Raw genomic sequence first — 57,671 nt, forward strand, 5'->3', positions numbered from 1 at the left:
AAAAAACTGCCTCACTATATCCTAAAAGTAGTGAGGCAGTTTATGAATTTTTAAATTGACCTAGTTTCCGTCAGGAAGATCAATCTCAACGTTATTTCTATAATCACCTAAAAGGTGTTCCGCAAAGAAATACCACATCATTTGTTCATAGTAGTTACGCTTGCTACCGTACCCATGTCTTGCACCTGGAATAGGCATGTAATCAAAACGTTTTCCTGCTTTCATTAACTCATTAGCAAGTCTTAAACTGTTAGCTGGGTTCACGTTATTGTCTCGTGTACCATGCGTGATCAGTAGGTGACCTTTAAGGTTTTTAGCTATCGATGGATTGGTTTTTACTTTTGCTTTCCAAGTAGTTTCAGTGTACTCATTTCCATCTTCATCTTTTTTCTTCTTGTCAACTCGTGTAACACCATTGTGCGTTTCGCCCCACCACTTATTGTATACATTATTGTCATGGTTACCAGCTGAAGATGCAGCAGCATCGTAGAAATCAGGATACATTAACATAGCAGCGGTAGACATAAATCCACCTCCAGAGTGACCAAAAATCCCCACGTTATCTATGTCAATAAAGTCATGTCTGTCGGCGAGTATTTCTATCGATCGCTTATCATCTGCTAAGGCATAATCTCTTAAATTTTCGTAGCCATACGTATGGTAGTATTTGTCTCTCATTGGGCTACCACCTCTATGGCCCATACTTACGACTATAAAGCCTAACTGAGCAAGTGCTGTATTGTAACCTGATGTTATACTAAAATCATTGCCAAAAGACTCTACTTGAGGTCCAGGGTATACATATGAGATAATAGGATACTTTCTAGTGGAGTCGAAATCGAATGGCTTGAACATAACACCATAAAGATCTGTGATACCATCGTCAGCCTTCATCGTAAAACGTTCTGGCATTTTCCAGCCAGCTTCGTATAGTAATGAAAGGTCGGCTGATTCAAGCTCCATAATTACGTTTCCATTGCTGTCTTTAAGCAAAGATTTTGGAGCAACATCAGTAGCCGAATAATTATCTACATAGTACTTTGCAGATTTAGACATGTTCATGGAGTGATTTGCAGCTTCAGTACTTACAGCTTTGAAACCTGAACCATTTAAGTTTGCCTTGTACATTAACGCGTAGTAAGGATCAACACCTTGCTCTCTGCCACGTCCTGCGAAATATACTTTTCTACCTACCGTATCAACTTGCTGAATTCGTCCTGTTACGAAGTAGCCGCTGTTAGTAATCTTATTTTTTAAAGCCCCAGAATTACCATCATATAAATACAATTGGCCCCAACCATTTCTCTCAGACCACCAAATAAGCTCTTCACCTTCGTTTAGAATCGACAATTGAACATTTGGAGAATAGAAATAAGGATAATTAGCATCTGTAAATAGCTCTTTCACATCGCCAGTTGCTGTATTGATTGAAACAACATCTAGTGAATCGCTAGTTCTATTCATTCTAGTAGCAAATAGTCTATCCGATGTCTTGCCAGGTAGGTACGTACTAACGGTCTGATCGATGTATTTGTCCATGTTTACATCGATTCTCTTTTTACTCGGTACTTCGAAAATAGACAGATGTGCTTGTGGTACATCTTTTTCGCCAGGCATGGCATATTTATAAATTTCAACTTCTGGTCTTGGGTTGCTCAAGTCATCTATAACAAACAACTCTTTAACTTTCCTAGAGTCAGATCGCGTTACGTAGAATTTTGATTCGTCTTTGAACCATCGAACACCTGCACGGAAACGCTTATCTTTTGTGGTATCGCCTCGGTCGAAACCATAGCTAAACCATCTTTCCCCATCGTCAGCCAAAAGAATTTCAGTCGAATCAGGGTCGTTGGCTTTCATCATATACAAATCATAATTTTTTGCATAGGTGATGTAAGTACTATCAGGGGAGTATCCTGCCCAATTATTACGCTTTTCAGCTTTTTCAGTAGAGTCACCTTTGGTGATCATTTTAGAATTCACATCGAAGTGAAAGTCAATACTATCCACCATAAAAGTAAACGTCTTATTATCATCTTCTAGCTTCCAACCTTTTAAATCTAGATTTCTATGATCCCAAGGTTTACTGGTCAATTCAGAAAGCTGAGCTGCAAAATCTAGGTTGTCGAAGAGTTTCGTTTTCGATTTTTTAGCCGGATCGACCATATAGAAGTTCTTTCCATTAGTAGTAGTATATGTATACCAGAACTTGTCGCTGTCTTTTAGCCAACGCGGGAATACTCGCGTGGATTTCAGCATTTTCCTGATATTGGATGATTTGAATTTCTCAGCTGCCTTGAAATTCGCCTTATGCTGCTGTGATAGTGCAGTTAAGGAAAAAGCCATTAATATGGCTAAGACTATAGTTTTTTTCATGGTCGAATTTATTTGTACTATAAGTTTAGAGCCAGTAAGCCATTAATGCAACCTGTTTCTGCCATATACACTAATACTGGGATGAACGGAAATAAAAAGGCCCTAATCCGATTTGTCAGATTAGGGCCTTCAGACTCTTGTGTTTTTTAATTACATCTTGATTGGCATCTCAGCAATTGTGTTTTGCCATCCAATCATAAGGTGCAAGCCACCTTCAACTTCTTTGAACATCATTGAAAGTGCTTCAATGCTGTCATCAGACTTGCTTACAGGTCCATCTACACGTGCTACTTCTTTACTATTTTTCAATGCAAAGTTACCCCAAGTGTTAAGCTTAGAATGTAGTACGAAAGTCCACTTGTCAGCACTCGGCATAGCAAATAAGCTATAAGTACCAGCACTTACTTTTGTATCTCCGATAGTTACATCTTGGTAAAAAGTGATTTCATTGGCTTCATTTGCACCCATTCTCCACATTTTTCCGTTGACTATTTTGCCCATCATATCTCTTCCTTTCAACTGCGGACGACTGTAGACTAGTTTTACTTTAGCGGCAACGTAGTCACCACCTCTTAAATCAGAAAGAGGAACGTTACCCGGGTAAAATACTTTGTCCATTGGACTTGGGTCAAGGCCAGGAAATTTTTGTGCTTGAGCGTTCACCGCAACGAAAGCTAAAGTAAGTGCTACTAAAAAAAATGATCGTTTCATGTTTAATATTTAGTTTGAGTTAATTCTCTGTTTATAACTGATATTTCAGAATAAAGTTCGAAGCTAATTAATAGAAGAATATGTAAGAGATGATAATGGCAGCGATTACGCCCACTAAGTCAGCTACAAGACCAGCGGTTGCCGCATATCGCGAGTTTTTAATTTTTACAGCACCGAAATAAACAGCCAAAACATAAAAAGTTGTTTCAGTTGATCCTTGTAAAACACTTGCTACTCTACCAGGAAAGGAATCGACACCAAAGTTGGTATAAGTTTCTAGCATTGCGGCTCTAGCACCAGAGCCACTCAAAGGTTTCATCCATGCTACGGGCAATGCATCTACGAAGTCTGTATTTATACCTAAGAGTTCAAAGAAAGCTCTAAAACCGTCATTTACGTAGTCTAAAGCTCCAGATGCTCTGAAAACACCAATAGCAACCAGAATGCCAACAAGGTAGGGGATGATCTTAATAGCGACATTAAACCCATCTCTACCACCATCGATCAGCGCCTCATAAACATTCACTTTCTTGCGTGCGGCCATTACGATAAACGTCAAAATGATTGACATTAAAATTATAGCAGCTAAAACATTAGAGATCGTAGTGACTTGTTCTTGAGGAATTGACTGAAAATAAAGGAGTGCGGCGACTATTATTACAGTCAAGCTACCTACATAGGCCAGGATAACTTTATTGAATAGGTTGATTTTTTGGAATATGGAAACGGTTATTAGACCAGCAATAGTTGAGAAGTAAGTGGCTAAAAGGATTGGGATAAAAATATCCGCTGGGTTTGCTGCTCCTTCCGTGGCGCGATACGCCATAATAGAAACTGGTATGAGGGTTAGGCCAGACGTATTCAAAACCAAGAACATGATTTGAGCATTCGAAGCACGTTCTTTTATAGGGTTTAGTTCTTGTAAGCCTTCCATTGTTTTTAGGCCAAGGGGAGTGGCAGCATTATCTAGGCCGAGGAAGTTCATCGAGAAATTCATAAGCATTGGGCCAAATACAGGATGGTCTTTGGGTACTTCTGGGAATATTTTGGTAAAAAGCGGACTGATAAATCGAGCCATTACCGCTACAACGCCTCCTTTCTCTCCAATTCTCATAATTCCCATCCAAAGGGTTAGTGCTCCAGTAAGGCCAATAGAAATTTCGAAACCAGTTTTGGCCATGTCGAAGGTGCTTTGAAGCATTTGAGGAAATACTTCGGTATCACCAAAGAAAATCAGGCGTATGAGCGCTACGACGAAGGCAATGATAAAGAAGCCAATCCAAATGTAATTCAGGGCCATAGGACAATCTTAAGGAAATAAATTTAAAATATGTGCCGTTGCTATCCCTGCGGTTTCCGTTCTTAAGCGACTTTTACCAAGAGAAACCTTCTTGAATCCATTATTAATGGCCATTTCTACTTCTTGAGCATTAAAATCACCTTCTGGGCCAATCATGACTAAATCATTACCTGTAACCAGATCCTTTAGCTCGCTGGGGTTCTCAAAGTCGACGAACGCTATGAACTTCGATCCTTGATGTTCTTTGGTAACAAATTCCTGAAAGGGCCTTAGCTCATCCAATATGGGCAGTGTAGCTTTTATGGATTGCTTCATCGCGCTGATCGCTTTTTTTACCAATCGATCAGTTTTAAGGAATTTTCTTTCGGAGTTTTTAGTAAGGATGAAAGAGATTCTATCGATGCCAATTTCAACAGCTTTTTCTACAAACCACTCCGTGCGATCGAGGTTTTTGGTTGGGGCGATGGCTATATGTCTGTAGCCATTCCTTGAACTTTCTTTTTCTTGGCTAGTGATTTCGAACTCGCATTTTCTGAAATTATCATTTGAGATAGTGGCCTTGTAAAAAGTGCCTTTACCATCAATAAGGTTAATTTCGTCACCTATTTTGAGTCGCAATACTTTAATAGCATGTCTAGATTCTTCAGCATCTAACTGCTTGACTCCATTAGTGATTTCGGGTTGAAAGAATATTTGCATGACTTCGAATCTCCAAGATAAGTCAATTATTAAAGTGCACCAGAATCTTATGAAGACTTATTTTGACTTGTATTTATAATATCGTTTTTGACCAATGCGATAAGAGTTAATCCGCTATATTCGTTTTAGTGTCGTTCAAAAAATACATAACTCCTAAAGCTTATCGAACAGCTCAATTAGCGCTGAATTTAGCCTTTATTTTAATCTGGTATTTCGCCAACGATGGTTTAGCCTTTTGGGATGATTACACCTACCTCAATTTTGCTAATCAAATCAATGATGGCACTTTTGAAATCACCACAAATCATTTTACGAGTCGCATAGGGCTTTTGTACCCTGTGGCTTGGTTAACGGATGTTTTCGGAGTAAATCAGTATACAGCTGCACTCTACCCGCTTTTGTGTGGATTAATAATAATGAATCTGTTCTTCTGGATAGGAGAAAGGTACGGGCACTGGCTCGGTTTGATCGCCGGATTCCTTTTGCTGGTAGATTATCATACAATCACTTTTACTACGCATTTATTCCCTGAAGTACCTGTTGCTTTAGGCATATTTGGCGCCTTGTTTTGTTATGATATCGTCAATAGGCGAGAGGGAGATTACCGATTGCTCGCTTTACTCTGTGCTACGCTGATATATGGGGCATTTATTATTAAAACAAGCATGTTCATAGTCGGTCCTTTGTTTGTCTTTTTAGTAGTAAATGACTTTTTAAGGCGAAGAAATAAAGGGTTTTGGTATATCACGGTAAGCCTACTTATTTTCTTCTTTCTTATACATGGTTTCTGGTACAAGGAAATGTTTGGCGACTTTTTCTATCGATTCAATAATATCTCTGATAATCACGAACCAACTGTTAAAACCTTTTTTGACAAAGATTCGACTCAGTTAATCAAGCGGTTAACCTATTTGCCATTTCTGGCGTTTATTCGCGGAGGATTTTTCATTCCGCTCGGCTTCGCACTTCCTGCCTTATTTAGCATTAAACGATCGGATTGGAATTTGGACAAACCAGAACGACTATGGTCAGTTGCTGCTATTTTAATTCTTATTTCTTGGTGGTTCATCAGCACAAACTGGAAATATTATAGCCCTATGCCTGTAGAAACAAGGCACATCATGTTCATTATCCCCACTTTACTGATGGCCGGTGCTCACTATTGGTCAGAAAATAATCTATTTCAAAAAGTGATTAATGGTAATTTGAAATGGGTAGTTGTTGCTGCTCTTTTGATTATACCAGCTTATAAAATTGTGAAATCAAATGATCGCAATTTCTCTGAGCTGAGTGAGCTTATTAAAACTGAATTCGTCGATAATAATGAGGCTCAGAACATAATTGCCGATGGTTTAGTATCGTACGGTCACCCATATTTTTATGATTTCGAGGTTAAAGATGACACTTATATGTGGTGGGTGGAATTAGACTTTGATCAAATCGCCCTCGGAGATTATCTGTTGGTCAATCCACCATTCTTGAACGATCGCTATGAAGAGCCTGGCTTCCTCAATTTATTGAGAAACAGTATTGCCACAAAAGGCTGGTTTCTTAAGCAGGTTGGAGATTATGATGCTGTAGAATTATACCAAATAGCTCCACAGGAAGAATAAAGACATAAAAAAAGCCTTTCCGATTTCTCGAAAAGGCTTTCCTAATATCTTAAATCAACTATCCGATTTTTCTTAATTGCTCTTCACCGGCTTTCATGACAGCATAGTCTTTCCATTCTGAAAATTCTTGTGCATCTAACACTTGGTCGGCAGGGCCAACTTCTGGTGGAGCGAAAGTAAAGTCGGAATTCCACCATTCTCTGGCGTATTCTCTTGCTTTGTCTTTATCGATTTCAAATTGAGTGACCTGACCATCACCTACTAGCCAAGGTTTATCCTTAGAGCTATATTTTTGAAAAATCATCGTTCTCATTTTGGTGCCCATTTCGTCATTTTTGTCAAAATGTGCTTTCGAGTAAGCCACTGTTTCTGGCTCAATCATTTTATTATCCCAAAATCTTTTTGATTTGATGATCTGTGAAGATGTAAGTAAGTACCCTTCGCCAAACTCTAGCAAAGAACCCTCGAGCTCACATTGTCGGACTGGTTTCTTCTTCTTTTTTCCGAAACTGAATAATCCCATAGTTGCTTTATATTTTGTTTTTTTAACCGACCGCAATATCAGAATAAAATCCCAATATTTAAATAGCATATCTCTTATACGAGTGTAAACGATTTCTTGATGTAAATTCTTTTATTAAGCGGATTTTAAAGCGGCTATAAGGTCGACATATTGGCCCATGGCATCTTCTTTTGAAAGACCTGTTAATTCTTTCCAGGCATTATGCTTGGCCATACCTTTAAAGTCGAAGCCAGTTGGGGCTTCATTGTTATTGTCCCCTTCAGTGGCTTGCTTATATAAAGAGTAGATTTTTAATAAATCTTGATTGGAGGGTCTTTCCGAAATAGTTTTAGACTCTTTTACTGCGTTTTCGAATGTGGTTTCTAATGACATATGAGTATTTACTCTTAAATTTTCGCCAAATTTATTGAAACTATAGTTCATTGTCTACTTACATGAAAAATAAGCGACGCCACGTTTATGCTTTTGTCATTTTAATTTTCCTTTTCCCAATATTGGTAAATGGACAATCCTATGGTTATTCCACTGAATATCAGGCGGGTGCAAAGCTGAAATTGGTGAGCGCCAGCATGAACATCAATAGTGATTTGGTTAGTACGCCTGATGCAGAATCTGAAGTAGGTTATCAGTTTGGAGGTTTTTTCAGAATCAATGTCAACAAAGTTTATATAGAAGCTGAACTACTTTATTCAAAAATTAAAACACAATTAGTCTTTAATGATTTTGATGGCGTTGTCGGGTTTGATCCTTTAGCTGAATTTGAATTCAACACCATTGAGATTCCCCTGAGTATAGGTTATCGCATTGGTAATTTGAGACTTTTTATGGGGCCATCTCTAAGTAATTTAGTATCTGGCCAAAGATCATTTCTAAATGAGATTGAAAAGGTTACTGATGACTATAACAGAACCAACTTAATGTGGCACTGGGGAATTGGGGGTGACTTTCAACGTGTATTTATAGATATAAATTACGAAACTGGCCTTAGTAAAACGGGGGAGAGCTTAACGAATCTTATTGGACGAGAATTTATCCCTAAACAACGTCAATGGGTTATAAGTGTGGCCTTGAATTTACTTAAGGAATAATACTTCGAACCCAATAAGAGAAACCATCCTGTCGTTGGATTGTATCTTGATTGATGACATTGAAAGTCAAATGGAGTGAGCTGATACCGTCTTTATCATACACTGTGATTATGTTATTTTCTTTCAAGTAATCCATTCTTTGGATAATATCACCACCACCGATTAGGATATTCGCCTCACCATTAGCTAAAAACTCAACCCATTCTTCACAGCTCATTTCTGGATTATTAGCATTATCACACCCATCGATCGTATGAACAAAAGTTGGTTCTTCTGTTTGAAAGAATTCGTCAATTGGACCTTGGTCTTCCTCACACGAGAAAAAAATGACCGCTAAGGATAGCATTAAAATGATTTTGCCCTGCTTCATAATACAACAGACGCTTTTCAATGTAGAATAGTTGCAATCAAAAAAGCCACTCCGAAACGTTCGAAGTGGCTCATTTATAGGTAAATCCTTAAATTTTATTTTTTGAACTGGTCTGAAACAATTAGTTCTTTCGTTCCATGTCCCCAAGAGTAGAACCCTTCACCAGATTTTACGCCTAAATAACCTGCTGTCACCATGTTAACTAATAACGGACAAGGCGCGTATTTTGGGTTGCCAAAGCCTTCATATAGAACGTTCATGATTGAAAGACATACGTCAAGACCGATGAAGTCTGCTAATTGTAGTGGTCCCATCGGGTGTGCCATACCGAGCTTCATAACCGTATCGATTTCTTCTACACCGGCAACGCTTTCATGAAGCGAAATGATGGCTTCATTGATCATCGGCATCAAAATTCTGTTGGCAATAAAACCAGGGTAGTCGTTTACCTCAGTAGGAACCTTGCCAAGCTTTTTAGAAGTCTCCATGATAAGAGAAGTTACTTCGTCAGAAGTAGCATAACCTCTAATCACTTCAACTAACTTCATAACTGGCACTGGATTCATAAAGTGCATTCCAATCACCTTATCTGGTCTTTTAGTAACCGCACCAATTTTAGTAATTGGAATGGAAGAAGTATTGGATGCTAGAATACAAGAAGGCTTTGTGAAGGCCTCAAGATCTTCAAATATCTTCAGTTTGATATTTACATTTTCAGTGGCCGCTTCTACCACAAGGTCGGCATCCGATACACCTGTTTTTAAATCAGTATGGGTCGTAATATTCTCTAAAGTGGCATTTTTGGTAGCTTCGTCTATTTTTTCCTTGGCCACCATTCTGTCCAAGTTCTTACCAATTGTTTTCAATGCTCTATCTAAAGCATCTTGTGAAATATCGATCAGATTGACTTTAAAACCGTTTTGTGCAAAAACATGGGCAATACCATTTCCCATTGTTCCTGAACCTATTACTGAAATTTGCTCCATTTTATTTGTTATAGTTTTCCTATTGCAAATATAAAAGCAACAACGGCAATTATTGTTTAGCTTCGGACTTATTGACTAAGACGAAATGAGAAAACTTGAAGTCTGTGCGAATTCTATTGAATCTGCCTTGAATGCACAAAATGGTGGAGCAGATAGGATTGAATTATGCGTAGAACTTTCTGTAGGTGGCCTAACACCTAGCAAAGGAATGATTCAACTGGCCAACGAGTTATTAGAAATACCAATTTTTGTGTTGATCAGGCCTCGATCTGGCGGCTTCCATTACTCCAAAATGGAACTGGAAGTGATGAAGGAAGATGTAAAGTTTTGCGCTGAAATAGGGTGTGCAGGTGTTGTTTTTGGTGCGCTTACTGCTGATCGCTTTGTTAATCAACCGGCTACTGAACTATTGATGGATGCTGCGGGCTTCATGGATGTAACTTTTCATAGGGCCTTTGATTCTGTACCGAACCTCTTTGAGGCAATGGATACACTTCGAGAAATGGGCGTTCAACGAATTCTTACCTCTGGTGGACCGGGAAATTGCGTGGATAATATCGATACCATCGGTGAATTGATAGAAGAAGCAGAAGATGAGTTAATCATCATGCCTGGTGGAGGTGTAAGGCCTGAAAACATAGCATTAGTGAAACAAACCGGAGCAATTGAATATCATAGTTCAGCGATTGCCGGCGGAGTTCATTCTGACCTGAAGGTGATTAAAGCCCTTAAAAAAGCTATTACCTAGTCATTTGATGACGACTTAATCCTAAGCACAATCTCTTTTCTATTTCAACAATAAATCGAGGAGAATTGGAAGGTGATCGCTATATCCACCAATGTATTTTGGGCCTTGATAGGTTCTAAAAGGCCGAGTTGCTCCGGTGGCGCCCTCCATGATCAAGAAAGGCATATCAAATACCTGAGCATTCAAGTTATTAATCGAAACATTCGATTCACGATTCAAAAGCTTGGTATTAACAATGAAATGATCGATCACTGACCAGCGGTTTTCAAAACTATGAGTGCCTGTTAAATACATGATAGGGTACATCAGGTTGAATAATTCGCCACGCTTCATCTCACTAATCTCCGTTTTAACTTCCAGACCTTCTATGATGCTTTCTGCATTTGGCTCGTCATTTAAATCACCTGTTACAATGATGTTTGCATCCGGTTCGATATTTAGAACTGAATCTATTTTCGACTTTAGAAATTGGGCAACAAACAAACGTTTGGGTTTAGTCTCGAATTCTCCCCCGAATTTCGATGGCCAGTGGTTTACAAAGAAGTGCAAAGTCTCTTTGTTGGGTAATTCACCGGTTACATGCAAAATATCGCGAGTTCTACCAGTCGTATCGAATGGAAATTTAATAGCGTAATAGTTGTAATCAATGAGTTTGAATTTATCAGGTCGGTATAAAGCAGCTACGTCTATGCCGCGTCGATCTTTTGAATCTTGATGAATAATTTCGTAACCGACATTTTTGAGTGCTGTGAAACCTGTAAGGCTATTTAAAACGTATCTGTTTTCTATTTCGCAGAGTCCAATAAGTTCAGGTGGTTCCCAGCCGCCAGTGGCAATTAGCGTTTTGGCTAAGCTAGCCTGCTTTTTTAAATAGCGTTCTTTTGTCCAGTATCTACCACCTCTGGGCAGAAATTCCTCATCAAGTGTAGTGCTGTCATTAAAATAATCGAAAAGGTTTTCAACATTATAGAACACAATTCTAAACCTGTCTTTACCGCGATTTTCTGCATTAAAATGATTTGAAGCTAAGAAAGTTTGTTCTTGTTGCGCTTTCATGCTGAAAGAATTGAGAGACAATAGCAGAATTGAACATGCGAGTGCCTTCCAAATCTCCCAATAACAAGTTTGGGGGATTATTTTAATCATACCTTTGTGTGCGTTTAGCATTAAGTTACAAATTGAGCACATAGATAAATGATTGAGATAGGAAAAATTCAAACATTAATGATTGGCAGAGCGGTAGAATTTGGCTGCTATCTTAATGACGGAGTTGATGAAGAAGACGAAATCCTTATCCCTGCCAAGTACCTTCCTGAGGAATATGAAATAGGTGATAAGATTGAGGTATTCGTTTATACCGATCACATGAGCAGACCTATTGCAGTCACCAAAATGCCTTTTGGTCAAGTAGGCGATATTGTAGGGCTGAAAGTGAAGCAAGTGGCCAATTTTGGAGCATTCCTGGACAATGACCTTGAAAAAGATCTTTTTGTACCGAATAAAGAGCAAGCCGTAGACATGGTTGAAGGCAGAACTTATCTAGTTAAGCTCTTGATTGATCATAAAACGGATCGAATGATTGGTTCTAGTAAAATTTCTGCATTTCTAAGCATTGCGTGTTCCGGTTTTGAAGAAGGTGAAGAAGTGGAAGCGCAGATTTGGCAAAGAACGGACTTAGGTTTTAAGGCTGTAATCAATGGTAAGTGTCAAGGCCTGATTTACAGTAACGAGATTTTTGAAGACATTCAAATAGGGGATAAGCGAAGGGCATTTGTTAAACAAATGCGTGAAGATGGAAAGATTGATCTGGCGTTGCAGAAACAAGGCTATGCTGCTGTAGAAGACATGAGTGTTATTGTGCTAAGAAGGATAGAAGAAGCTGGTGGCACTTTGGCCCTTGGCGATAAAAGTTCACCTGAGGAAATAAAAGAGGAATTCGGGATGAGTAAAAAGAACTTTAAAAGAATTCTTGGAGGCCTTTATAAGGCAGGGCAGATAGAGATATTCAATAATGAAATTCGCTTGAAAAAAGCAGAAGGTTAGCATGAGGAGTGACTAACCTTCGACTAAACTACCTATAAAACTAAAACTAACCTAAGCTAATTTTACCGTTACATGACTCTTAATTCGAATTATAAATCGATTGCACAGGAGTCAAAATAAGGCGGTCAGATTACTACTGACAGCCTATAAGTTAGATAAATTTTTCGGCCCAAAGAAAGAATATTTTAAGAAATATAGCTTAGTGAAAATTTTATTAGGCTGAATGCTCCATTTACCCTATTTCCTACTAAGTACTTAGTTGTAATTATTTGATGTTCACCTCATTGGCTATGCCTAAAGAAGTAAATCGTATCTCTAGAATTCGAGGGTTTTCAGTTCCTTTTTCGCAGGAAGCAGCGCCATCTATATAGTAAGAATAGTAGGTCTGGCTTCGGTTGGATAGCTCTTGTTCTTCTGGTTGACCTAGCAGCTTAATGATTGATTTTTGATAAAGCCCTAATAAGTTCTTTTTTACCAGTATTAAGTCGTCAATCATTTCAGACCGGTCTCCAGCGCAGCCGTTAATGTCTTCCTGCCATTTTTCGGTATCGAAATCGCCCAATGTATCTTTTTTTGCGCAGCTAATGACACAAAGTAAGACTCCTATTAAAAGAATATTTTTAAGCTTGCTCATTGGGCTTATTCCGTTTTTTGCCGAAGGTAAGTCCGAGATTTGACTAACCAAAATACTGAGCCAAAGATGTATACCAATGCGCCACTTATGAAAAGAGGATGTAAAGTGAAATCCAGTATAAAATAGGCGATCGTTAAAGGGATAATCGCCAGTCGCATTAACTCAAAAATAAATGCCCAAGACTTATTCTCAAATAATGCACCGAAGCTCACAGTCGAAATAACAATGAGACCTGCAATCGCTGATTTTTCGAGCAAATTTTCATCGAAACGTTCCATGCCAAAGAGAAACATGGCTGTGCCAGCTAAAAGTACTATGTAATGGCTGAAAACGTAGGTATTAATTGCTTGCAGTGATTGAACGTCATATTTCTTGTAAGTTGTAAGGTCTACTTCATAAGGTGCCCTATATCCTCCCATTTCTTCTGGTAACCAGCCTGGTTTTTGAAAGATGTACTTCAATTTATCCGACCATTTTGGGATCCTTTTAATGTCTACAAGCATATCAGAATAATGCGCGAAATTTGCCCAAACAGGATTCCAACTGTCCAAGTTTTTAGTAATGCCATATGTTGGTTTTTCCTCTTCCATTCTAAACGTACCAAACATTTTATCCCATATAATAAATGTTCCAGCATGATTCTTATCAATGTATTTAGGGTTCCGTGCATGGTGGACCCGATGATGAGATGGCGTATTGAATACAGCTTCGAACCACTTTGGTAACCGGTTTATCGATTCAGTATGAATCCAGAACTGATAAAGTAGATTGAAACCAGAAACTGAAATCAAAACCAGTGGGTTAATGCCGGCTAATGCCATCGGGATATAGAAAATCGATGTCCAGATGATCTGAGTTGAGCTTTGCCTCAAGGCCACAGAAAGGTTATACTCCTCACTCTGATGGTGAACACTATGGCCACCCCAAAACAGGTTGACTTGATGACTCATGCGATGCGCCCAGTAATAGAAGAAATCATAAAGCACAAAGGCAATAACCCAGGTATAAATGTTATCTGGAATTGTAGTTACTTTATAGTGTTCGTATATCAAAGTGTAAAGGCCAATACTAAAAACCCTAAGAAATGCGCCAGAGACTTGCGAGGTTACACCACAGTTGATATTGGTAATGGCATCGTTTAAACGATAAGACTTAGTTGCCTTAACACGATGCACTATTAACTCTATTCCGATCAGTAAAAAGTATACTGGAATAGCAATCACCGTAGGATTAAGATTCATGCTACTAACTTAATAAAAAAGTCGTTGCTTTTAGCGCTCTTATGTTTGTTATAAGTAAGACTAAATGCGTTCTATTACCTATCTTCGCGCAGCATAAAAAAAGCAGGATGGAGAAGTTTATAGGTTTTTTTAGAAATGTTACAATTGCACTGTTTACGGGTGCATTAATTTGGTCATATGCGTTTTTAGCCAGCCAAGTAAATTATCGTTTCGATCCTGCCGGCGATGCGCTTGGTACCGCCAGTAAAGACACTTACTTTTTTGGCGCCATTGTCATATTCCTAATCATTAATGTAGTTTGTTTTTGGTTTGTCAAAACATTGAAAAAAATATCAACTACTGATGATGGCACGGGCATTAAGAATAGATCGCTAAAACAAGACATCATAAATTGGGTGAAAGGCTTTGCAGGAGTCTTGAATTTGTTCTTGAGTTTAGTGCTTGTTTTTCTAGGTTTAATGAACATGTCGGCTGATTATAACATTAAAACCATGGGCTTTTATGTGTACTTAGGTCCAGTCCTTATTCTAGTTTGGTTCTTCTATCTGGCAGCCATCTTAGGTAAGCGTAGAAACTAATCAAGTTTCTCATTTTCAGAGCATAATAGATTTTCTTATTTCCACCAGCAGATCGAACGTGCATTTGTAGAATTTTAGTTATAAATTCCCCTTTCATTTGTGCAAATGAGCACAATCATCCGCTCACATCTGTAGTAGAATTTTTGAATGGCGAAACAAGTAGCGAATTACACCGAAGATAGCATTCGGTCCCTCGATTGGAAAGAGCATATTAGACTAAGACCCGGAATGTATATCGGGAAATTAGGAGATGGGTCAGCTCAAGATGATGGTATTTATGTATTAGTAAAAGAAGTTATCGATAACAGTATCGATGAACACATGATGGGGTTTGGTAAAACTATCGATGTGAAGGTTTCTGAGCTTAAAGTGGAAGTAAGAGATTACGGCCGAGGCATACCGTTAGGTAAAGTAGTTGACTGTGTTTCTAAAATAAACACTGGTGGTAAATACGATTCTGGAGCATTTCAGAAATCCGTAGGGCTTAATGGGGTAGGTACTAAAGCAGTAAATGCACTGTCCACTTACTTCAAAGTGCAGTCTTACCGTGAAGGAATGACGAAAGTCGCCGAATTTAAGCGTGGTGAGATTACTAGCGACGCTAAAGAGACTAAAAGCAGTGGTAGAAACGGTACGCAAATAGTCTTTCGACCAGATGAAACCATTTTTAAAAACTACCATTTCATCCCGCAGTATCTCGACGATCTTATTTGGAATTATTGCTTCCTGAATGCAGGGCTTACCATTAATTTCAATGGAGAGAAATATCATTCAGAAAAAGGACTTTATGACCTGCTGTCAAGAAAGACTGATGAGGACAACTTGCGTTACCCAATTATTCAATTGAAGGGTGAAGACATTGAGATTGCCCTATCACATACCAATCAATATGGCGAAGATTATTACTCTTTTGTAAACGGGCAGTATACCACACAAGGAGGAACACATCAGGCAGCCTTACGTGAGGCAGTAGTGAAAACGGTAAGAGAATTTTATGGAAAGAACTTCGATGCCACCGATGTAAGAGCATCTATAGTAGGAGCCATTGCCGTAAGAGTCCAAGAGCCCGTCTTCGAATCGCAAACGAAAACCAAATTAGGTTCTCAAAGTGTAGCCCCTGATGGGCCAACAATGAGAACATTTGTGAATGACTTTGTGAAAAAAGCACTCGATGATTATCTACATCGCCATTCAGATGTAGCCGATGCCTTGCTTAAAAGGATCATGCAATCGGAAAGAGAGCGAAAAGAGATAGCAGGCATTAAAAAATTGGCAAACGACAGGGCGAAAAAAGCCAATCTTCACAATAAGAAGCTACGAGACTGTAGAGTTCATTTAAATGATCTTAAAAAAGATGAAGAGCTAAGAAACGCTTCTACACTTTTTATAACCGAAGGAGACTCTGCCAGTGGATCGATTACCAAATCGCGTGATGTGCAGAGTCAGGCAGTGTTTAGTTTGAGAGGTAAGCCTTTGAACTGCTATGGTCAGACTAAAAAGGTAGTATATGAAAATGAGGAATTTAACCTGCTGCAGCACGCCTTGAATATTGAAGATGGTTTAGAAGGTTTGCGATACGATAAAATTGTGATTGCTACCGATGCTGACGTTGACGGCATGCATATCCGACTCCTTTTATTAACATACTTCCTTCAGTTTTTCCCCGATTTAGTAAGAAGGGGGCACGTTTACATTCTAGAGACGCCGCTCTTTAGAGTAAGGAACAAGAAAGAAACGATCTATTGCTATAGTGATGAGGAGCGACAGCGCGCCATCAGTAAACTAGGCGCTAAACCGGAAATCACAAGGTTTAAAGGTTTGGGAGAAATTTCTCCTGATGAATTCAAAGGATTTATAGGTCAAGACATGAGACTTGAGCCGATTATCCTGAGAAAAGATACTAGTATACAAGAATTACTGAAGTTCTATATGGGTAAGAATACGCCAGACCGACAAGTATTCATCATAGACAATTTAAAGATTGAGAAAGATTTGGCCGAAGAAGCCGCATAGAATAGCATGAGCGAAGAAAATAGTGAGGGCTTAGTGCCAGAAGAAGATGGTAAAATAAGAGACGTAATTCCGGTTTCCGGAATGTATGAGAGCTGGTTTCTCGATTATGCCTCTTACGTAATACTAGAAAGAGCAGTTCCTGCAATTGAAGATGGCTTTAAGCCAGTTCAGAGAAGGATCCTTCATTCCATGAAAGAAATGGATGATGGACGTTTCAATAAAGTAGCTAATGTAATTGGCCAAACCATGCAATACCACCCGCATGGCGATGCATCCATAGGCGATGCGATGGTAAATATTGGTCAGAAAGACTTATTGATCGAAACCCAAGGTAACTGGGGAGACATTAGAACTGGAGATAGAGCCGCAGCAGCTAGGTATATAGAAGCCAGACTTTCAAAATTTGCCCTAGAAGTAGTTTTCAATCCGCAAACAACAGAATGGCAACTTTCATACGACGGTAGAAAAAAAGAACCCGTAACACTTCCAGTAAAATTTCCGCTCTTACTTGCTCAAGGAGTCGAAGGAATTGCAGTAGGGCTGTCCACTAAAATATTGCCACACAATTTTATAGAACTAATTCAAGCCTCTATAAAAGTGCTTCAAGGCAAGAAACCAAAAATTTATCCAGACTTTCCAACGGGAGGAATGGCAGATTTTTCTGAATACAATGAAGGACGTCGTGGCGGAAAAGTTAAAGTACGCGCACTGATAGAAGAACACGACAAGAAAACACTAGTGATTAAAGATATTCCTTTTGGTACAACTACCACAGGGCTTATTGATTCCATAATTAAAGCCAACGATAAAGGGAAAATCAAGGTTAAGAAGGTAATTGATAATACCGCTGAGAACGTTGAAATTCTGGTGGAACTAGCCTCAGGTCAGTCTCCTAATATCACAATAGACGCGCTTTATGCCTTCACCGATTGTGAGAGCAGCGTATCGCCGAACGCCTGTGTAATTATCGACGATAAACCGCATTTCGTTTCAGTGAACGACATGCTCAAGTTGAGCACAGACAAAACAGTTGAACTCCTTCGACAGGAGCTCGAAATCCGCAAAGGAGAACTCCTAGAAAAGATACTTTTCTCCTCGTTAGAAAAGATTTTCATTGAGAATAGGATTTATAGAGATATTGAAGAGTGTGAGACTTGGGAAGCCGTAATCGAAACGATCGATAAAGGCCTCGATCCATTTAAAAAAGAGTTTTACAGGCAGATTACCCAAGAAGATATCGTTCGATTAACTGAAATTAAGATTAAGCGAATCTCTCGTTTCGATGCTTTCAAGGCCGATGACCTTATGAGGCGTCTTGAAGAAGAGTTAGCAGAGGTAGAACATAATCTGGCCAACCTGATCGAATATGCCATTGCGTATTTCCAAAAGCTTCAAGAAAAATACGGTAAAGGCAGAGAGCGAAAAACTGAAATTAAATCTTTCGAGAACATTGCGGCAACAGTTGTAGCAGCTAACAATGCCAAACTTTATATAAACCGTAAAGAAGGCTTTATTGGGTATGGACTTAAGAAAGACGAATTCGTTTCTGAATGTTCTGATATCGACGATATCATAGTTTTTAGAGCTGACGGAAAGTTTCAGGTAGTTCGAATCTCCGATAAGATCTTTGTTGGCAAAGATATTCTCTGGGCCGGTGTGTTCAAGAAGAACGACGAGCGCATGGTGTATAATATGATGTACCTCGATGGTAAATCTGGCCGAACCATGGTAAAGCGTTTTCAAGTCTTAGGCGTCACCAGAGATCGAGAATATGATCTGACTAAAGGAGCTAAAGGGTCGAAGACATTGTATTTTACAGCAAATCAGAATGGTGAGGCAGAACTTGTCACTGTTTATCTAACATCTGGTGCTAAAGCAAGGGTAAAAGTCTTTGACTTTAATTTTGCCGACATAGAGATTAAAGGAAGAGCAGCGGGAGGTAATATCGCTACAAAATACGCTGTAAGGAAAATTCAGCTTAAAATGGAAGGTAAATCCACGTTAGGCGGAATTGATATGTGGTATGATGAATCTGTAGGTCGCCTTAACCGAGATGAACGAGGGGAACACCTAGGGAATTTCCAAGCAGAAGATATGATACTGGTGATTTTTAATTCTGGCGAGTATGAACTGACTTCTTTTGATTTGACTAACCGTTATGAGCAGTCAAAAATACATTCAATAGAGAAATTCAATCCAGACGGAGTGATTGCTGCTGTTCATTATGACGCAGGAAGTTCTCAGTATTATGTGAAGCGTTTTCAAGTAGAAACGTCTACACGAGACAAGAAATTCTTGTTTATCAATGAAGAAAAAGGATCAAAGCTATTATTGGCTACCACGTTAAAAGATGCACAAATAGAAGTGCACTATACCGTGAAGGGTTCCAGAGAAAGACAGACAACTGTTTTTGACATGGACATGCTTATAGATGTGAAAGGATGGAGAGCGAATGGAAATAGACTTTCCCCGCACAATGTAAAGAAAGTAGTGTTGCTTGGAGGTAAAAAGGCCGATTTAAGCGTTGATGCAGAAGATAGCAATGAACCAATCGAACAAGCTGAAACAAAGCTTGGAACACCAGAAACAGTAAAACCTAATCCTGAAGTAAAACCGGTAGAAACACTCAAAGAAACTGTAGAAAAGAAAGTAGAACCTAAAAAAGAACAAGCACCGGAAAATTCAATACCCCAGGCTAAGCCAAAAGAAGAGCCGAAGGATAAAAAAGATGACAAAAAACAAGGGCCAGGTGGCTATAATGTAGGAGATACAATAGAGCTTTTTTAGACTAGTTTTCGAATAAATGTGAAATCTAAGAGTTAATAATTTTATACATATTAGAAAGCTGTTGACGATAAGTCAATAGCTTTTCTTTTTAAACAATAAATCATTGAATAGTGGCTTAAATGACATGTTGGCCGAGTACGTAACACCAAATAAGCAAGCCCTTATTGATCAGGTGCTTTCAGAAAGAACACGCCATTTAACAATTGTGCTTGAAGATATTTATCATGCGCAAAATGCCAGTGCAGTGATGCGTTCATGCGATTGTTTTGGTATTCAAGACTTATACATTACCCAAAGGCTTCATGATTACGAAGTGAACCCTAATGTGGTAAGAGGAGCTTCTAATTGGATAACGCTCAATAAGTACGAGAGGTCTGAACAAAGCACGCAAGAATGCTTCAAAGACCTTAGGGATAAAAATTATCGTATTGTCGGGACAACTCCTTCGGAAGAAGTTGCATCTATTCACGAGTTAGACTTAACTAAAAAGACAGCAATCGTTTTTGGGACGGAATTAGGCGGCTTAACAGACTATGCAAGGTCGGAAGTGGATGAACTGGTACATATTCCTATGTATGGATTTACAGAATCATTTAATATATCTGTAAGTGCTGCGTTAATACTTCAAGAGTTCGTTAAAAGAGTAAAAAACAGCGAAGTGGTCTGGCAGTTGACAGAAAAAGAGAAAGAAGAGTTGAAATTTGAGTGGTATTCTCGAATCGTAAAAAGATCAGATTTACACATAAAAAACTATTTAAAGGAACGTTCCTAAAAACTTGAGGGTTAAAACGCAAAGAAACTTCGAAAACATTGTCTTCTTTTGCGACGTCTGCGTTTAAAAAAGGTCAAATTCATAAAGCACAACACATTGAAACTGAAATCATTTTTCTCAATTTTTATTTTTTTTGCAAGCCTTACTGTTCTGAATGGACAAACGGTAATAACCGGTAAGGTTATCGATGCTGAATCGGGAGATCCAATTCCATTTGCCAATGTTGTTATCAAAGGAACAACTATTGGCTCAACGACTGATTTTGATGGGTTTTATAAAATTGAAGGTGATGCCAAATCAGACTCCGTATTTGTATCGTACATCGGTTACGAGAAGAAATATAAAATCTATAAAAAGGGGATTACGCAAACCATCAATTTTCAACTTCAACCCGAATCAACGGCACTTGATGATTTTGTAGTATATGCCAGAAAACAGGAAAATCCGGCATTTGCCATTATGAGGTCGGTGATAGATAATAAAAAGAAGAATGATAAGAGGGGCTTGGATGCGTATGAATATGAAAGCTATAATAAGATTGAAATAGACGTAGACAACATTACCGACAAGCTGAGAGAGAAGAAGTACATGCAGAAAATTGCCGCTGTCTTGGATTCCATTGAAACAATTGCCGGTGATGATGGCAAGCCGATTTTACCGCTATTTATATCAGAATCACTTTCTAAGTTTTATTATCGAGATAATCCTCGTTTACAAAAAGAGGAGGTTCAAAAGACCAGAATCAAAGGAGTCGGTATAGAAGATGGTTCGTTAATATCTCAAATAATAGGCTCGTCCTTTCAAGAGTATAATTTCTACCAAAACAGAATGAATATTGTAGAACGTGAGTTTGCTTCACCAATAGGAGATGCATGGCGCTTAATCTACAATTATGAGTTAGAGGATAGTGTCTATATCGGAGATGAGTTTTGCTATCTACTGGATTTTAAGCCAAAAAACGATCAGGAGTTGGCATTCATTGGCAAAGTATGGATCGCCAAAGAAGATTTTGGTGTAAAGCAGATAGATGCCACAATGCAGCCTACTGCTAACTTGAACTTTATTGAAAAGATTAAAATTCAGCAAGAGTTAGAAAGAACAGAAACTGGCGCATGGTTGCCTGTCAAATCCCGTATTCTGATAGATGTGTTAGAGTTAACAAATAAATCTGCCGGCTTTTTGGCAAAATTCTATAGCTCAAATAAGAATCTTAAAGTAACTGAACCAAAACCAACCAAGTTTTTTGAAAGAACAATTGAATTGGCAGAGGACGCCAGAGAGCAAGATGAAAAGTTCTGGTCCTCTCGTCGTCACGATAAACTCAGCGATACCGAAATCAATGTAATGGCTATGATTGATTCACTCAATCAAGTACCCTTTGTAAAAACTTGGACGGAGATCTTTAAAACGATTGCCAGAGGTTATGTAGAAGTTGGAAAGTTCGACTTGGGGCCTTGGCCTTTCTTGGTAGGTGCCAACGACGTTGAAGGGTTTCGGTTGAGACTAGGCGGTAGAACTAACGAGAATTTCAGTAGGAAATGGCAATTCAACGGATATGCCGCATATGGTTTTCAAGATGAACGGTTGAAATATGGATTAGGAGCGAACCTCATCGTAGATAGAGATAAGTGGACAACCTTAAGCCTCAGCTATAGGAATGATATAGATCAATTCGGAATTCAACCGGACCCACTTACAAGTCTAGGCGATGGAAGTGCCTTTTTAGCTTTAACCCAATTAGGAAACCTGGTAAGACCGTTTAGATATCAGCGATATCAGTTCGATGCATCTAGGCAATTCTCTAGGGCCTTTTCTGCCGTTCTGCAAGTCAAAAAACAGGATTATCGACCAGCATTCGATTTCAGATATCGTACCGACTTGACACGAACAGACTCTCCGCTAGCGACCGACTTTTCAACCACAGAAGCTACGATAAGACTGAAATATGCGCGTGATGAAACCTTTTTAATAAATGACAATAGCCGTTTTAGTCTAGGTACATTAAGATGGCCTATTTTTCTCTTCTCCTACACCAGAGGATTTAGTGGTTTAGGAGGCGATTTTGATTATAATAAAGTGAACTTTGGAATATCTCAAAGATTGAAAATGGGCTTCTGGGGAGTTTCTACTTATCAAGTAAGTGCTGGTAAAATATTCGATGATGTTCCTTATCCATTATTGACAGCTCATATTGGTAATGAACAATTCGTCTATACTGACATCGCTTATAATACAATGAACTTCTTCGAGTTTGTCAGTCAATCATATGCTTCACTGAGTTATCAGCACAAATTTGGTGGCTTTGTCTTTAATAGAATTCCACTAATGAAGAAGCTTAAATGGAGACTAGTTGGTACAGGTAATGTGCTTTTTGGTGGTGTGAGCGATAGCACTTTAGCTGCTCAGGTAAGATCAGATGAAGGCGGAAACGATTTACCTTTTTTCAATGTTTTAGAAAGCGGAAGACCTTTTGCCGAAGTTGGTCTAGGTGTAGAAAATATCTTTAAATTTTTCCGAGTAGACTTTGTAAGAAGACTAACCTATCTTGAGAATGACGGTATAGATAAAACGAGCATTAAATTCAGTTTTAACCTTTCATTATAATTCTCTCAATAAAGACCATTTAAGAGCGCTAACTGCAATTAATATTGCATATTTGCATCCGTAAAAAATTAACTGTTTTAATAAATCCTGTTGGTTTGTAGCAGCAGGTACCAATTAAAATGAGCCAAGAGCAAATTAAAATCACCCTCCCTGACGGAAGTGTCAGAGAATACGCAGCAGGATCATCAGCGATGGATGTTGCATTAAGTATTAGCGAAGGTCTCGCTAGAAATGTATTAGCCGCTGAAGTCGATGGCGAAGTTTGGGATGCCAATCGACCAATCAAAACCGATGCATCAGTAAAATTACTCACCTGGAACGATGAGGATGGTAAGTCCACCTTCTGGCATTCATCAGCCCACTTAATGGCAGAAGCACTTGAGGCCTTATATCCTGGTGTTAAATTAGGGATAGGACCAGCTATTGAGAACGGCTATTACTATGACGTTGATTTTGGTGATAGAGAATTTGATGCTGCACATCTTGAAAAAATAGAGCAGAAAATGCTCGAATTAGCCCGTCAGAAAAATACATTCACAAGAAAGGATGTATCTAAAGCCGATGCCGTTAGCTACTTTGAGTCTAAGGGCGATGAGTACAAACTAGAACTTATTGAAGGGCTAGATGACGGAAGTATTACTTTCTATGAGCAAGGAAACTTCACTGATCTTTGCCGAGGACCACACATTCCGCATACTGGTTTCATCAAAGCGATTAAGTGCTTAAGCGTGGCCGGTGCATACTGGAGAGGCGATGAGACAAGAAAACAATTAACCCGTATTTACGGAATTACCTTTCCGAAGCAAAAAGAATTAACGCAATACCTTCATATGCTGGAGGAGGCGAAAAAGCGCGATCACAGGAAACTTGGAAAAGAATTGGACCTGTTTACTTTTTCTGAAAAAGTGGGCATGGGGCTACCGTTATGGCTGCCAAAAGGGGCAAGACTTAGAGAGCGTTTGGAAAGTTTTATGAGAAAAGCTCAACTACGTTCTGGTTATGAACCTGTAGTAACGCCACATATTGGACATAAAGATTTGTACGTGACATCAGGTCACTATCAGAAATACGGTGCTGATTCTTTTCAGCCAATTAACACCCCGCACGAAGGAGAGGAGTTTTTGCTAAAGCCAATGAACTGTCCTCATCATTGCGAAATCTATAAATCTAGACCAAGGTCATATAAAGATTTACCGGTTCGTTATGCAGAATTCGGAACAGTATATAGATATGAGCAAAGTGGTGAATTGCACGGTTTAACACGTGTAAGAGGGTTTACCCAAGATGATGCGCATATCTTTTGTATGCAAGATCAGGTGAAAGATGAGTTTACAAAAGTGATCGATTTGGTACTTTATGTATTTGAATCACTTGGTTTTGAAGACTATACAGCACAGATCTCTTTGAGGGATCCTGAAAATAAAGAGAAGTATATCGGTTCTGACGAAGCATGGGAAAAGGCAGAAAGAGCAATTATTGAAGCAGCAGAAGAGAAAGGCCTCAATACGGTAACAGAATTAGGAGAAGCAGCATTTTATGGTCCAAAACTGGACTTTATGGTTAAAGATGCCCTAGGCCGAAAATGGCAATTAGGTACTATTCAAGTTGATTATACTTTACCAGAAAGATTCGAATTAGAATATACCGGTTCAGATAATCAAAAGCATAGACCAGTCATGTTGCACCGCGCGCCATTTGGGTCTTTAGAACGATTTGTTGCAGTTCTGATAGAACATTGTGGAGGTGAGTTCCCATTATGGTTAACACCTGATCAAGTAGCTATTCTACCGATATCTGAAAAATACGCCGATTACGCTCAGGAATTATATCATGTACTCGAGTCTGAAGACATTACCGGTTTTGTTGATAATAGAGATGAAAAAATCGGTAGAAAGATTAGAGATGCGGAGGTTAAAAAGATACCAATAATGCTGATTGTAGGCGAAAAAGAAGCAGCTGATAGAGCGGTTTCAGTACGTCGACATGGCCACGGAGACGTTGGTAGTTTTAGCATAGATGAGTTCGTTGCATATTTCAATAAAGAAAAAGCAAACTCATTGGGGCAGAATTAGATGTTATATAACTATTAAGCACATTGGTTATTTGAAAATAATGCCGATATTTGCAGTCATTTTGATAAAACAAGGAGGTAACAATCGCTAAAATGAGAAGACGCTATCCGCCAAGAGGTAGGGTAGAGGAGCCATATAAGGTCAATGGCAGAATTACTGCAACCGAAGTTCGTGTTGTAGGAGAAAATGTAGAGCCGGGTGTATTCCCACTGAGTAAGGCGTTAGAGATGTCTCGTGGTCAGGGATTAGACTTAGTAGAAATCTCGCCTAAAGCAGTACCTCCTGTTTGCAAGATTATAGATTACTCAAAATTTAAATACGAGCAGAAAAAGAAGCAAAAAGAAATTAAAGCTAAAGCTGCGAAGACTGTATTGAAAGAAATCAGGTTTGGTCCGAATACGGATGATCATGATTTTGAATTTAAATTGAAACACGCAATAAACTTCCTAAAGGAAGGTGCAAAGGTTAAGGCCTATGTACATTTTAAAGGAAGAACAATTGTTTATAAAGAAAGAGGCGAGATTTTGCTTCTTAAATTTGCTCAAGCTTTAGAAGAATACGCGAAAGTAGAGCAGTTACCAAAATTAGAAGGTAAGAGAATGTTTCTCTTCTTATCTCCTAAAGCAGGAAAGAAATAATTATTAAACTAGTTATATATAATGCCTAAAGTAAAAACAAAGTCAGGAGCTAAAAAGCGTTTCAAATTGACAGGAACTGGCAAGATTAAAAGAAAGCATGCTTTCAAAAGCCATATCCTAACCAAAAAAGAGACGAAGCAAAAACGTAATTTGACAAATGCCGGTTTGGTAGATAAGTCAGATGAGAAGAACGTTAAGCACATGCTCAACATTTAATTAAATTTTAAAGGTTTATTGTTTCACCGGAGTTTTGGTTTTAAGCATTCACAAATGTGAATCACCAAAAATCGAAAAATTAAAACTATGCCAAGATCAGTTAATACAGTAGCTTCAAGAGCTAAAAGAAAAAGAATCCTCAAGCAGGCCAAAGGCTATTGGGGAAGAAGAAAAAATGTTTGGACGGTAGCAAAAAATGCCGTTGAAAAAGGTCTCGTATATTCTTACAGAGATAGAAAAGCTAAGAAAAGAGAATTTAGAAAGCTTTGGATTCAAAGAATCAACGCAGGCGCTAGACTTCATGGAATGTCTTACTCTCAATTCATGGGTAAATTAGGCCAATCAGAAGTAGAGCTTAATAGAAAAGTTCTTGCCGATTTAGCAATGAACCACCCTGAAGCATTCAAAGCAGTATTAGATAAAATCAGTAAGTAAGTTAAATCACTTGCTTTGCTAGCCCTGACTTCTTGAAGTCAGGGCTTTTTTATTTTAAATAGAGTTTAGTCGAGTGCATAAACTCAATTTTTAGTGTGCCGTCATAATCTTTGATCAGCATACTCTCAAACCATGATCTATCATCAGGAATTATGCCTTGATTGAAATAGCTAACGTGAATTAAGTCACCATTCTGTTTTACTTTTAAATCTTTCACTTCCCATTCTCTGCCTACGGTTAATGGCATAAGTGCAGTTAATTGCTCGCTGGTCCATAGTTCATCATGCTCGAACATATAGAACTCATTGCTCAGAATGCTATTCATTTTGGTGCTGTCCGAAGTTCCTAAGGCAATAAAAAAGTCGTCGATAATCGATTTTACTTCGGAATCTTCCCATTTCACAGGAACGTTTTCGCTTAGTTTTGTTTGATTACAAGAGGTGAAAGAAAGTATAAAGAATAGTGTTAAAATAGAACGTGGCTTCATCTTAAGCATTTGGTTAAGTAAATCTGAAATTTAGGGGATAATTTTTTTAAAAAGGAGTCTAGATATGTTGTGTTTGTAAGATGTGAATTTATATCTTTGCACCCTGAAAAAATGATGTAGTTCTAAAATGCCATGGGCAAGTTCTAGAGCAGGATATTATTGAGCATTATTTTGAGCGTTGTTAATTATCTAACGAAATGGCAACGCAGTAATTTGGCGAGGTAGCTCAGTTGGTTAGAGCGCAGGATTCATAACCCTGAGGTCACGGGTTCAACTCCCGTCTTCGCTACAATAAAAGCCCAGTTCTAAGTTGTGAGCTGGGCTTTTTTATTGGAATTCATTGATAAAGATGGATATCTAAATGTTAGGCACGACTATACGAACACTCGTTAGGTCTGTGGTTTGTTATCTAGTAAATAAGTTCTATCTTATTCGCATTAACTTTTTTAGCTATGGGGAAAAATAAATTTATAACTGAGTTTGAAATCAATGCATCGCAGAAAATTTTATTCCCTTACATGAGCACTGCCAGTGGGCTTGCTCAATGGTTTGCAGACGATGTAAATATCAACGAGGATAAGGTTTTCAGTTTTCTTTGGGATGGTGATCAACATAGGGCAAAAAAAGTGGCTCAAAAAGCCAATATCAGTGTAAAGTTTGAGTTTCTTCCAGAAACTGAAGAAGACGAAGATGACCCTAATTACATAGAGCTTAAGCTGAACGTGAATGAACTCACCCAGTCTGTTTTTATTCAAATAACAGATTACTCGGATTTAGATGATGACGAAGAACAAGAAGATCTTTGGGAGAACATCGTTTATAACCTCAAGCAAATCATAGGAGGGTAAAACTTACTTTTCATTTATTATTGTGAATACGGCTTAAAGGCATGATCTTTGAGCGTTCGTTTTGCATATTTGTCCTGAATGAAAAAAATTGATAGACTAGTTTTTGGTTCCTTCATAGGCCCATTCTTATTGACACTAGTCGTGGTGGATTTTATTTTACTATTAGTTACCCTTCTTAAATACTTTGACCAAATAATGGGCAAGGGTTTAAGTGCGGCGACTTTTGCGGAATTGATCACCTATTTTTCAATTTCTAGTTCACCAGATGCCTTCCCTTTGGCAGTGCTGTTGAGTTCAATAATGACTTTCGGTAATCTTGGGGAGCACTCAGAGCTTACAGCAGTTAAAAGCTCAGGAATTTCATTGGTAAGAACCTTATTGCCAATCTTTCTCTTCGTGATCCTGCTAACTGGTTTTACTTATTATTCAAATACACAACTAGTACCGAAAACAAACCTAAAGACCTATAGCTTGCTTTGGGATATGAGGACGAAAAAACCTGCTCTAGACATTAAAGAGGGAGTTTTCTACACAGGTATTCCAGGGTACAGTATCAAGGTGAACGAAAAAATTGGAGATGAACAATTGAAAGATATCATCATCTACGATCACTCAAAATCAAACGTGCAGGGTAATACGGAAGTCATTTTAGCAGATTCTGGACGCATGTATTCCTTTATGAATCAAAGGTACCTAACGCTGGAGTTATATGATGGGACTAGATATCAGGAGAATATTAAAGAAAACTACGAAGACAAAATAGCCGGAGGACAATTTGTACGAGATGATTTTGCCTCAAGTAAAATGTCATTTGACCTGTCATCATTTGAAATGGGTGATACTGACGAGAACTTGTTTAGGAGAAGTCGAATTGTGCAAACAAGGAATCAACTGAAAACCGGAATTGATTCAATGCAAAGAGATATTCACAATCGTGAAGAGCAAATGTTCAGTTTTGTTGCGAATACCTTTAACTATCACTTTGTGAAAAATGCACCGGTTCCAGAGCAGATTTCTAAGCCTAAAGCATTTTATGATTCTATGCGACAAGTGAGAATAGATGCGAAAATGGCTAAGGTGGTTAAAAAAGATACCATTCAACTTTCGGACAATAAAGGAGAGGTAACGCAAGTAATTGCCCAGAATAAACAAGTACTACAAGATGAAAATGGACTTACTGATAGGGCGGTAGTGCAAAGTGCAAATGATAAGATAAACGCTAGAATAGAAGAACGGAGACGTGCCCAAGATAATAAGGCTGCCTATACGAAATATACATTTGCGGAAAATCTCAAACGATTCGATGAGTATTATAACCCAACGGATACCTTAGTAAGGCGAGACAATACAAGGTTAAGCTCTGCTTTGAGTTTTGGGATTAATAAGTCTCGATCAGCGCTCAATATTTTGAAAACAAGGTTGAATTCACTAGAAACCGTAAAACGAGATCAAAGAAAGTTCGTTGTAACAAAAAATCAACAGATATCGAGGTCTATGGCCTGTCTTATCATGTTCTTAATAGGAGCTCCGATAGGCGCCATTATTAAAAAAGGCGGACTCGGGCTTCCAGTTATAGTATCGGTGATCTTCTTTTTGATCTACTATGTATTTAATACAACTGGAGATAAGTGGGGAAAAGAGGGGGTTGTAGATCCTGCTATAGCCGTTTGGATTTCCAATGCAGTCTTATTACCCTTTGGTCTATTTTTTCTCCGTCAGGCCAGAAATGACGCAAGCCTTTTTGAGGTAGATTTCTATGCTAATTTGCTCAAAAGGTTCAAGAAGCCGTTTTCAAAGCGAAAAGAATTAAAAACAGCCTAGTTTGCTAGTTTTCAGTAATATCTCTACCTTTGCGGCTGTTTAATTATTAATCACATTTATTTTAGCTAAGCATGTATTTATCAAGCGAAAAGAAACAAGAGCTGTTTGAGAATCATGGTCGGTCAAAAGCAAAGACAGATACAGGATCTCCTGAATCTCAAATTTCACTTTTTACTTACCGTATCAATTATCTTACAGAACATTTAAAAAGTAACAAAAAAGATCACTCTACAAGATTAGGTCTTTTAAAGTTGGTAGGTAAAAGAAGACGATTGTTAGATTACCTTTATAACAGGGATATCGAAAGATATAGAGCAATCATCGCAGAATTGAAATTGAGAAAATAATATAACAGGGGATTCTTATGAATCCCCTTTTCCATTTCTAATTACACGCAGGTTGTAACGATTACCTGCTTTCTTATTTTATAAAAACACTATATGACAAAAGTTATAACAAAGTCCATCAAAATGCCCGATGGCGCTGAAATCACGATTGAAACGGGTAAACTAGCCAAACAAGCTGATGGTTCGGTAGTAGTAAGAATGGGCGACACCATGTTGCTAGCTACTGTAGTATCATCAACAAATGCCAAAGAAGATGTTGACTTTCTTCCATTATCAGTAGACTACCAAGAGAAGTTTGCTGGAGCCGGTAAAATACCTGGCGGATTCTTAAAAAGAGAAGGAAGACTATCAGACCACGAAGTACTCATCTGTCGATTGGTTGATAGAGCATTAAGACCACTCTTTCCGAGCGATTACCATGCAGATACGCAGGTAATGATCTCAATGATTTCTCACGACGAGAATGTAATGCCAGACTCACTGGCCGCACTAGCCGCATCGGCTGCACTTTCTGTATCTGATATTCCATTTAACGGACCTATTTCAGAAGTACGTGTAGTGAGACATGACGGAGAATTTAAAGTAAACCCAAGTAAGGCGATTACTGAAGAAGCTGACCTAGAAATAATTGTTGCTGCCGATAAGGACAACATTATGATGGTAGAAGGCGAAATGAACGAAGCGTCTGAAGCAGATATGCTTGAGGCAATGAAAGTAGCTCACGAAGCTATTCGCGTTCAGTGTAATGCTCAGATTGAACTTGCTGAAGAAGCTGGTACAACTGAAAAACGTGAATACGCTCACGAAAAAATTGATGATGCCCTTTTTGAAAAGATGAATTCTGAGCTTTATGACAAGCTTTACGCGTCTGTTTCAAAAGCAACGGCAGATAAATATGTAAGAAGTTCTGATGTTAGAGCTATCAAAGACGAATGGTTGGAAGCATTGCCTGAAGATCATGAGTATGACGGTTTCTTGATGAATCAGTTCTTTAAGAAAATTCATAAAAAAGCAGCGAGAGATTTCGTTCTCAACGATTCTAAGAGATTAGATGGTAGAGAATTTAATGAAATCAGACATATCGCTTGCGAAGTAGATTACTTGCCATCGGCACATGGATCTGCTTTGTTCACAAGAGGAGAAACGCAGTCATTAACATCATGTACTTTAGGTACTAAGTTAGATGAGCAAATGATTGACGGTGCTACAATGAACGGTTACAACAAGTTCATACTTCACTATAACTTCCCTGGCTTCTCTACAGGAGAAGTAAGACCAAATAGAGGTCCTGGAAGAAGAGAAGTAGGACATGGTAATCTAGCCATGAGAGCATTGAAAAAAGTGCTGCCTCCAACCGATAGTAATCCATATACAATGAGAATTGTATCTGATATATTAGAATCAAATGGTTCATCTTCTATGGCAACTGTTTGTGCTGGTTCACTAGCACTTATGGATACAGGAATTAACATTTCTGGTCCAGTTTCAGGGATTGCTATGGGTATGATCTCTGATGCTGAAACAGGTAAGTACGCTATCCTTTCAGATATACTTGGAGACGAAGATCACTTGGGTGATATGGACTTCAAAGTAACTGGTACTGCAAATGGTATTACTGCTTGTCAAATGGACATTAAAGTGGATGGTCTTTCTTACGAAGTATTAGAGCAGGCATTAAACCAAGCAAAAGAAGGTAGACTTCATATCCTTGGTAAAATGAACGAAGCTTTATCTGCTCCAAGAGAAGATTATAAAGCGCACGTGCCAAGAACTGAAAGATTCAAAATCGATAAAGATCAGATAGGTGCAGTAATTGGACCTGGTGGAAAAGTAATTCAGGAAATTCAAAAAGAAACTGGAGCAACAGTTAATATAGAAGAAGTTGATGACAAAGGCGTTGTTACTGTATTTGCAGTTAATAAAGATGCAATGTTAGCGGCTGTCGGACGTATTAAAACTATTGTGGCAGTTCCAGATGTAGGAGAAGTTTACGAAGGTAAAGTGAAATCGGTAATGCCATTTGGTGCATTTATCGAGTTTATGCCTGGTAAAGACGGACTACTACACATTTCTGAGATTAAGTGGGAACGTCTAGAGAAAATGGATGGCGTTTTAGAAGTAGGCGAAGAAATCAGTGTTAAGCTAATTGGCATTGACAAGAAGACTGGTAAATTCAGGCTTTCTAGAAAGGTATTATTACCGAAGCCAGAAAATAAATCTGAACAGAAGTAATACTTCGAGCGTTTGAAAGAGTAGGAACTATTCTACTCTTATTATTGTTTTGAACCGTTCCTAGCATAGGATAAACCCAAATTTTGAATGAGACAGCTTAAGATTAGTAAGCAAATTACCAACAGAGAATCACAGTCTCTCGATAAATATCTTCAGGAAATAGGCAAGGTGGATCTTTTGACCCCTGACGAAGAAGTAGATTTAGCGAAGAGAATCAGAGAAGGTGATCAACTTGCGTTGGAAAAATTAACTAAGGCTAACCTTCGTTTCGTTGTTTCTGTAGCAAAGCAGTATCAAAATCAAGGACTTTCATTAGGTGATTTAATTAATGAAGGAAACTTAGGTTTGATTAAAGCTGCACAGAGATTTGATGAAACACGTGGTTTTAAATTTATATCATACGCAGTTTGGTGGATTAGACAGTCAATTCTACAAGCATTGGCAGAACAGTCTCGTATTGTTCGTTTACCATTAAACAGAGTAGGCTCTTTAAATAAAATCTCTAAGACATTTTCAGAATTAGAGCAAAAATTTGAACGTGAACCATCTCCGGATGAATTAGCGGAAGTTTTAGAAGTAACTACCAAAGAAGTGGTAGATACAATGAAGATTTCTGGTCGTCACGTATCAATGGATGCTCCTTTCGTACAAGGTGAGGAAAATAGCTTACTCGACGTACTTGAAAATGATCAAGAGGAGAAGCCAGATACAGGATTGATGAATGATTCTCTTAGAAGAGAAGTGCAACGCGCACTTTCTACGCTAACGCAAAGAGAAGCAGACGTTATCACACTGTATTTCGGGTTGAACGGCGAACACTCTATGACTTTAGAAGAAATAGGTGAGAAGTTTAATCTGACAAGAGAGCGTGTAAGACAAATTAAAGAAAAGGCTATTAGAAGGTTGAGACATACCTCTAGAAGTAAAGCCTTAAAGCCTTATTTAGGTTAATTTTAATAATATTGGCAATAATTAAAAGGCCTTCGAAAGAGGGCCTTTTTTATTATCAGCTTTTCGGGAACAATTGGTTGCGAAAAAGTTGTTAGTGCCTTAGTTTTAAACAAAGTACTATTTTGGAAATGACTACAGAGAACGTAAAAGTATTAATCATAGGATCGGGCCCTGCAGGGTATACAGCAGCTATTTATGCCTCTAGAGCAGGTTTAACGCCTGTGCTCTATACTGGTGGACAGCCAGGAGGGCAGCTAACAACTACAAATGATGTAGAGAATTATCCCGGATACCCTGATGGAATCAATGGTCCGCAAATGATGGTTGACTTTCAGAAACAAGCTGAACGTTTTGGTACTGACCTTAGGTACGGTTTAGCCACTAAGGTGGACTTCTCTAGTTACCCTCACAAAGTATGGATTGATGACAAGCATGAAATAACCGCTGAATCTGTTATTATTTCAACAGGAGCAAGTGCAAAATATTTAGGATTAGAATCTGAACAAACATTTGCCAATAAGGGCGTTTCAGCCTGTGCAGTATGTGATGGATTCTTTTACAAAGGAAAGCAAGTAGCGGTAGTAGGAGCAGGAGATACAGCAGCAGAAGAAGCAACTTATTTGGCTAATCTTTGTCCGAAAGTTTACATGATTGTGAGAAGAGATGAAATGAGAGCTTCTAAAATCATGCAAGAAAGAGTATTAAATACACCAAATATTGAGGTGCTCTGGAATACTGAAACAGAGGAAATTCTTGGAGATGATACTGTAGGCGTAACCGGAGCTCGTTTAGTAAATAACAAAACTGGTGAGAAAAAAGAGATTGAAGTAAGTGGATTCTTTGTGGCCATTGGTCATAAACCGAATACAGATATTTTTAAGGGCTGGCTAGATATGGATGATACTGGCTATTTAGAAGTAAAGCCAGGAACATCTCACACCAATGTAGAAGGCGTTTTTGCTACAGGTGATGCAGCTGATAGAGTTTATAGACAAGCCGTAACAGCCGCTGGAACTGGTTGTATGGGAGCTTTAGACGCAGAGAGGTTCTTAGCCGCAAAAGAATTCGAGATGTCGGCTTCAGAAGCCACAGCTTAATAGAATAACAATACTAAGCCACAGCATTTGCCGTGGCTTTTTACTTTAACCAATCAATATGCTTAAACTAGATATATTGGCATTAGCCGCCCACCCTGACGATGTTGAGTTATCTTGTGCAGGAACTTTGGCAAAAGCCGTAATTGATGGTAAAAAAGCAGGTATTGTAGATTTTACTAAAGGAGAACTCGGAACTAGAGGCACTCCTGAGTTAAGAATGCAAGAATCGGCCGCATCAGCAGAAATACTTGGCCTTTCAGCTAGAGAAAATCTAGGCTTTAGAGACGGTTTCTTTGTCAATGACGAAGCACATCAATTAGAAGTGGTTAAAATGATCAGAAAATATCAACCTGATATCGTTTTGGCCAACGCAGTAGATGATAGACACCCCGACCATGGCAAAGCATCTCAGCTATCAAGACAGGCGTGTTTTCTATCTGGTTTAGTTAATGTTAAAACCGAACTTGATGGACTAAATCAAGCACCATGGAGACCTAGAGCTATTTATAACTATATACAGAGCATCCCACATGAGCCCGATTTTATAGTTGATGTCACTTCAACATGGGAAACTCGAATGAAGTCAATTTTCGCATTTAAATCTCAATTCCACGATCCTAATAGTGGAGAGCCTGAAACCTATATTTCTTCGCCTCAATTTATGAAAATGGTAGAGTCACGTGGTATTCATTACGGCCATGAAATAGGCGTTACTTATGGCGAAGGCTTCACCGTTGATCGCAAGCTTGGTATTCAAACGGTATTTGATTTGATCTAAGGCGCTAAGCGATCAATAGTCCAATCGTCAGCATCATTTTTCGTATAGATCAACCGGTCGTGCAAGCGGCTTTGTCTACCTTGCCAAAACTCAATGCTAATAGGTTCAATCCTATAACCACCCCAGAAATCGGGAAGTGGAACCTTACCTTCCTTAAACTTACGTTTCATTTCAGCCAGTTTCATTTCTAGAATAGACCTAGAACTGATGACTTTACTCTGTTCAGAAACCCACGCCCCAAGTTGACTGCCATGAGGTCGGCTACTAAAATATTTCAATGACTCTTTAGTGCTCACTTTAGTTACTAATCCTTGAATAGACACTTGCCTTTCCATTGCGTACCAAGGAAAGATTACAGACACTTTGTTGTTTTCCTCAATTTGTTTAGCCTTTCGACTTCCGTAATTAGTGTAAAAAACTATTCCTTCCGCCGACAAAGCCTTCATTAAGACTGTCCGTTGAAAAGGTTGGCCAGTGGTATCGGAAGTTGATAATACCATGGCATTGGGTTCTAATAGTTCACCATTTTGCGCCTCTTTAAACCACTTTTCAAATTGAATCATCGGATTATTATCAACGGATTCAATGTCTAATGAAGCCTGAGTATATTCTTTTCTGAGATCTGCAATCGATTGAGTCATGGTGCTTTCCTTATCGTACCCAAATATAACACTCAAACACACGAAAGTTTTTCAAATTCGTTAGGCAAAGTAAAAATGCCTTTATAATTTCCTTTTATACAAACTATGTTCGAATACGATAAAGACATACCAGACCCGCAACCAGGAGATTTCCTGATTTCAGAACCATTTCTAAATGACCCTAATTTTGAAAGGACTGTCATACTTATTTGTGAGCACAACGATCAAGGAACGTTTGGCTTAGTAATGAATAAGTTATCAGATCTTAAATTAGATGATGTACTGGAAGAGAAAATCATTCTGCCAACCTATTTGAATATTGGGGGACCAGTAGAGCAAAATACATTACATTTTGTGCACAGATTGAACAATCAAAAAGTAGAAGGCGCTATTGAATTGAACCATGGCCTTTATTGGAGTGGTGATTTTGAGCAAATAAAATTTCTTATCAACTCTAATTTGATCAGCGAAAACGATATACAGTTTTATTTGGGCTATTCAGGATGGGAAAAAGGTCAGTTAAGAAAAGAGCTGGATAAACAGTCTTGGTTCATCCGTAAGGGTGCAACTGCCCAAGAGGTGTTGGATATGGAGTCGGACTTTCTTTGGAAGTCAATCTTGGAAGGAATGGGAGGAAAGTACAAGGTGTTTTCAAATTACCCCGTAGACCCGCGGTTGAATTGATAGAATTGCTAAATTTGAATGTGTAACGGTGCGGTTAAAAGCCGATAGATCTAGAGCTATGAGTGAAGAACAGAATAAGAAGGATGTAGAACAAGAGGATAATCAACCTCAAATTGAAAATCAGAACGAAGAAGTAACGGCCAGCAAGGAAGAGGAGGTATCGCCTGAACCCTTAAAAGTTGTTGAAACTATTTCTTCAGAAGAGTCAGCGTCAGAAGCTGATGACTCAGTAACCCTAGAAGAAACTGAAACTCCTGCAACGGAAGTAACGGAACCAGAACCCGTAATTGAGACAGAAGAGGAAGAAAAAGAAGTTGAAACCACTGTTAGTGAAGTAGTCTCAGAAACTAATGAGCAAGAACACGAAGCAGCAGCTGAACAGAATTCTATTCCAACTGATGAAGAATCATCCGAGGCCACAACAGAACCTGAAGCTGAAGCAAGCGATGCATCAAATGACGAAGCTTCAGAAGAAGTTGAAAAAGTCGAAGAAGAGTTTGTACTACCTGATTACAGCACATTCACAAGAGAGCAGCTTGTAGACGCCATTGAGGCAGCTACTCAGCTTACCAATTTCTCTCAAATGGACTTAATCGTCGGAGGGACTGAATCGCTTTTCAAAGGAATGGAAAGTGCTATCCGAAAAGAAGCTGAAGAAAAGTACATTGCAGATGGTGGTACCGCTGAAGATTTTGAATTCAGGCATGATGCACTCTTTAATAGGTTCGACGCCTCATTAAGACAAATCAGAGATCGTAAATCCGCTTACTTCAAAGAACGTGAGGCTACTAAAACTAGGAACCTAGAAAAGAAACAAGAGCTCCTTGAAACCCTAAGAGAACTTGTTGACGGTGAAAATGCAACTACAAGTATTAAACCAATTAAAGAAATTCAAGAAGTCTGGAAAGCCATTGGTCCGGTGCCAAATCAGCAAGGAAAAACCCTATGGGCTAATTACAATGCGCTGCTCGATAGGTTCTATCACAATAGACATATCCTCTTTGAACTAAAAGACTTAGATCGTAAGAAAAATCATGCCGCTAAAACCATTCTTTGCGAAAAAGCTGAGGCACTAGGTACATTAGAAAATGTGAAAGATGCCATCATTCAATTGAATGAACTACACGAAGAATATAAGAAAATAGGTGCCGTACCGAGGGAAGTACAAGAGGCTCTCTGGCAACGTTTTAAAGCAGCTTCCGATGTAGTATATCGCAAGCGAAAAGACTTTTTAGAGCACCTGAAAGGTGACCTGAAAGAGAACTTGGTTAAAAAAGAAAAGTTGATTGAAGATTTAAACGTTTTTGGCTCTTTCGATTCCGATAGAATAAATGATTGGAATGCAAAAACAAAAGAGATACTCAACTTGCAGAAGTCTTGGGAAGCCATAGGCGGAGTACCAAGGGAGAAAGCAAAAGAAATGAATAAAGCTTTCTGGTCAGCGTTTAAAGGATTCTTCGCTAAGAAAAATGAGTTCTTTAAAAAGCTTGAATCCCTACGAAAAGTAAACCTCGAAAAGAAAGAAGAGCTTATAAAAGAAGCGATTACCCTTCAGGAAAGTACAGAATGGGATAAAACTGCAGAAAAATTAAAACAACTTCAGAATAAATGGAAAGAAGTTGGTCCAGTTCCAGAGAAGCAACGCAACGCCATATACGCCAGGTTTAAAGAAGCATGTGATACTTTCTTTAATAATAAGCGAAAGGAACATAACATGGCTGAAGCCTCTTATGTTGAAAACCAAGAAAAGAAGGAAGCAGTGTTAAAGGATATCTCTGAGAAAGCAGGCGGAGAAAGCCCAAGCGAGGACGAATTAATGGCCTTAATATCATCCTATAATGAACTTGGGTTTGTACCACGGGGTGCCATTAAGTCTATGGATGCTAAATTTCAAGGCGCAGTTAAAGGCTATATAGCTGCATTGAAATTAGATGAGTCGGATGCTGAAACGCTTATGCTAAAAGCTGAACTTTCTGGAGGCAATAGAGGTGAAGGTGCGGATAGAAGATTGCAGAAGAAAGAAGGCGCACTAAGACGTAAGATTAACGAGCTTGAGGATAATATCTCACTATGGAATAACAATTTGGCTTTCTTCGCCAATTCCAAGACTGCAGATAAATTGAAAGAAGAGTTTGACGTGAAAATAGAAACAGCTCAGAAAGAAGTTCAAACCCTTAAAAAGCAACTTAGAGTATTAAGAAGTATTTGATCTTCAATGGATTAAAAATACTTTGAAAAAATTGCTCAAAACAGCTTTGCAATTATAAATGACACTTATATATTTGCACTCGCTTTGAACGAAAAGCGATCAAGAAGCCTCCTTAGCTCAGATGGTAGAGCAACTGACTTGTAATCAGTAGGTCATTGGTTCGATCCCGATAGGAGGCTCACAAAAGGCAATCAGAAATGATTGCCTTTTTTATTTGCCCACCTCAATTCATACTTGAACACATCTTTTCATCACAAAGTTTGAGTTAGCGAATCATAATATAATTGACTTTTTCTGAGTTATATTATAAAATTTCAACCATATGATCTACCGACCAATTGCACTTCAGTTTTGTGTATTCCTTTTCTCTCTTTCCGTTTTCGCCCAGAAGTCGAAAGAAGTAGTAAATGTTCAAGATTTCGATAGGGAGCATGAACTAGAAAAGATTCTAACGACCATAAACATTAACGGTGAAATATGGCAAGCACATAACATGTCATCTAATGGTCAATATATTTTTGTTTTAAACGCTGACGAAGTACCACCAGTAAAATCATATCGTCTTTCCGATGGTGAATTCATGGGTGGATTTGCGAGCAAGGGTGGTGGCCCTGGAGAATTTCAAATGTTCAACCCATCTGGTTTTGGTATTCGTAAAGGTCAATTAATGATACAAGGTCTAAAATACGTCCGGATCTACGATATCGTGGACGGTAAAGAGAAAGTTGACCTTAAACTGTCATTTGAATTCAAAGCACCACCTGCTCTAGGTATTATTAATCAAGGCTTTTTTGTTGATGATAATACTTTGGCCGGGGCTGTTGAGTTTAAGCCAAAAGAATTTGTAACCTTTAATATCAGACCTGAAACCGAAGAAAATTATGAGCCGGATGGTGATTTTGGCGATTATCCAAGCCTGTATCCTGATATTCCCAATACGGCTTACCATCACTTATACGCTGGGATGTCGAGCTATTCCGGGGACGGTAGGTTTTTGGCTAAGGCGTATATGAATTTTCCAATGATAAGGCTCTTCGAATTACCAAGTGGAGCATATACAGATATTAATTTTGAAGCAAAGAATCAACAAGCATCTAAAATTGTAGCTGATAAAGCAGGAATGAGCATCAGAAACAGTTTTGGTCTATATAGTTACCAAGACAATGTTAAAATGAGTGAAAACTTGATAGTATCGCACTATAGAGAAAGCTTAGCAGAGAAGATTACGACTAATGGTGTCAGTAGCTATCAATGGATATCACAAGCCGAGCCCTTTTTACTAGTTTTTAATTTGAAGGGTAAATTATTGGCAAAATTATCTTTGCCGGATTGGTTTCAGTCATATACGCTTACTCCGGACGGTCGCATGATTGTTTTTCATCCCGAAATAGAGAATAAGTTGTTTATAACTGACCTTAAACAGTTTAAGTAAACTAGGCGCTTAGAAGGTACACTCATATGAAATTACTTATTCAAAGCACTCGTTTTGAACGACTGACAATCGATTTCAAACTATTCTGTTCTTAGCATATATTTTGTCTGAATTCTCGACTGATTTATTTATCTTTTGGGAATGATCGATTTCGGTAGAAGGTCCTTTTTATCTAAAACCGCAGTACTCAGTGTAGCTGCACTCTACCCAGCTTCTTTGTCGTCATTTATCAGTAAGCCTGCAAGGCAATTCAAAATCTGTCTAAACCCTGGTGCCATCGGGGTTGAACTATCTCAAAACGCACTTCTTAGAAAGGCAGTCCAGCACGGTTTTGAAGCAATAGTGCCTTTTCCCGATCAGCTAGCAAAGTTTGATAGCAATGAAAGAGCGCGCTTTCGTGATTTGAAGACAGTTAATAAGATTTCATGGGGAACGGCCAACTTACCGATACAATTCCGATCATCTGAAGAGAAATTTCGAGAAGACTTGAAAGGCTTGCCAAAAGCAGCTAAAACACTAGAAGCTTTTGGGGCAAAACGGATGTCAACTTGGATTATGCCCACGCACAACGAGTTAACTTATAGAAGGAATTTCGACCGGCATGCAAGACGTTTAAAAGAGGTCGCGGAAGTGCTCAATGATAGCGGTATTAAGCTAGGACTAGAGTATGTAGGGCCAAAGACATTAATGGCCAGAGACAAATACGCTTTCATTCGTTCTATGGCTGAATTGAGCGAGCTACTTGATGCAATAGATCAAAAGAATGTGGGTTACCAGTTAGATGCATTTCATTGGTTCTGTGCAGGAGAATCTAAAGAAGATGTCTTAAAGTTAAAACCAGATCAGATCATCACTGTAGACCTCAATGATGCAAAAGCAGGTAGAACTGCTGACGAACAGTTGGACTGGGAGAGAGAATTACCAGCAAATAGTGGCGTATTATCGACAAAAGAATTTTTAGAAGCATTAGTAGAAATCGGTTATGATGGACCTGTTAGGGCCGAGCCGTTTAATGCGGAATTAAATAAATTAGAAACTGACCAGGCATTGGAGAAAACCATTGGTGCTATCCGAAATGCCATTTCACAAATAGATTAACTAACACTATGCAAATAATTGAATCATCCAAGACATACGATGTAGTCATAGTAGGCTCAGGAGCAGGTGGCGGAATGGCCACCAAAATACTCTCAGAAGCAGGCTTTGATGTCGCCGTATTAGAAGCTGGACCATTCTTCGACCCGAAACAAGATCAATACAGAAATCAACTCAGGTGGCCTTGGGAATCTCCAAGGAGAGGGGCAAGTTCAGACCGAAGGTCATTCGGTGACTTCGATGCTGCTTACGGTGGATGGAATTTAGAGGGAGAGCCATATACAGAATCTCCCGGAACAAGGTTTGCGTGGTTTAGATCAAGAATGTTAGGTGGAAGAACCAATCACTGGGGTAGAATTTCCCTAAGGTTCGGTCCACTAGATTTCAAGCGTAAAAGCGTGGATGGGTTAGGTGACAACTGGCCGATTGGGTATGATGACGTGAAACCATACTATGACAAGGTAGATAAGCTTATTGGTGTTTTTGGTAGTAAAGAGAATATCAAGAATGAACCGGATGGTTTCTTCTTGCCGCCACCAAAGCCTAGGCTTCATGAGTTATACTATGTAAAAGGAGCAAGAAAAGCAGGTATTCCTGTTATTCCTTCCCGTTTATCTATCCTTACAAAAAGAATTAACAATGAAAGAGGTAGCTGTTTTTATTGTGGACAGTGTAATAGAGCCTGTTCAGCCTATGCTGATTTCTCGGCGGGTACTTGCTTGATCTTTCCAGCTCAGAAAAATGGTGGTAGAATAGAGCTTTTCACCGAAGCCATGGTGAGTGAAGTGACAACTAATAAGGAAGGAAAAGCCACAGGTGTTACTTACATCAATAAAATAGATAGAAAAGCATACCATCTTAAAGCGAAAGTAGTTGTAATGGCTGCCTCAGCGTGTTCAACTGCTAGAATACTTTTGAATTCCAAGAGCTCTGTTCATCAAGATGGACTAGGTAATAGTAGCGGAATGGTGGGGAGATACTTACACGATTCTACAGGAGCCAGTAGGTCAGTTTTTATTCCTGAACTGATGGATCGAAAGGTTTATAACGAAGATGGTGTCGGAGGAATGCACGTTTACACCCCATGGTGGCTAAACGATGCTAAGCTAGATTTCCCTCGAGGTTATCATATAGAAGTATGGGGTGGAATGGGAATGCCTAGTTATGGCTTTGGTTTTAACCCTAACAACCTCAATAAGATTGTCGGTGGTAATATAGGAGGCTATGGCGATTCACTGAGAAAAGACATCAAAAGGTATTATGGTGCCGTAGTAGGTGTTTCAGGCCGTGGAGAAAGTGTTCCGCAGAAAGATAATTATTGTGAAATAGACAATGAGGTAGTCGATCAGTGGGGTATTCCTGTGCTAAAATTCAACTATCAGTGGACTGATAATGAAGTAAAGCAAGCAAAGCACATGCAAGACACCTTTGAAGAGGTTTTAACAGCAACAGGAGGAATTATATTAGGCGATAAGCCAGGAGCTGACAGAAACTACGGACTAACTGCCCCGGGTGAAATTATACACGAAGTAGGAACCACAAGAATGGGTAATGACCCGAGAACATCGGTTACTAATAAGTATAATCAGTTACATGATTGTGACAATGTATTTATTATGGACGCAGGGCCATTCGTATCACAAGCCGATAAAAACCCAACATGGACCATCCTGGCTTTAGCTTGGAGAGCATCCGATTACTTAGTAGATCAAGTCAAAAAACGTAAAATCTAATTATCATGGATAGAAGAGATTCACTTAAAGGATTATTAGTAGGTTCCGTAGCTGGTGGTTTATTAGTAACTGGTTGCGCACCGGGTACCGAAGAAGCCGCTGAAGTAACTGATAAGGCATCATTACCGGGCTATGGAAGAACTGTTCCAGAACAAAAGCACGATGAAGAAGTACTGGCGGAAACGTTCTTAAATGAGCACGAATTAGAAACTATTGCGTCATTATGCGACATTATCCTTCCGGCGACAGTCGAAATAGGTGGTGCAAATGATGCAGAAGTACCCGCTTTCATTGAGTTTATAGTCAAAGATATGCCACGACAGCAATTGCCAATCAGAGGTGGACTGGCTTGGCTTGATAATCATTCTTTTAAGCAGTATAACTTAGAGTTTAAAAAACTCTCCACAGATCAGCAAAAAGCAATAGCCGATACAATAGCTTATCCAGGGAAAACAGCTCCAGAACTAATGGCAGGAGAGCGCTTCTTTACAAGAATGCGAAACCTAATACTGACCGGATATTATACCTCTGAACTAGGAGTGAAGGACTTGGGATACAAAGGGAACAGCCCCAATTATTGGGATGGTGTGCCTCAAGATGTTCTTGATGAGCACGATGTTGATTATGAACCAGAATGGTTGGCAAAGTGTGTGGATCAGACGAAACGCAATGATATTGCTACATGGGATGATGATGGTAATTTGCTAACATGATAAGGGTCTTTCTTTCAGTGCTTGTTTTATTCTCAGTTTGCTCACCAAATGTTGAGCAGGCTGGGACTATAGCAAAAGCAATCACAGTTATTGAATTTCAGAAAGTCATTGCAGAAAATGAGGACATTCAAATCATAGATGTCAGAACTGAACGAGAATTCCAGTCAGGACATTTAGAGAAAGCCGTGCTTATCGATTATTATAAACCCGACTTCAAAAGTCTACTTCAGAAACTAGATAAAAGTAAACCTATAGCTGTTTACTGTGCCGTTGGAGGTAGAAGCTCATCTACCCTGAAAATCTTGAAAGCAATGGGTTTCAAAGAAGCCTATGATATGAAAGGTGGAATAAGAGCATGGCAAAAAGAAAAGCTACCCATCGAGCGCTAAGACCTTAGTTAGATTTCATTCAATGAAATTCTCCAAAGTGCCATAAGATTCCTGATGGATCATGTAGGAAGATTTCACTCCCCCAATCATTCCTTACTATTGAAGAAAGCTTAACACGTTTATACTTATTATGAAGGTCAAGTTTAATAAGTTCTGCCTCATACCTGTCCACGCTATCTACTTCTAGAAATAGCATTGTATTATCAACCCAGTCTTTCACATAAGCATCTTGCAAGTAAAAACCGTAGCCTTCATGCACCTCGAAATAAGACATGTTGTGAGAGATAGGAATTTCCTTAAACCCCAGTTCTTTATAGAATGTACTGGACTCTTTGAAGTCTTTTGCCCCAATAAAGGGTCGAATTGATTTTGCTTTGTGCTCCATAGAGCAATAAGTTAAATTAAAATTTCAAGAAATCATCGATCATCATTGTCTCAATAAAAATCGAATGAAACGGCCTCAACAATATTAGATTTTATGGTTTTAGACCATTCCATTGAACCTCTAAGAAAAATAACCGACCTTTAGCATACCTGACCGGAAGAGTGTTTACTTAGATTTTGGATATGGATTTGGATTTATTGGAAGAATATCTGTTGATAGCCCTAGACGACGACAAAGGAAAGTTTGTCATTGATTCTACGCATCTACACTATGGTTTTGGTGGAGCTATTTTGCTCGAACTCGCCCTGCGCGAAAAAATTGTTGTTGAAGGAGACTACGTTAGGTTAGTAGACAGCGCTTTGGAAAAAGAAGTTGCGCTAAATAAAGTTATCGAACACCTTAAGACTAGTACGGAGCCAATCAAGATTAAAAAGCTGATTGCCAAATTGGCAAAAATGGCCAGTGAATTGAAAGATGACACATTGCAGCGCTTGATGAACAAGGGAATCTTGAAAAAAGAGGAGCATAAAATCCTCTGGATAATTCCGTATAATAAATACCCAACAAGTAATCTTAGTCCTGAAAACAAAGTCCGTGAACGTTTGAAAGGGGTAATGCTCTTGGGAGAAAAATCTGAGGCTAGAGATATTATGCTATTGAGCTTAATCGATATTTCTGATCTTACCAGAGAAGCTTTTAGGGATAAACAGGATTATCTAGCCGTAAAAAAGAAGATTAAAGAAGTGACCCAAGATGTGAAAATCTCAAGTGCTATAAACAAAAGCATTCGTGAAGTACAAGCTGCCATCATGATTGCCATAACCACGACTATGATTGTAACTACCGTGACAACTACGACGAATTAGTCTCTTGACTACTGAGAAATAAAAAGGGCCTTATATCTAAATGGTATAAGGCCTTTTTTGTGTTTTTTCGTTATTTATAGTCTTCTTCATAAATCACCAATACATCTATTTCTCTCGTTTCCTTTTTCATTTTGATTCCCATTTTTTTGATGGCATCATGAAATGATTGAGGATTTTCAGGGTCATAAGAGAAATCAAAAACAAATAGTCCATCAATACCAGTTTCATTGACTACTGGTTTTCCCAGAGTACCATGATCTTCCAAGTATTTAGTAAAGTCATCCAGCGATGAGCTATTGGATATAAACCTATCTCCGCGAGAATTAAGATTTTTAACGTCAGATCCAGCTTTTTCCAGAGGAAAGGGGATAGAGTCAATTTTAGAAACAACAATTACTTCCATTTCCTTCTTCTCAGTTTTAGCCTTTATATCTAAAGTAGAAAGTAGTTTTTCTTGGAAAATTTCGTTTAACCTACCGGCGTCTTCGGGAGCAACCAGAATATCCAAATTGTATCGGTTGTCAGTATTTTCCCAGTCCACTTTCGCCTCATCTAATTTCAGCACTAATCGAAAAGAACTCATATCAAAGGCCTGACGATACATACCTGTAATCGTGGTATTATGCATAGAAATGCGTCCCCCGGCTTTATTGTATTTAGTGAATCCAGGGATGTTTGGGTTGTAAGGCTGAATATCAAACGATTCTATCGCGTCAGGGTCTAGGTTAAAATAGTCAGCGCTATAATCAAAAGCAGTGTTATCAACCTTCAGTGGCAAGTCTATTTTCTCCTTATTAATGACGTCTTTGATAACCTCCTTATCAATATTTGAAGGGTTAGTAATCGCTAGTACAGTGCCGTCTACATCTATTAACACAGAATGAGGAATCATCCTATATGGGAAATAATCACTCATTTTATGCTCTCTATCTCGGGCATACATAAAACTATATGGTCTCTTTGCCGCGAACCGCTCTAACCTTACCTCATCCTCAGTACTGACGGCAAGGACTAGTAAATCATCTTTAAACTCCTTTTGTAGAGAATCTAAGTGAGGCATGTTCACAATACACGATCCACACCATGTAGCCCAGAAATCAATTAGAATCACTTTCTTTTTGGGTAGACCATTTGTAGTTTTTCCATTTTTAGGTCCAATCAAATCAACTTCAAGTTCTTCCAGGTGGTTTATATTATCGCCAACCGTAAGTGCTTGGCCTCTGAGTAAACCTGAAACGAGAATAAGTGCGAGAATAATTATGGCTTTAAGTTTCATATCGTTCTTTTTTTAACAAACCTAGCGTATAGCCTTTTTCGGGGTGTTAAACTGAGACTTAACTATTGTAAATGTTTGTTAATGGATTATTGGGAGCGAAAAAAGCCACATATATTCGATTATGATTAAGAAGCAATCGGTAACCATTCCATTGACTATTTTCTCTTTAATGTGTATGCTCGCTATTCAGGCATACTTTTTAAGGGCAGATTTTTTTAACAATAAAACTGGATTTGCCAATGATGTAAATGCCTCATTAGAATTAATAATAGGGGATGTGCAAGAAGACAGAGAGGAGCGTAAGCATCAGCTGCACAAAATCGATTTGCTGGACACCAACTATTTTAAAATTGAATATGTTTTCAACAATGGAGTAAATCCAACAGTCAGTCTGATTGAGGCTGCTACCAATAATAGATTAATGAAGTATAATTTCATTACAACTTATGATCCAGATACCCTGACAAAAGAGTTTCTATTTAATAAAGCCTTCGGTAATAATGGCCGATTAAAAAACAGCCAAAGGGTATACATGAGTATCACTGAAGCAGTTGATAACCGTTTTAATTTATATGAGGATACATTATCTGTTAATAAGAAAATGCTTGATAGTCTGTTAGTTAAAAACTTCAAAACCTATCAAATTCAAGCCAATCATGAGTTAGTTTTTATACCCAAAGAGGGTTCATATACACTAGAAGATAGTCAGGCGTTTATCTCCGACTTTTTCATAATCAATGATAAAGGGGCTGAAAAACAAGTAGGGGTATTAATTCCTGAACCCTTTTGGAACATTGTCCAAAGATCAACAGCCGTGATTATTGCTTCTGTTTTTGCAGTTGTATTGGTTGTATTTAGTTTCTGGTTCTTAACCAATGTGATTAAAAAACAACGCCTCTTGGCCCAAACAAAAGACGATTTTATCGATAATGTGACCCATGAACTCTTAACACCGATTTCAACTTTACATGTGAGTCTGGAGAGCCTCGATCGGTACCATGTTCTTGATAATAAAGAGAAAGCCAGAGACTATTTGAAAATATCTAAAATGGAGCTGAATAGAATCTCTGGATTGTTGCAAAATGTGCTTCAAGTTAGTTTACATAGTCCGGGCTTAATTAGCCTGAGCATGACAGAGGTAAGCCTGAAAGAAATTGTACATGACACAATCGATTATTATAAAGTCAAATCAAAAGAAGATATTGACTTTAAGATTGTGCCATTTAAAGATGTGAAAGTAAAAGCAGACCTTTATCGTTTGAACAATGTGTTCTACAATTTGGTCGATAATGCCTTAAAGTATTGTCGCAGAAGTCCGAAAGAGATACAATTTAGTGTCGAAATTGGCGATAAAGTGGTTGTTAATATTCAAGATAACGGCATTGGAATCCAACAAGAAGATCGAAAGAAGATATTTGATAAATTCCATCGCGTAAGTCAAAATGGAGTACATAATGTTAAAGGGATGGGTATTGGTCTTTATCAATCAAAAACGATCATGAACAAAATGGGAGGTGACCTGCGGTTGAAGAGTTCGTCGGAATCAGGCTCTATTTTTTCAATACATTTAAAACCATGTTAAGCTCCATTTATGTCTAAAGTTTTATTGGTAGAAGATGAACTTTCATTAGCCATGCTAGTGAAAGATAACTTGGAAGAACAAGGGTATAAAGTGACCCATGTTTCGGATGGTCAAGCCGCGATAGAAAGATTTAATCAAGAAACTCCTGATCTGATTATTCTCGATGTAATGATGCCAAAAGTTAACGGCTATGATGTGGCAAAGGCCATTAGAACCACCAATAAAAACGTGCCGATCATTTTTCTTACCGCCAAAGTACAAGTCAAAGATGTTATCGAGGGTTTTGAGTCAGGGGGCAACGATTATCTCCGTAAACCTTTCAGTATTCAAGAGTTACTCATCCGTATGAAAGTGATGTTAAGCGATACTCGATTGCTAGCCGATGAAACCCAACCTGAAGACAAGGTTTTTTATTTAGGAAGCTTCATATTCGATAGTAGAAAGTTCACGCTTGAGCTTGCTGATGATATTAGAAACCTTACCGCAAAAGAATCACATCTGTTGCAAGCGCTCTGCATGCAGCAAAATCAGACCGTTACCAAAGAGTCATTGTTATTGGCCGTTTGGGGAGACGATTCTTTCTTCAATTCTCGTAGTCTCGATGTATTTATCTCTAGACTGAGGAAATACCTTAAAGAAGAACCAAAACTTCAAATTCTTAATATTAGGGGAGTTGGCTACAAGTTTATTGTAGACTAATCCAGATAAATCCACCATTGAAATCGATTGTAATGGAAGCTTAAAGGTGTAAACTAAATATATTTAAGTAATTGAATTTCAGTAAGATGTGTTTTTTAGTTCCAGCTAAGAGATTGTACCATTATCAAAACTTTATTAACTGAAGCAAGCGCTAGTCGATAAGTTTATTTATTGAATATCCACAGCATGGAATTGAATAGATATAGCAAACGACTAACCCAAGACCCGACACAACCTGCTTCGCAGGCTATGCTCTATGGCATTGGGCTCACTGAAGCTGACATGAAAAAAGCACAAGTGGGTATCGTTAGTACGGGCTACGAAGGCAATACCTGTAACATGCATTTGAATGATCTTGCCAAAGAAGTAAAGCAAGGCGTTTTAGCATCTGACTTAGTCGGACTGATTTATAATACCATTGGAGTAAGCGATGGTATTTCAAATGGAACAGAAGGGATGCGATACTCCTTAGTATCGCGAGAGATCATTGCTGATTCTATTGAAGCCGTAGCAGGAGCCCATTACTACGATGGATTGGTAACGGTAGTTGGCTGCGACAAGAATATGCCAGGCGCACTGATGGCCATGGGGAGACTCAATAGACCCTCTCTAATGGTTTATGGTGGTACCATTGCCTCAGGATGCTATAAAGGAAAAAAACTGAACATTGTTTCCTCTTTCGAAGCCTTAGGCGAAAAGTTTGCTGGCAATATATCCGATGAGGATTATCAAGGAATTATAAAGAACTCTTGCCCAGGGGCAGGCGCATGCGGTGGCATGTATACCGCGAATACGATGTCCTCAGCCATAGAAGCCTTAGGGATGTCTTTGCCCTATAGTTCATCAAATCCTGCAATAAGTAAGGATAAAGGAGAAGAATGCGCAAGAGTAGGCAAAGCCATCAGAAACCTGCTTGAACTGGATTTAAAGCCAAGAGATATTCTAACGAAGAAGTCGTTTGAGAATGCGATCAGGCTGATTATCGTACTCGGCGGCTCTACTAACGCCGTAATGCACCTAATCGCTATCGCCAAAAGCGTAGATATTGATTTAAGCCTTAAGGACTTCCAAGCACTTTCCGATACCACACCTTTTCTAGCCGATTTAAAACCAAGCGGTCAATACCTAATGGAAGACTTGCACGAAGCAGGTGGAGTACCGGCTGTTATGCGTTTTATGCTAGATCACGGAATGCTATATGGTGATTGTATGACGGTGACGGGAAAAACAATAGCAGAGAACCTTTCGACGGTAGCGCCAATAAGTGAGGAAAGTGAATTATTGAAGCCCTTAGATCAACCGATAAAGACTACAGGTCATTTACAGATGCTCTTCGGGAATTTGGCTGCAAAAGGCTCGGTAGCCAAGATTACTGGAAAGGAAGGCGAAAAATTTGAAGGAACTGCCATTGTATTTGACAATGAGTTTTCCGCAATAAAAGGAATTGGAGATGGAACGGTAAAACCCGGTCATGTAATAGTGATTCGTTACGAAGGGCCTAAAGGTGCACCAGGTATGCCGGAAATGCTTAAACCAACAGCAGCTATAATGGGCGCAGGTTTAGGGAAATCTGTCGCGCTGATAACAGATGGCCGTTTTTCAGGAGGAAGTCACGGATTTGTAGTGGGGCATGTAACGCCAGAAGCACAAGATGGTGGAGTAATCGCATTAGTAGAAAACGACGACCCCATCATAATCGACGCTATCGATAATAAGATAACATTGGAAGTAAGCGATGAAGTGATTGAAATGAGACGAGCACTTTGGAAAAGCCCTGCCTTGAAGGTAAAGGCGGGCGTTTTAAAAAAGTATGCAAAAACGGTGTCTTCAGCATCTGAAGGCTGTGTAACTGATAACTAAAGGTGAAATGGAATCAGTCTTGACCAAGTCAATAGCAACAAAAGAAAGAACCTCAGGCGCAAAAGCACTGATAAAATCGCTCATAGCCGAGAATGTAGATCTAGTTTTCGGATATCCTGGAGGGGCCATTATGCCGGTTTACGATGCACTATACGACTTTCAAGAAGAAGTACATCATGTTTTGACACGACATGAACAAGGCGCCATTCATGCAGCCCAAGGTTTTGCTAGAGTAACAGGTAAGGTTGGTGTTGTATTAGCTACATCTGGTCCTGGAGCCACAAATCTTATCACAGGAATTGCCGACGCCATGGTTGATTCAACACCATTGGTTTGTATTACCGGCCAGGTTGGCTCTCAGCTTTTGGGTTCAGATGCCTTTCAAGAAACGGATATCATTAGTATATCTATGCCCGTCACTAAATGGAATTGTCAAGTGACTAAGGCAGAAGAGCTTCCAGAAGCCATAGCCAAGGCATTTTACATTGCAAAATCAGGTAGACCGGGTCCAGTATTAATTGACATCACAAAAGATGCTCAATTCCAAGATTTTGATTTTCAATACAGCCATTGCCAATCTATAAGAAGTTATAAACCAGTGCCCGCTATCAATTTAAATCAAGTTAAAGCTGCGGCAGAATTGATTAATCAAGCACAGAAGCCATTCGTTTTGTTTGGTCAAGGTGTTATTCTTGGGAATGCAGAGCAAGAGTTCAAAAAATTTATAGAAAAAACTGGTATACCTGCCGCATGGACAATTTTAGGGCTTTCCGCCTTACCGACAGATCACCCTTTGAATGTAGGTATGTTGGGAATGCATGGTAATTATGGACCTAATAAGCTCACCAATGAATGCGATGTACTGATTGCCATAGGCATGCGTTTTGATGATCGCGTGACAGGGAATCTTGAAAAATATGCTAAACAAGCTCGAATCATCCATTTAGATATAGATCCAGCCGAAATAAATAAGAATGTAAAAGTAGAAATCCCAGTACTCGGCGACTGTAAACAAACATTGGAAGAACTTACAAAACAAGTAAGACTCAATAGTCATAGAGAATGGTTAGAAGGATTTAGAAACCTAAATGCCATAGAAGACGAAAGTGTTGTTAAAAATGAAATTAGCCCACAAGAAGGCCCTTTGAAGATGGGCGAAGTGGTCGAGCAAATCAATAAAATTACCAAAGGAAATGCCGTTTTGGTGACAGACGTAGGCCAACATCAAATGATGGCCTGTCGATATACCAAATTCAATCAGTCGAAAAGTAATATTACTTCTGGTGGATTAGGAACAATGGGTTTCTGTTTACCGGCCGCCATTGGCGCTAAACTGGGTAACCCTACACGTGAAGTTGTGGCAATAATAGGAGATGGTGGCTTTCAGATGACTATTCAGGAATTAGGGACAGTTTTTCAAACCCAAGCCGCAGTTAAGATTGTTATACTGAACAATAATTTCTTGGGGATGGTAAGACAGTGGCAGCAATTGTTCTTCGACAAAAGATACTCAAGTACTGAACTGCTTAACCCAGACTTCATCAAAATAGCCGAAGGCTATGGAATAAAAGGAAGTACTGTAGAACAGCGTGAAGATTTAGTAGGTGCTATTGAAGCAATGTTCGATCATGAGGGTAGCTACTTACTTGAAGTAAAGGTAGGTAAAGAAGACAATGTTTTTCCAATGGTTCCTTCAGGTGCATCAGTTTCAGATATAAGGCTTTCATAAAATGGTGCAGTCTTTTACCATATCGATTTTCTCAGAAAATAGCATAGGCTTATTGCACCGAATTACTTCAGTGTTCACAAAAAGGCATTTGAGTATTGAGAGTTTAAATACCTCAGAATCAGAAGAGGAAAGTGTTTTTAGGTTTACAGTAGTTGTAAAAGCCGAAGAAGAACTGGTTCAAAAAATTGTAAAGCAGATTGAAAAGCAAGTCGAAGTAATCCAAGCAGTTTATCACCTCGATGAAGAGACAGTTTTTCAAGAAATAGCCCTTTACAAACTATCAACAGAAAAAGCATCAGAAAATAATTTAGTAGAAAGACTTATTCGTGATTCTCATGCACGTATTCTGTCTATGGAGCCAGAATATATGATTATAGAGAAAACAGGGCATAAGGAAGAAACACAAGAGTTACTAGAATTCTTAAGACCTCTTGGACTTAAAGAATTTGTAAGGTCGGGCAGAGTATCTGTTATCCGGCCAAAAATTGAATTACAGAAAGAACAATAACCTTTTAATTAGAATATTATGGCTTTAATCAACTTTGGTGGAGTAGAAGAAAATGTCGTCACGAGAGATGAATTTCCACTAGCAAAAGCACAAGAAGTATTGGCAAATGAAACCGTAGCCATCATAGGCTATGGAGTTCAAGGGCCTGGACAGTCTTTAAATTTACAAGACAATGGAATTAGAGTAATTGTAGGTCAGCGACAAGAGTCCAAGACATGGGATAAAGCAATAGCAGACGGTTGGGAGCCAGGCGTAAGCCTTTTTCCAATTGAGGAAGCACTTGAGAAAGCCTCAATCATCTGTTATTTACTCTCAGATGCTGCGCAAATCCAACTATGGCCTTTAGTGAAAAAACATTTAACGCCAGGTAAGATGCTCTATTTCTCTCACGGTTTTGGAGTTGCCTACTCAGAGAAAACCGGGATTATACCACCTGCTGACGTAGATGTAGCACTAGTGGCACCAAAAGGATCTGGTACAAGCTTAAGAAGGCTATTTTTAGAAGGAAAAGGGTTAAACTCTTCATTTGCCATCCATCAAGACGCCACAGGAAAAGCCAAGGATAGAATTATATCATTAGGTATTGGTGTTGGTTCAGGATATCTATTTGAAACAACTTTTATAAAAGAAGTAACCTCAGATTTAACTGGTGAACGCGGAACACTTATGGGAGCTATTCAAGGGCTGTTTATGGCACAATATGAAGTTTTAAGAGCCAATGGACATTCTCCATCAGAAGCATTTAATGAAACAGTTGAGGAAGCTACACAGTCCTTATATCCACTAGTAGCAGAAAATGGTATGGACTGGATGTATGCAAACTGTTCTACAACAGCCCAGCGCGGAGCCTTAGATTGGAAGGATAAATTCCAAGCAGCAACAAAGCCAGTTTTCGAAGAACTATACGCATCGGTACTGGCAGGAACCGAAGCACAAAGAAGTATAGACTCTAATTCACAAACAGATTATCGTGAAAAGCTTCAGGAAGAATTGAATGAATTACACAATTCTGAAATGTGGCGAGCGGGTAAAGCAGTAAGAGCCCTGAGGCCAGAAAATGCACCTGAAACAAAGGAAAAGGAACTTGTCTAACTCTTAAGCCAAGTATTGAGGGGCTCATATTCCTTAATATTTGGCTTTGTTTTTTCTTATCGGAGCGCTTTAAACTTCTCCTTCACTACGTCTTTAACAGGTCTGCTTTCAATTCTACTTTGGAGATAAGATAGAATGTCCAAATAAAGGAACGGCCTACGCTCATAAAGGTCCTCATTAAATTTTTCAAGCCTACTGTGGAGCTGTATAAACTCACTTTTAAGCTCATTGGGCTTTATTTTTCCTGTCTTTCTAAGAAACTGAATGATTTCTCGTTGAACAGCTTGCTGATCATTCATTCTACCGATGAATTGAAAAGTTGATTTGATCTGATATTCTAGTTGAAAATCTTGACCATCCTCAAAATGTGCGATAAGGTTTAGGATTCTTGCAAAACAGTGAATGTCTTCCCTCAGTTTCACATCCTTGAAATATATGATCTGATTTAAATAGAAAATTGTTTTCCTGTAGTTGTCGTTTCCAAAGTAGAGCGATGCAAATTTGTAATAGAACATGAGTACCCGTTCAGGGTCAATCTTACCTTCATATAACTTCAGTTTCTCCAAGATTTCTGGGATTAGGTCAATACCCTTTTCGAATTGACCTTCCATGAAGTACTTATTAATTTTTGAAATGTATAAGAACTTGAAAATCAGTATTTCAGAGTTTAAATCTTTTACAATTGATTTATCCTTGCCAAGCGCTTCTACTTCGGCTAAAACTTCACAGAATTGTGTATAATATTGTAACTGAAACAGTGCAGCTAGCAGGTTTCTATACCCCTTGATAAACAGCACTGGTTGCTTCTTAGCCATGGACTCATCGGCCTTAAAAAGCGCTACCCAAGCTTTGGCGTGCTTATAGGCATTAGGAAAGTTTTGTGTGATTTTATTGAACCAAACATGGGCCTGATGATAATAGAGTTTCTCGTAAAAGGAGAGGCCTTTCAAATCTACGGCGGGTAAGTTTTGATTGAAATAAAATCTTACCTCTTCGAATTCATCCTTTGTTTTAGCATAACCATTTTTTAGGAAAAGACTGTAAAGGTTTAGCGAGAGGTTAGATAATTCATGAGCCGAGTTAACCCTTTTTGCCGTTGTATTTACTTCTATGGTTAATTCTTCAGCCCGATTTTCAATACTCCTAGTTATATATTCAGACTCGATTAATTTTTCGAATTCTAAAACTTCTAGCGCGATGGTAAAATGCTTCGTTTCTTGAGCAGTTATTTTGGTTTTACCCAACATCTTAAGCGCCTGCTTATAAAAGCCTTTGTTATATAAGACTTTCGCATGGTCCATGTTTTCACGAAGTTGGATGTCGATATTTTGACCGATATGATAGTGTCTTAAACTCGCTAAAATTTGTTTGTATAGGTGAGCCTTTTGGTTTGAAAACTGGCTCTTTTTAATGCTCGAAACCCTCTTTAAAATTTTTTGATCATCGTAAAATTTAATGCCATCCATAGCATCAAACAGTTTGACGAACTTAAGATCATCCGAATTTCCACTCCTTTTCACGAACAAACGAAAGTGTCTTTTCTCCGTCTGATTCAGAGATTTTATCAATTCAAATAGAGGATCGCTTTTAGTGTTTGCCATTGTAAAGTGAGACTACATAAATGTCTGAATATTAGTGATTTGTAAATTGAAAAGCCCGTTTTTGAAATAGTATAAGAAACAAGTTCTCACATGGTATCAATCCAAGGCCAGTTTAAATTCAATTAATCTGTAAAAAGCGATAATAGAAATTCTGAAGACTGATCAAATAAACGATGTCAAATCAAAAAATACAAATCTTCGACACCACGCTCAGAGATGGCGAGCAAGTGCCAGGATGTAAGTTGAATACCAAGGAGAAGGTAGAAGTGGCTAAGCGACTTGAAGCCTTAGGAGTAGATGTGATTGAAGCGGGTTTCCCAATCTCCAGTCCCGGAGATTTTGAATCTGTAGAAGCCATATCCTCAGTTGTGAAAAACGCAGTGGTTTGCGGGCTAAGTCGAGCCGTGGAAAAGGATATTATTACCGCCGCTGATTCGCTCAAAAATGCGATCCGACCACGAATTCATACTGGTATTGGTACTTCAGAATCCCACATTAGATTTAAACTAAATTCTACCCCTGAAAAGATTGTAGAAAGGGCGGTTTTGGCTGTTAGTTTAGCGAAACGATATGTAGAAGATGTAGAATTTTATGCTGAAGACGCTGGCCGAACGGATAATGAGTTTTTAGCCTACATCTGTGAGAAAGCCATTCAAGCAGGCGCAACTGTACTAAATATTCCCGATACGACCGGCTACTGCCTGCCTGAGGAATATGGCGCTAAAATTAAGTACCTAAAAGAAAATGTAAAAGGCGTTCATAATGTGACCTTATCCACCCACTGCCACAACGACTTGGGTATGGCGACAGCTAACTCAATTGCTGGCGTGATAAATGGTGCGACTCAAATTGAATGTACTATAAACGGAATTGGAGAAAGAGCAGGAAATACCGCTTTAGAAGAGGTTGTGATGGTTTTAAAACAACATCCACTATTGAATAAAACCACTGGGGTCGACTCGAAACAGCTCAATGCCATTTCTAGGTACGTATCTGATACCATGCGTGTTCCTGTGCAGCCAAATAAAGCCATTGTAGGGGCAAATGCCTTTGCTCATTCATCCGGAATTCATCAAGATGGTGTGATTAAGAAGCGTGAAACTTATGAAATTATAGACCCGAAAGAAGTCGGTGTAGATCATTCTTCTATTGTATTGACTGCAAGAAGCGGTAGAGCAGCATTAGCTTATCGAATGAAAAATATAGGATATGAGTTGACAAGAGATGAATTAGATATTGTCTACAAGAGCTTTCTAGAAACGGCAGATGCCAAAAAGGAAGTCTTGGATGATGATCTTCATCAAATTGCTGCCAATAGACATAAAGTAGCCGTTTAATTATGGGAAAGACATTATTTGACAAAGTTTGGGATGCCCATGTGGTAAAAAGCCTAGCAGGTGATACCGATGTTTTATACATAGATAGACATCTTATACACGAAGTAACCAGTCCACAAGCCTTTACTGAGCTAGAAAAACGAGGCCTATCGCTTTTCAGGAAAGAGAAGATGGTGGCCACGCCTGATCATAATATTCCAACCAAAGACCAACACTTACCGATCAAAGAGGCTTTATCTAAACATCAGGTAGATACCCTTTTAGCCAACTGTAAAAAGCATAATGTTGAACTATATGGCCTAGGACACCCATTTCAAGGTATTGTTCACGTTATCGGTCCAGAACTAGGCATAACCTTGCCTGGAAGAACGATGGTCTGTGGTGATAGTCATACATCGACCCATGGAGCTTTTGGAGCTATTGCCTTTGGTATTGGAACAAGCCAAGTCGCACAAGTGATGGCAAGCCAATGTTTACTTCAGACTAAGCCTAAAACCATGCGAATTGCTGTAGACGGTGAATTAAACAAAGGCGTTTTAGCGAAAGATATTATTCTATATATCATTTCGCAGCTGACTGCAGCAGGAGGAACAGGGTACTTTATTGAGTATGCCGGTTCAACCATTCAAAACCTTACCATGGAGGCACGAATGACCATTTGCAATATGAGTATTGAAATGGGTGCTCGGGGGGGAATGATCGCTCCAGACCAAACCACATTTGACTACATAGAAGGAAAAGAGTTTGCCCCAAAACGAGACGCCTATGACGAAGCCGTCAAGTACTGGAAAACACTCCATACCGATTCAGATGCGAGTTTTGATAAAGAATA

52 protein-coding genes and 2 tRNA genes (1 of these 54 cut by a window edge) are annotated in these 57,671 nt (G+C 38.8%); 38 read left to right on the forward strand and 16 right to left on the reverse strand.

The genetic code is table 11. The annotated features are described in order from the left end of the window. Positions 1-60 precede the first annotated feature (60 nt). The 4 genes from JXQ92_RS17885 to JXQ92_RS17900 all read right to left on the reverse strand — a co-directional run bounded on the left by JXQ92_RS17885 (position 61) and on the right by JXQ92_RS17900 (position 5,086). Positions 61-2,376, reverse strand: a complete 2,316-nt coding sequence (locus JXQ92_RS17885; RefSeq protein WP_421988014.1) for a DPP IV N-terminal domain-containing protein — start codon at positions 2,374-2,376, stop codon at positions 61-63. Between the two features lie 150 nt (positions 2,377-2,526). Continuing rightward, complete coding sequence (locus JXQ92_RS17890) at positions 2,527-3,087, reverse strand: DUF2911 domain-containing protein (protein WP_421988015.1); 561 nt, start codon at positions 3,085-3,087, stop codon at positions 2,527-2,529. A 67-nt stretch (positions 3,088-3,154) separates the two neighbouring features. Beyond that, a complete protein-coding gene (locus tag JXQ92_RS17895) occupies positions 3,155-4,387 on the reverse strand; it encodes a nucleoside recognition domain-containing protein (RefSeq protein WP_421988016.1) in 1,233 nt (410 codons plus the stop codon). Positions 4,388-4,396: 9 nt separating this feature from the next. Then, entirely contained in the window at positions 4,397-5,086 is a 690-nt protein-coding gene (locus JXQ92_RS17900) for a 16S rRNA (uracil(1498)-N(3))-methyltransferase (protein ID WP_421988017.1), read from the reverse strand. Positions 5,087-5,214: 128 nt separating this feature from the next. Here JXQ92_RS17900 and JXQ92_RS17905 point away from each other — a divergent pair, with 128 nt between their 5' ends. Next, on the forward strand, positions 5,215-6,699 hold the full coding sequence (locus JXQ92_RS17905) for an ArnT family glycosyltransferase (protein WP_421988018.1): 1,485 nt from the start codon (positions 5,215-5,217) through the stop codon (positions 6,697-6,699). 58 nt (positions 6,700-6,757) lie between these two features. On the opposite strand, the gene JXQ92_RS17910 is transcribed toward JXQ92_RS17905, so the two are convergent. Both JXQ92_RS17910 and JXQ92_RS17915 read right to left on the reverse strand, forming a co-directional pair. Then, positions 6,758-7,222, reverse strand: a complete 465-nt coding sequence (locus JXQ92_RS17910) for a hypothetical protein (protein WP_421988019.1) — start codon at positions 7,220-7,222, stop codon at positions 6,758-6,760. A 114-nt stretch (positions 7,223-7,336) separates the two neighbouring features. Next, positions 7,337-7,594, reverse strand: coding sequence for an acyl-CoA-binding protein (locus JXQ92_RS17915; RefSeq protein WP_421988020.1), 258 nt, complete (start codon positions 7,592-7,594; stop codon positions 7,337-7,339). A 62-nt stretch (positions 7,595-7,656) separates the two neighbouring features. On the opposite strand from JXQ92_RS17915, the gene JXQ92_RS17920 reads away from it, so the two are divergent. Next, on the forward strand, positions 7,657-8,310 hold the full coding sequence (locus JXQ92_RS17920; RefSeq protein WP_421988021.1) for an outer membrane beta-barrel protein: 654 nt from the start codon (positions 7,657-7,659) through the stop codon (positions 8,308-8,310). Here the strand turns inward: JXQ92_RS17920 and JXQ92_RS17925 are convergent. Both JXQ92_RS17925 and JXQ92_RS17930 read right to left on the reverse strand, forming a co-directional pair. Further along, positions 8,300-8,656, reverse strand: coding sequence for a hypothetical protein (locus JXQ92_RS17925; protein WP_421988022.1), 357 nt, complete (start codon positions 8,654-8,656; stop codon positions 8,300-8,302). The two genes, JXQ92_RS17920 and JXQ92_RS17925, sit on opposite strands and share 11 nt — an antisense overlap. Before the next feature lie 119 nt (positions 8,657-8,775). Next, complete coding sequence (locus tag JXQ92_RS17930) at positions 8,776-9,666, reverse strand: 3-hydroxyacyl-CoA dehydrogenase family protein (protein WP_421988023.1); 891 nt, start codon at positions 9,664-9,666, stop codon at positions 8,776-8,778. Between the two features lie 85 nt (positions 9,667-9,751). Between JXQ92_RS17930 and JXQ92_RS17935 the strand changes: the two genes are divergently transcribed. Then, the gene (locus tag JXQ92_RS17935; protein WP_421988024.1) at positions 9,752-10,414 is read left to right on the forward strand and encodes a copper homeostasis protein CutC; all 663 of its coding nucleotides are present in this window, start codon (positions 9,752-9,754) and stop codon (positions 10,412-10,414) included. Between the two features lie 39 nt (positions 10,415-10,453). On the opposite strand, the gene JXQ92_RS17940 is transcribed toward JXQ92_RS17935, so the two are convergent. Beyond that, positions 10,454-11,470, reverse strand: coding sequence for a hypothetical protein (locus JXQ92_RS17940; RefSeq protein WP_421988025.1), 1,017 nt, complete (start codon positions 11,468-11,470; stop codon positions 10,454-10,456). 138 nt (positions 11,471-11,608) lie between these two features. Here JXQ92_RS17940 and JXQ92_RS17945 point away from each other — a divergent pair, with 138 nt between their 5' ends. Then, complete coding sequence (locus JXQ92_RS17945; protein ID WP_421988026.1) at positions 11,609-12,457, forward strand: S1 RNA-binding domain-containing protein; 849 nt, start codon at positions 11,609-11,611, stop codon at positions 12,455-12,457. Positions 12,458-12,722: 265 nt separating this feature from the next. Here the strand turns inward: JXQ92_RS17945 and JXQ92_RS17950 are convergent, their stop codons facing one another. Both JXQ92_RS17950 and JXQ92_RS17955 read right to left on the reverse strand, forming a co-directional pair. After that, a complete protein-coding gene (locus JXQ92_RS17950; protein ID WP_421988027.1) occupies positions 12,723-13,091 on the reverse strand; it encodes a hypothetical protein in 369 nt (122 codons plus the stop codon). A 5-nt stretch (positions 13,092-13,096) separates the two neighbouring features. Beyond that, complete coding sequence (locus JXQ92_RS17955) at positions 13,097-14,332, reverse strand: sterol desaturase family protein (RefSeq protein WP_421988028.1); 1,236 nt, start codon at positions 14,330-14,332, stop codon at positions 13,097-13,099. Between the two features lie 107 nt (positions 14,333-14,439). On the opposite strand from JXQ92_RS17955, the gene JXQ92_RS17960 reads away from it, so the two are divergent. The 9 genes from JXQ92_RS17960 to rplT all read left to right on the forward strand — a co-directional run bounded on the left by JXQ92_RS17960 (position 14,440) and on the right by rplT (position 26,447). After that, a complete protein-coding gene (locus tag JXQ92_RS17960; protein WP_421988029.1) occupies positions 14,440-14,910 on the forward strand; it encodes a hypothetical protein in 471 nt (156 codons plus the stop codon). A 147-nt stretch (positions 14,911-15,057) separates the two neighbouring features. After that, on the forward strand, positions 15,058-16,923 hold the full coding sequence (locus JXQ92_RS17965; RefSeq protein ID WP_421988030.1) for a DNA topoisomerase IV subunit B: 1,866 nt from the start codon (positions 15,058-15,060) through the stop codon (positions 16,921-16,923). Positions 16,924-16,929: 6 nt separating this feature from the next. After that, positions 16,930-19,710: a DNA gyrase/topoisomerase IV subunit A gene (locus JXQ92_RS17970; protein ID WP_421988031.1), complete on the forward strand. Its 2,781-nt coding sequence runs from the start codon at positions 16,930-16,932 to the stop codon at positions 19,708-19,710. Between the two features lie 103 nt (positions 19,711-19,813). Next, entirely contained in the window at positions 19,814-20,482 is a 669-nt protein-coding gene (locus tag JXQ92_RS17975; RefSeq protein WP_421988032.1) for a TrmH family RNA methyltransferase, read from the forward strand. Positions 20,483-20,578: 96 nt separating this feature from the next. Next, positions 20,579-23,086 (forward strand): DUF5686 family protein, encoded by a 2,508-nt coding sequence (locus tag JXQ92_RS17980; protein WP_421988033.1) that lies wholly within the window; start codon positions 20,579-20,581, stop codon positions 23,084-23,086. 119 nt (positions 23,087-23,205) lie between these two features. Continuing rightward, on the forward strand, positions 23,206-25,158 hold the full coding sequence (gene thrS / locus JXQ92_RS17985; RefSeq protein ID WP_421988034.1) for a threonine--tRNA ligase: 1,953 nt from the start codon (positions 23,206-23,208) through the stop codon (positions 25,156-25,158). Between the two features lie 92 nt (positions 25,159-25,250). Beyond that, complete coding sequence (infC, locus tag JXQ92_RS17990) at positions 25,251-25,796, forward strand: translation initiation factor IF-3 (protein ID WP_421988035.1); 546 nt, start codon at positions 25,251-25,253, stop codon at positions 25,794-25,796. A 21-nt stretch (positions 25,797-25,817) separates the two neighbouring features. Further along, positions 25,818-26,012: a 50S ribosomal protein L35 gene (gene rpmI / locus JXQ92_RS17995; protein ID WP_421988036.1), complete on the forward strand. Its 195-nt coding sequence runs from the start codon at positions 25,818-25,820 to the stop codon at positions 26,010-26,012. A gap of 87 nt (positions 26,013-26,099) precedes the next feature. Further along, entirely contained in the window at positions 26,100-26,447 is a 348-nt protein-coding gene (gene rplT / locus JXQ92_RS18000; protein WP_421988037.1) for a 50S ribosomal protein L20, read from the forward strand. Between the two features lie 49 nt (positions 26,448-26,496). Here the strand turns inward: rplT and JXQ92_RS18005 are convergent, their stop codons facing one another. Further along, positions 26,497-26,934: a hypothetical protein gene (locus JXQ92_RS18005; RefSeq protein ID WP_421988038.1), complete on the reverse strand. Its 438-nt coding sequence runs from the start codon at positions 26,932-26,934 to the stop codon at positions 26,497-26,499. A gap of 215 nt (positions 26,935-27,149) precedes the next feature. Between JXQ92_RS18005 and JXQ92_RS18010 the strand changes: the two genes are divergently transcribed. From JXQ92_RS18010 to bshB1, 8 genes are all read left to right on the forward strand, one after another. Further along, positions 27,150-27,223: transfer RNA gene (locus tag JXQ92_RS18010), tRNA-Met, on the forward strand. Positions 27,224-27,386: 163 nt separating this feature from the next. Further along, positions 27,387-27,782: an START-like domain-containing protein gene (locus tag JXQ92_RS18015; protein WP_421988039.1), complete on the forward strand. Its 396-nt coding sequence runs from the start codon at positions 27,387-27,389 to the stop codon at positions 27,780-27,782. 78 nt (positions 27,783-27,860) lie between these two features. Further along, the gene (locus JXQ92_RS18020) at positions 27,861-29,603 is read left to right on the forward strand and encodes an LptF/LptG family permease (RefSeq protein ID WP_421988040.1); all 1,743 of its coding nucleotides are present in this window, start codon (positions 27,861-27,863) and stop codon (positions 29,601-29,603) included. A 71-nt stretch (positions 29,604-29,674) separates the two neighbouring features. Continuing rightward, positions 29,675-29,950 (forward strand): 30S ribosomal protein S15, encoded by a 276-nt coding sequence (gene rpsO / locus JXQ92_RS18025; RefSeq protein ID WP_421988041.1) that lies wholly within the window; start codon positions 29,675-29,677, stop codon positions 29,948-29,950. A gap of 93 nt (positions 29,951-30,043) precedes the next feature. Further along, positions 30,044-32,182 (forward strand): polyribonucleotide nucleotidyltransferase, encoded by a 2,139-nt coding sequence (locus JXQ92_RS18030; RefSeq protein WP_421988042.1) that lies wholly within the window; start codon positions 30,044-30,046, stop codon positions 32,180-32,182. An 87-nt stretch (positions 32,183-32,269) separates the two neighbouring features. Then, positions 32,270-33,133, forward strand: a complete 864-nt coding sequence (locus tag JXQ92_RS18035; protein WP_069835977.1) for a sigma-70 family RNA polymerase sigma factor — start codon at positions 32,270-32,272, stop codon at positions 33,131-33,133. Positions 33,134-33,261: 128 nt separating this feature from the next. After that, positions 33,262-34,230, forward strand: a complete 969-nt coding sequence (gene trxB, locus JXQ92_RS18040) for a thioredoxin-disulfide reductase (protein WP_421988155.1) — start codon at positions 33,262-33,264, stop codon at positions 34,228-34,230. Positions 34,231-34,288: 58 nt separating this feature from the next. After that, positions 34,289-35,008, forward strand: coding sequence for a bacillithiol biosynthesis deacetylase BshB1 (bshB1, locus tag JXQ92_RS18045; protein WP_421988043.1), 720 nt, complete (start codon positions 34,289-34,291; stop codon positions 35,006-35,008). On the opposite strand, the gene pdxH is transcribed toward bshB1, so the two are convergent. Then, positions 35,005-35,685, reverse strand: a complete 681-nt coding sequence (gene pdxH, locus JXQ92_RS18050) for a pyridoxamine 5'-phosphate oxidase (protein WP_421988044.1) — start codon at positions 35,683-35,685, stop codon at positions 35,005-35,007. The genes bshB1 and pdxH overlap by 4 nt on opposite strands. 69 nt (positions 35,686-35,754) lie before the next feature. Here pdxH and JXQ92_RS18055 point away from each other — a divergent pair, with 69 nt between their 5' ends. The 8 genes from JXQ92_RS18055 (at position 35,755) to JXQ92_RS18090 (ending at position 43,904) form a co-directional block, all read left to right on the forward strand. After that, the gene (locus JXQ92_RS18055; protein WP_421988045.1) at positions 35,755-36,333 is read left to right on the forward strand and encodes a YqgE/AlgH family protein; all 579 of its coding nucleotides are present in this window, start codon (positions 35,755-35,757) and stop codon (positions 36,331-36,333) included. A gap of 58 nt (positions 36,334-36,391) precedes the next feature. Then, positions 36,392-38,542, forward strand: coding sequence for a DUF349 domain-containing protein (locus JXQ92_RS18060; protein ID WP_421988046.1), 2,151 nt, complete (start codon positions 36,392-36,394; stop codon positions 38,540-38,542). Positions 38,543-38,648: 106 nt separating this feature from the next. After that, positions 38,649-38,721: transfer RNA gene (locus JXQ92_RS18065), tRNA-Thr, on the forward strand. A gap of 143 nt (positions 38,722-38,864) precedes the next feature. After that, positions 38,865-39,974 carry a hypothetical protein gene (locus JXQ92_RS18070; RefSeq protein ID WP_421988047.1) on the forward strand — a complete coding sequence of 370 codons (1,110 nt, stop codon included), beginning with the start codon at positions 38,865-38,867 and terminating at the stop codon, positions 39,972-39,974. 141 nt (positions 39,975-40,115) lie between these two features. Next, positions 40,116-41,072, forward strand: coding sequence for a sugar phosphate isomerase/epimerase family protein (locus tag JXQ92_RS18075; RefSeq protein ID WP_421988048.1), 957 nt, complete (start codon positions 40,116-40,118; stop codon positions 41,070-41,072). Positions 41,073-41,080: 8 nt separating this feature from the next. After that, complete coding sequence (locus JXQ92_RS18080) at positions 41,081-42,802, forward strand: GMC family oxidoreductase (protein WP_421988049.1); 1,722 nt, start codon at positions 41,081-41,083, stop codon at positions 42,800-42,802. Positions 42,803-42,807: 5 nt separating this feature from the next. After that, positions 42,808-43,515, forward strand: coding sequence for a gluconate 2-dehydrogenase subunit 3 family protein (locus tag JXQ92_RS18085; RefSeq protein WP_421988050.1), 708 nt, complete (start codon positions 42,808-42,810; stop codon positions 43,513-43,515). After that, on the forward strand, positions 43,512-43,904 hold the full coding sequence (locus JXQ92_RS18090) for a rhodanese-like domain-containing protein (protein ID WP_421988051.1): 393 nt from the start codon (positions 43,512-43,514) through the stop codon (positions 43,902-43,904). The genes JXQ92_RS18085 and JXQ92_RS18090 overlap by 4 nt, the downstream gene beginning before the upstream one ends. 19 nt (positions 43,905-43,923) lie before the next feature. Here the strand turns inward: JXQ92_RS18090 and JXQ92_RS18095 are convergent, their stop codons facing one another. After that, positions 43,924-44,289, reverse strand: a complete 366-nt coding sequence (locus JXQ92_RS18095; protein ID WP_421988052.1) for a glyoxalase — start codon at positions 44,287-44,289, stop codon at positions 43,924-43,926. Between the two features lie 182 nt (positions 44,290-44,471). Here JXQ92_RS18095 and JXQ92_RS18100 point away from each other — a divergent pair, with 182 nt between their 5' ends. Then, entirely contained in the window at positions 44,472-45,155 is a 684-nt protein-coding gene (locus tag JXQ92_RS18100; RefSeq protein WP_421988053.1) for a GOLPH3/VPS74 family protein, read from the forward strand. A gap of 70 nt (positions 45,156-45,225) precedes the next feature. On the opposite strand, the gene JXQ92_RS18105 is transcribed toward JXQ92_RS18100, so the two are convergent. Beyond that, positions 45,226-46,431 carry a redoxin domain-containing protein gene (locus JXQ92_RS18105; RefSeq protein ID WP_421988054.1) on the reverse strand — a complete coding sequence of 402 codons (1,206 nt, stop codon included), beginning with the start codon at positions 46,429-46,431 and terminating at the stop codon, positions 45,226-45,228. A gap of 121 nt (positions 46,432-46,552) precedes the next feature. On the opposite strand from JXQ92_RS18105, the gene JXQ92_RS18110 reads away from it, so the two are divergent. The 6 genes from JXQ92_RS18110 (at position 46,553) to ilvC (ending at position 53,901) form a co-directional block, all read left to right on the forward strand. Next, positions 46,553-48,013 carry a sensor histidine kinase gene (locus JXQ92_RS18110; RefSeq protein ID WP_421988055.1) on the forward strand — a complete coding sequence of 487 codons (1,461 nt, stop codon included), beginning with the start codon at positions 46,553-46,555 and terminating at the stop codon, positions 48,011-48,013. 9 nt (positions 48,014-48,022) lie between these two features. Next, a complete protein-coding gene (locus JXQ92_RS18115) occupies positions 48,023-48,712 on the forward strand; it encodes a response regulator transcription factor (RefSeq protein WP_421988056.1) in 690 nt (229 codons plus the stop codon). 186 nt (positions 48,713-48,898) lie between these two features. Further along, entirely contained in the window at positions 48,899-50,572 is a 1,674-nt protein-coding gene (ilvD, locus tag JXQ92_RS18120) for a dihydroxy-acid dehydratase (RefSeq protein ID WP_421988057.1), read from the forward strand. A 7-nt stretch (positions 50,573-50,579) separates the two neighbouring features. Continuing rightward, on the forward strand, positions 50,580-52,301 hold the full coding sequence (ilvB, locus tag JXQ92_RS18125; protein ID WP_421988058.1) for a biosynthetic-type acetolactate synthase large subunit: 1,722 nt from the start codon (positions 50,580-50,582) through the stop codon (positions 52,299-52,301). Between the two features lies 1 nt (position 52,302). Then, positions 52,303-52,809 carry an acetolactate synthase small subunit gene (gene ilvN, locus JXQ92_RS18130; RefSeq protein ID WP_421988059.1) on the forward strand — a complete coding sequence of 169 codons (507 nt, stop codon included), beginning with the start codon at positions 52,303-52,305 and terminating at the stop codon, positions 52,807-52,809. An 18-nt stretch (positions 52,810-52,827) separates the two neighbouring features. After that, a complete protein-coding gene (gene ilvC / locus JXQ92_RS18135; protein ID WP_421988060.1) occupies positions 52,828-53,901 on the forward strand; it encodes a ketol-acid reductoisomerase in 1,074 nt (357 codons plus the stop codon). A gap of 56 nt (positions 53,902-53,957) precedes the next feature. On the opposite strand, the gene JXQ92_RS18140 is transcribed toward ilvC, so the two are convergent. After that, positions 53,958-55,502, reverse strand: a complete 1,545-nt coding sequence (locus JXQ92_RS18140) for a hypothetical protein (RefSeq protein WP_421988061.1) — start codon at positions 55,500-55,502, stop codon at positions 53,958-53,960. A gap of 173 nt (positions 55,503-55,675) precedes the next feature. Between JXQ92_RS18140 and JXQ92_RS18145 the strand changes: the two genes are divergently transcribed. Beyond that, a complete protein-coding gene (locus JXQ92_RS18145; protein WP_421988062.1) occupies positions 55,676-56,839 on the forward strand; it encodes a 2-isopropylmalate synthase in 1,164 nt (387 codons plus the stop codon). A gap of 2 nt (positions 56,840-56,841) precedes the next feature. Continuing rightward, a protein-coding gene (gene leuC / locus JXQ92_RS18150; RefSeq protein ID WP_421988063.1) for a 3-isopropylmalate dehydratase large subunit crosses the window boundary here: on the forward strand, positions 56,842-57,671 show its 5' portion. It continues 565 nt past the right edge of the window; 830 of the gene's 1,395 nt are visible here — the first part of the coding sequence; the start codon lies at positions 56,842-56,844; its stop codon lies off the right edge, out of view.

Source organism: Roseivirga sp. (assembly GCF_049099775.1).
Classification (GTDB): Bacteria; Bacteroidota; Bacteroidia; order Cytophagales; family Cyclobacteriaceae; genus Roseivirga.

Bases quoted from the DNA above. Each gene is read 5' to 3' on its own strand.
- JXQ92_RS17885 (WP_421988014.1), bottom strand. From the start codon at position 2,376: ATGAAAAAAACTATAGTCTTAGCCATATTAATGGCTTTTTCCTTAACT.
- JXQ92_RS17890 (WP_421988015.1), bottom strand. From the start codon at position 3,087: ATGAAACGATCATTTTTTTTAGTAGCACTTACTTTAGCTTTCGTTGCG.
- JXQ92_RS17895 (WP_421988016.1), bottom strand. From the start codon at position 4,387: ATGGCCCTGAATTACATTTGGATTGGCTTCTTTATCATTGCCTTCGTC.
- JXQ92_RS17900 (WP_421988017.1), bottom strand. From the start codon at position 5,086: ATGCAAATATTCTTTCAACCCGAAATCACTAATGGAGTCAAGCAGTTA.
- JXQ92_RS17910 (WP_421988019.1), bottom strand. From the start codon at position 7,222: ATGGGATTATTCAGTTTCGGAAAAAAGAAGAAGAAACCAGTCCGACAA.
- JXQ92_RS17915 (WP_421988020.1), bottom strand. From the start codon at position 7,594: ATGTCATTAGAAACCACATTCGAAAACGCAGTAAAAGAGTCTAAAACT.
- JXQ92_RS17920 (WP_421988021.1), top strand. From the start codon at position 7,657: ATGAAAAATAAGCGACGCCACGTTTATGCTTTTGTCATTTTAATTTTC.
- JXQ92_RS17925 (WP_421988022.1), bottom strand. From the start codon at position 8,656: ATGCTATCCTTAGCGGTCATTTTTTTCTCGTGTGAGGAAGACCAAGGT.
- JXQ92_RS17930 (WP_421988023.1), bottom strand. From the start codon at position 9,666: ATGGAGCAAATTTCAGTAATAGGTTCAGGAACAATGGGAAATGGTATT.
- JXQ92_RS17935 (WP_421988024.1), top strand. From the start codon at position 9,752: ATGAGAAAACTTGAAGTCTGTGCGAATTCTATTGAATCTGCCTTGAAT.
- JXQ92_RS17940 (WP_421988025.1), bottom strand. From the start codon at position 11,470: ATGAAAGCGCAACAAGAACAAACTTTCTTAGCTTCAAATCATTTTAAT.
- JXQ92_RS17945 (WP_421988026.1), top strand. From the start codon at position 11,609: ATGATTGAGATAGGAAAAATTCAAACATTAATGATTGGCAGAGCGGTA.
- JXQ92_RS17950 (WP_421988027.1), bottom strand. From the start codon at position 13,091: ATGAGCAAGCTTAAAAATATTCTTTTAATAGGAGTCTTACTTTGTGTC.
- JXQ92_RS17955 (WP_421988028.1), bottom strand. From the start codon at position 14,332: ATGAATCTTAATCCTACGGTGATTGCTATTCCAGTATACTTTTTACTG.
- JXQ92_RS17960 (WP_421988029.1), top strand. From the start codon at position 14,440: ATGGAGAAGTTTATAGGTTTTTTTAGAAATGTTACAATTGCACTGTTT.
- JXQ92_RS17965 (WP_421988030.1), top strand. From the start codon at position 15,058: ATGGCGAAACAAGTAGCGAATTACACCGAAGATAGCATTCGGTCCCTC.
- JXQ92_RS17970 (WP_421988031.1), top strand. From the start codon at position 16,930: ATGAGCGAAGAAAATAGTGAGGGCTTAGTGCCAGAAGAAGATGGTAAA.
- thrS (WP_421988034.1), top strand. From the start codon at position 23,206: ATGAGCCAAGAGCAAATTAAAATCACCCTCCCTGACGGAAGTGTCAGA.
- infC (WP_421988035.1), top strand. From the start codon at position 25,251: ATGAGAAGACGCTATCCGCCAAGAGGTAGGGTAGAGGAGCCATATAAG.
- rpmI (WP_421988036.1), top strand. From the start codon at position 25,818: ATGCCTAAAGTAAAAACAAAGTCAGGAGCTAAAAAGCGTTTCAAATTG.
- rplT (WP_421988037.1), top strand. From the start codon at position 26,100: ATGCCAAGATCAGTTAATACAGTAGCTTCAAGAGCTAAAAGAAAAAGA.
- JXQ92_RS18005 (WP_421988038.1), bottom strand. From the start codon at position 26,934: ATGAAGCCACGTTCTATTTTAACACTATTCTTTATACTTTCTTTCACC.
- JXQ92_RS18015 (WP_421988039.1), top strand. From the start codon at position 27,387: ATGGGGAAAAATAAATTTATAACTGAGTTTGAAATCAATGCATCGCAG.
- JXQ92_RS18020 (WP_421988040.1), top strand. From the start codon at position 27,861: ATGAAAAAAATTGATAGACTAGTTTTTGGTTCCTTCATAGGCCCATTC.
- rpsO (WP_421988041.1), top strand. From the start codon at position 29,675: ATGTATTTATCAAGCGAAAAGAAACAAGAGCTGTTTGAGAATCATGGT.
- JXQ92_RS18030 (WP_421988042.1), top strand. From the start codon at position 30,044: ATGACAAAAGTTATAACAAAGTCCATCAAAATGCCCGATGGCGCTGAA.
- JXQ92_RS18035 (WP_069835977.1), top strand. From the start codon at position 32,270: ATGAGACAGCTTAAGATTAGTAAGCAAATTACCAACAGAGAATCACAG.
- trxB (WP_421988155.1), top strand. From the start codon at position 33,262: ATGACTACAGAGAACGTAAAAGTATTAATCATAGGATCGGGCCCTGCA.
- bshB1 (WP_421988043.1), top strand. From the start codon at position 34,289: ATGCTTAAACTAGATATATTGGCATTAGCCGCCCACCCTGACGATGTT.
- JXQ92_RS18055 (WP_421988045.1), top strand. From the start codon at position 35,755: ATGTTCGAATACGATAAAGACATACCAGACCCGCAACCAGGAGATTTC.
- JXQ92_RS18060 (WP_421988046.1), top strand. From the start codon at position 36,392: ATGAGTGAAGAACAGAATAAGAAGGATGTAGAACAAGAGGATAATCAA.
- JXQ92_RS18070 (WP_421988047.1), top strand. From the start codon at position 38,865: ATGATCTACCGACCAATTGCACTTCAGTTTTGTGTATTCCTTTTCTCT.
- JXQ92_RS18075 (WP_421988048.1), top strand. From the start codon at position 40,116: ATGATCGATTTCGGTAGAAGGTCCTTTTTATCTAAAACCGCAGTACTC.
- JXQ92_RS18080 (WP_421988049.1), top strand. From the start codon at position 41,081: ATGCAAATAATTGAATCATCCAAGACATACGATGTAGTCATAGTAGGC.
- JXQ92_RS18085 (WP_421988050.1), top strand. From the start codon at position 42,808: ATGGATAGAAGAGATTCACTTAAAGGATTATTAGTAGGTTCCGTAGCT.
- JXQ92_RS18090 (WP_421988051.1), top strand. From the start codon at position 43,512: ATGATAAGGGTCTTTCTTTCAGTGCTTGTTTTATTCTCAGTTTGCTCA.
- JXQ92_RS18095 (WP_421988052.1), bottom strand. From the start codon at position 44,289: ATGGAGCACAAAGCAAAATCAATTCGACCCTTTATTGGGGCAAAAGAC.
- JXQ92_RS18100 (WP_421988053.1), top strand. From the start codon at position 44,472: ATGGATTTGGATTTATTGGAAGAATATCTGTTGATAGCCCTAGACGAC.
- JXQ92_RS18105 (WP_421988054.1), bottom strand. From the start codon at position 46,431: ATGAAACTTAAAGCCATAATTATTCTCGCACTTATTCTCGTTTCAGGT.
- JXQ92_RS18110 (WP_421988055.1), top strand. From the start codon at position 46,553: ATGATTAAGAAGCAATCGGTAACCATTCCATTGACTATTTTCTCTTTA.
- JXQ92_RS18115 (WP_421988056.1), top strand. From the start codon at position 48,023: ATGTCTAAAGTTTTATTGGTAGAAGATGAACTTTCATTAGCCATGCTA.
- ilvD (WP_421988057.1), top strand. From the start codon at position 48,899: ATGGAATTGAATAGATATAGCAAACGACTAACCCAAGACCCGACACAA.
- ilvB (WP_421988058.1), top strand. From the start codon at position 50,580: ATGGAATCAGTCTTGACCAAGTCAATAGCAACAAAAGAAAGAACCTCA.
- ilvN (WP_421988059.1), top strand. From the start codon at position 52,303: ATGGTGCAGTCTTTTACCATATCGATTTTCTCAGAAAATAGCATAGGC.
- ilvC (WP_421988060.1), top strand. From the start codon at position 52,828: ATGGCTTTAATCAACTTTGGTGGAGTAGAAGAAAATGTCGTCACGAGA.
- JXQ92_RS18140 (WP_421988061.1), bottom strand. From the start codon at position 55,502: ATGGCAAACACTAAAAGCGATCCTCTATTTGAATTGATAAAATCTCTG.
- JXQ92_RS18145 (WP_421988062.1), top strand. From the start codon at position 55,676: ATGTCAAATCAAAAAATACAAATCTTCGACACCACGCTCAGAGATGGC.